Origin of the sequence: Thioclava sp. F36-7, from assembly GCF_002020075.1 — a bacterium.
Classification (GTDB): domain Bacteria; phylum Pseudomonadota; class Alphaproteobacteria; order Rhodobacterales; family Rhodobacteraceae; genus Thioclava; species Thioclava sediminum.
In genome coordinates this window covers 333,893-389,081 of the sequence record NZ_MPZR01000004.1, presented here as the reverse complement: position 1 = coordinate 389,081, position 55,189 = coordinate 333,893, and the positions used below count along the sequence as shown (strand labels likewise).

The following is a 55,189-nucleotide window of genomic DNA, read 5'->3' as shown; positions in this document are numbered from 1 at the left end:
GTCGCGCTGCAGATCGACAATACCGAGCGGCTTGCGCCCTCCGGGTTCAACGACAGCGACGGGCTGGAGATCGTGCGCCGGATCACCCGCGATGCGGGCTCGGCCTATAAGGTGAACTCCAAGGACGTGCGCGCCCGCGACGTGCAGATGCTGTTCGCCGATGCCTCGACCGGCGCGCATTCGCCCGCGCTCGTGCGGCAGGGCCAGATTTCCGAGCTCATCAACGCCAAGCCGAAGAACCGCCGCCGCATCCTCGAGGAAGCGGCCGGGATCTCGGGCCTCTATCAGCGCCGCCACGAGGCGGAGTTGAAGCTGAACGGCGCCGAACAGAACCTGACCCGCGTCGATGACGTGATCGAGCAACTCGCCTCGCAGCTGGCCACCCTCGCCCGGCAGGCGCGCCAAGCCGCGCGCTACCGCACCATCGGCGAAGAGCTGCGCCGCGCCGAGGGGATGCTGCTGTATCGCCGCTGGCGCGAAGCCGATCTGGCCCGCACCACTGCCGAAGAGGCGCATCGCGAGAAAGTCGCCGGGGCCGCGCAGGCCGAGAAAGCCTCCCGCGAATCCGCCAAAGCCCGGCAGGGCAAGGAAGACGCATTGCCGCCGCTGCGCGAGGAAGAGGCCATCGCGGGCGCGATCCTGCAGCGCCTCACCGTGCAACGCGACGCGCTCTCGGATCAGGAAGATCAGGCCATCGCGCGGATCGAGACGCTGAAGGCTCGGATCGAACAGCTCGTGCGCGACATGGAGCGCGAAGCGGGGCTCAACCGCGATGCGGGCGAGACGATCGGGCGGCTCGAATGGGAGCAGGCGCAGATCGCGAAAGCCTCCGAAGGGCATGAAGACAAGCTGGCGGCGGCGGTCGATGCAGCCCATGAGGCCGCGCAGATCCTGCAGGAGCGCGAGGCGCAACTGTCGGAACTGACCGAGGATGTCGCGCGGCTCGCGGCCCGCCACCAGTCGTCGCAGCGCCTCGTCACCGACAACCGCGCGACGGCGGAGAAATCCGAAGCCGCCGCGGCGCAGGCGAAGCAAGCCGCCGAAACCGCTGCCGCCGCGCTTGCGAAGGCGAACACCGAATTCGAGGCGGCAGAAGGCGCACAGACACAGGCGCAGGCCGCCGCCGAAGCCGCCGAGGAAGCGCTTGGCCAAGCCGATGACACGCGCGCCGAGGCTCAGGGCCGCGAAAGCGCCGCCCGGGCGGCACGCTCGGAAGCCGAGGGCGAAGCGGGGGCGTTGCGCGCCGAGGTGTCGGCGCTCGCGCGTCTGGTCGAGCGCGAAGCCTCCAACGGCCAGCAGATTCTCGACCGCGTCCGGGTGGATCGCGGCTACGAAGCGGCGCTTGGCGCTGCCCTCGCCGATGACCTGCGCGCGCCGGAAGTGGGCGAGGATGACGCGACCGGCTGGCAAGCCCTGCCCGACTACCCCACGCCGCAGCCCCTGCCCGTCGGTGTCGAGCCGCTCTCGGCCCATGTCGATGTGCCCGATGTGCTGGTCCGCCGGATTTCGCAGATCGGTCTGGTCGAGGATTACGACGAGGGCGTGCGGCTGCAGGATCAACTGGCCCCCGGCCAACGGCTCGTCTCGACCGAGGGCGACCTGTGGCGCTGGGACGGCTATCGCGCAGGCGCCGAGGATGCGCCGACAGCCGCCGCGCTGCGCCTGCAACAGCTCAACCGTCTGGTGGAGTTGAAGCGCGATCTGGAAGAGGCCGAGGCGCGCGCTTCGGGCGCGAAATCCGCCCATGAGGCACTGACCGCCGCGCTGGCCGAGGCCACCCGCGCCGATGCCGCCGCCCGCGAGGCGCGCCGCGATGCCGATCGCCGTCTGGCCGAAGCGGGCCGCGCGCTCAGCCGGGCCGAGGCCGATCGCTCCATCGCCAATTCCAAGCTGGAAAGCGCCCAGCTCGCCGTCGCCCGCCACGAGGAAGAGGCTGGCAGCGCGCGGATGGCACTGCGCGAAGCGGAGAATGCGCAATCCTCCCTGCCCGATCTGGACGCCGCGCGCGGCGACGTCGAGGCGGTGAAGATGACCGTTGAAGCGGCGCGCATGACGATGATGACCAAGCGCTCTGCCCATGACGAAATCCGCCGCGAGGGCGAGGCGCGGCTGAAGCGTCGGCAGGAGATCACCAAGGAAATCTCCGGCTGGCGGCACCGCTTGGAGACTGCCGAGAAACGCTCTGCCGAGCTGGAAACCCGCAAGATCGAGAGCGAGGCGGAGCTGAAGGACGCCTCCGCCGCGCCCGAGGAACTGGCCGCGAAACGCGCCGAGCTGTCGGAGGCCATCGCCACCGCCGAAGCGCGTCAGGCAGAGGCGTCGGACAAGCTTTCGAGCGCGGAAAGTGCCCTGCGCGAGGCGCAGCTGGCCGAGCGCGAGGCCGAACGTCTGGCCGGTGAGGCGCGCGAAGCCCGCGCCCGCGCCGAGGCCCGCGTCGACGCGGCCCGCGAAACCGTCGCCTATGCCGCCGAACGTATCCTCGAGGAGACCGAGAAGTCACCGCAGGATCTTCTGGAAAGCCTCGATGCCGATCCCGAGAAGATGCCCGACGCGGAGAAGCTCGACGCGGAAGTGAACCGGCTCAAGCGGCTTCGCGAGAGCCTTGGTGCTGTGAACCTGCGCGCCGAGGAAGACGCCCGCGAAGTGCAGGAAGAGCATGACACGCTGGTGCAGGAGAAATCCGATCTCGAAGAGGCGATCCGCAAGCTGCGCGCCGGGATTTCGGGCCTGAACCGCGAAGGGCGCGAGCGTCTGCTGACCGCGTTCGAGCAGGTGAACGAGAACTTCCGCACCCTGTTCACCCACCTCTTCGGTGGCGGTTCGGCAAACCTGCAGTTGGTCGAAAGCGACGATCCGCTGGAGGCCGGTCTCGAGATCATGTGCCAACCGCCGGGCAAGAAGCTATCGACGCTGTCGCTGCTGTCGGGCGGCGAGCAGACGCTGACCGCGATGGCGCTGATCTTCGCGGTCTTCATGGCCAACCCCGCCCCGATCTGCGTGCTCGACGAGGTCGACGCGCCGCTCGACGACGCCAACGTGACGCGCTTCTGCGACCTGCTCGACGAGATGACGCGGCGCACCGATACGCGCTTCCTGATCATCACCCACCACGCGGTGACGATGGCGCGGATGGACCGGCTGTTCGGGGTGACGATGCAGGAGCAGGGCGTGAGCCAGCTCGTTTCGGTCGACCTGAAGAAGGCCGAGGCGCTGGTGGCCTGAGGCAGAGGGGGCTCTGCCCCCGCGCATACTGCGCGCTCCCGGGATATTTCGATCAAGAAGAAGAGAAGCGATTCCGCTTGCGGGAGAAAAGGCGCGCGCCTAGCCTCGCCGCGAAATTTCATGGAGAGCGCAATGGCCAAGATCGAAGCACGTCTCGAAGAGCTGGGAATTCACCTTCCCGATGCCCCGGCACCGGCGGCGAATTACGTGCCCTTCGTGCGCACCGGCAATCAACTGTTCGTCTCGGGACAGATTTCGAACGGTCCCGAGGGGCTGATCCGCGGCAAGCTCGGCGACGGGATGGATGTCGAAGAGGGCGCGATGGCGGCGCGGTTCTGCGGGCTGGCGCTGATCGCGCAGGCGAAAGCGGCGATTGGCGATCTCGACAAGCTCCGCGTGGTGAAGCTGGTGGGCTTCGTGAATTCGACGCCTGAGTTCACCGATCAGCCGAAGGTCGTGAACGGCTGTTCGGACCTGATGGTCGAGGTCTTCGGCGATGCGGGGCGTCACGCGCGTTCGGCGGTCTCGGCGGCTTCGCTGCCGATGGGCGTCGCGGTCGAAATCGAGGCGATTTTCGAGGTCGCGTGATGGCATTGCATCCTGATTTTCTCCGGCTTCCGATCGCGCATCGGGCGCTGCACGACTACACGCTCGGCCGTCCCGAAAACAGCCGTGGCGCAATCCGTGCGGCTATCGCGGCGGGCTATGGAATCGAGATCGACGTGCAACTCTCGGCCGATGGCGTGCCGATGGTGTTTCACGACTACGCGCTGGACCGGCTGACCGCAGAGCGCGGCCCGGTGCGCCAGCGCACGTCGGCAGAGCTTGCCGCGATCCATCTGAGCGGGACGCAGGAGGGCATTCCGACCCTCGCCGAGGTGCTCAAAATTGTCGACGGGCAGGTCCCGCTTCTGGTTGAGATCAAGGATCAGGACGGCGCGCTCGGCCAGCAGATCGGTCCGCTGGAAGAGGCGACAGCGTTGTTGCTGCGCGATTACGAAGGCCCGGTTGCGGTGATGTCCTTCAATCCGCATGCGGTGGCGGCATTCGGCGAATTGGCCCCGGGCGTTCCGGTCGGGCTGACGACCTCGGCCTATCAGCCCAATGACTGGGCGCTGCTGCCCGCAGCGCGCGGCGACGAGCTGCGCCATATTCCCGATTTCGAGCGTGTCGGCGCGGCCTTCATCTCGCATGAGGCGAAGGACCTGAACGCGCTGCGAGTGACCGAGCTGAAATCGCTCGGCGTGCCGGTTCTGTGCTGGACGATCCGCTCGGTCGACGAGGAGGCGCTGGCGCGTCGGGTGGCCGATAACGTGACCTTCGAAGGCTACCTATCGGCGCTTCCGGCTTGACGCCGCGCGCTCAGGGCACAGATTCAGGCAAAGGATGGCCTAACCACCCGGGATAAAATGGATCAAAGCGTTGAAATCACGCTTTATTCGGATATTTCCGAAATAAGTGAAGAAGACTGGAACGCCTGCGCCTGCCCCGAAATCGGGGATGGGGAGCGGGCGTTCGACCCGTTCACCACGCATCGGTTTCTCGCCGCCCTCGAGGCCTCCGGCTCGGTCGGTCCGGGCACGGGCTGGGACGCACGGCATCTTGTGGCGCGGATGGGCGATCGGGTGATCGGCGTCGCGCCGCTCTACGTGAAATCGCACAGCCAGGGCGAATATGTCTTCGATCACGGCTGGGCCGATGCGTTCGAGCGTGCGGGCGGGCGCTATTACCCCAAGCTGCAATGCGCGGTGCCCTTCACCCCCGTGGCCGGGCGGCGTCTGCTGGTTCTGCCGGGGCTGGAAGAGGCCGGGGACCGCGCGCTGCTGGCCGGGATGGCTCAGATCGCGGAAGGGGCCGGGGTCTCGTCGGTCCATATGACCTTCTGCACCGAGGACGAGGCGGAGCTTGCCGCCGAGGCGGGCTGGCTGCCGCGGCTCGGGCAGCAATTCCACTGGTTCAACGACGATTACGAGAGCTTCGAGCAGTTCCTTGGCGATCTGAGTTCGCGCAAGCGCAAGACGCTGCGCAAGGAACGCCAGCGGGCGCAGGCTTTCGGTGGCGAGATCGTGCAGCTGACGGGCGACGATATCCGCCCCGAGCATTGGGATGCGTTCTGGCAGTTCTATCAGGACACTGGCGCGCGGAAATGGGGCCGCCCCTACCTGAGCCGCGCGTTTTTCGACCTGCTGCACGAAATGCGCGACGACGTGCTTCTGGTGCTGGCGATGAACGGAGACCGCCCGATCGCGGGCGCGTTAAACCTGATCGGGCGGGATGCGCTGTTCGGGCGCTATTGGGGCTGCATCGAGGATCACCCCTTCCTGCACTTCGAGCTTTGCTACCATCAGGCGGTCGATTACGCGATCGCGCACAAGCTGAGCCGGGTCGAGGCCGGGGCGCAGGGCGAACATAAGCTGGCGCGCGGCTACCTGCCCGTGGCCACCCATTCGGTGCATTGGATCGGCCATGAAGGGCTGCGCGGCGCGGTCGCGGAGTACTTGGAAGCCGAACGCGCCGCCGTGGACGAAGATATCGAGATACTTACCGAAATGGGCCCGTTCCGAGCCCCCTCGGGTGGAAGCGATGAGCAGGCGTGATAAGTAGCAATGTTAAAGGACGTATGACGGGAGCTATGAATGAATTTCAATGACCTGACCGATGTCAGCGCGTGGCTGACGCAGGATCGGATCGATGCGGCCATCATGGTTGCGGTGAATGTGGTGGCTGCGCTGGTGATCCTGCTGGTCGCGATGGCGATCTCGGCCTGGGCCAAACGGCGCATCGTGGCGCTGTCGCAGCGCTACAAACGGCTGGACGACACGCTCTTCGGCTTCCTCGGCAATATGGTGAAATACCTGATCCTCGCGATCGGAGTGATCTTCATCCTCAACCGCTTCGGCATTCAGACAACCTCGCTGGCCGCCCTTGTCGGTGCCGCCGGTCTGGCTATCGGTCTCGCGCTGCAAGGCACGCTTTCGAACCTTGCGGCGGGCGTGATGATCATTCTGTTCCGCCCGTTCCGCCAAGGCGATTTCATCGCGGCGGGCTCGGAAAGCGGCACGGTGACCGAGATCCAGCTCTTCTACACGGTGCTGACGACCTATGACGGCATCCAGATCATCGTGCCCAACAGCGACATCTGGTCGAGCGCGATCACCAATTTCTCCGCCAACCCGACGCGGATGATGGATCTGACCATCGGCGTCGCCTATGACGCGGACCTGAAGAAGACGCAGGAAGTGCTGGAGAATATCTCGCTCTCCGATCCGCGCGCCCTGCCGGAACCCGCGCCGGTGATCCGGGTGAAGCAACTGGGCGACAGTTCGGTCGATTTCACCTTCCGCGTCTGGGCCAAGACGGAAGATTTCTGGGGCCTGCAGGCGGAATATACCCGCAAGATCAAGGTGGAGTTCGACGCGAACGATATCGGCATTCCCTTCCCCACGCGCACGCTCGAAGTGGTGCAGGTGCCTAAGATCGAGACCCGCAGCGTGACCCGCGAAAGCGGCGCCGCTTGAACTGGCGGCCCGGGGCTGCAAGGCTGCGGGCCAGCTTAACGCATCAGGGAGTAAGCGATGACATCGAAGCTCGAACCCGAGGAACGCAAGGCGCTGCTGAACGCGCTTGAAGATACCGGATGGCGCGCGGCCGATGGGCAGGATGCCCTGATCAAGCGGCTTCTGTTCAAGGATTTCTCCGCCGCTTGGGGGTTCATGAGCCAAGCCGCGCTCTGCGCCGAGAAGATGGATCACCATCCCGACTGGCGCAACGTCTACAACAAGCTCGAGATCACGCTGACCACCCATGATTGCGGCGGCGTCAGCGTCCTCGATATCGAACTGGCAGGCGCGCTGGATTCGCTGGCCGAGGGCGTCGCCGAGGTCGACCGCGATATCGGGCGCCCGGTGATGCGACTGACCGAACCGGTCGAAAAAGACCAAGACTGAACGAAAAACGCCCGGCTCCTTGGCCGGGCGTTTTCATTTTGTCAGGGCGGCGGATCAGAGTTCCGCGAGAAGCCCCTCGCCTGCCGAGGCCTCGCAGGTGCCGGGGCTTTCCTCGACATTCAGGTGCTTGACCACACCATCCTCGACGAGCATCGCGTAGCGCTTCGAGCGGTTAATGAGACCCGCGGGCGGCGCGGTGAAGTCCATCTCGATCGCCTGCGTGAAGGCGGCTTCCGGGTCGGCCAGCATGGTCAGCCCCGCCTCGGTCGCGCCCGTTGCCTCGCCCCAAGCCTGCATGACGAAGGGGTCGTTGACCGAGACGCAGATGATCTCGTCCACGCCCTTTTCGGCGAATTGGTCCTTGGTGCGGATGAAGCTGGGCACATGGGCGGTGGTGCAGACGCCCGTATAGGCGCCCGGCACGGCGAAGATCACGATCTTGCGGCCCTTCATCTTGTCGCCAAGGCTCACGGGTTGCGGCCCTTCATCGCCCACGGCGAGGAAAGTCGCGCCGGGAAGAACGTCGCCGGTCGTTAAGGTCATAGAAAGCTCCGATTTGTTCGCGTTGCACTTGTTCCGCCCGTCGATATAGGGTCAGGCGCGAGCCGGGCCAGTGGAGAAAGTTATGAGCGGAATAGTGATCGTCGGCGCGGGACAGGCCGCAGCCTCTATGGCCGCGAAACTGCGGGCGCTGAAATTTGACGGAGCGATCACCGTGATCGGCTCGGAGCCCATTCAACCCTACCAGCGCCCGCCCCTGTCGAAGGCCTATCTGCTGGGCGAGATGGAACTGGAACGGCTGACGCTGCGCGCCCCCGACTGGTGGCAGGAGAACGACATCACGCTGCGGCTCGGCACCTCCGTCACCGCGATCGACGCCGAGGCGCAGACGGTCACCCTGTCAGATGGCGAGACGCTGGATTATGCCGAACTCGCGCTCTGCACCGGGGCCACGCCGCGCCGTCTGCCCGCTGCGATCGGTGGCGATCTGGGCAATGTCTTCACCGTGCGCAACCTCGCCGATGTCGACCGGATGCAGCCTCATTTCACAGAAGGCAAACGGCTCGTAGTGGTCGGCGGCGGCTATATCGGGCTGGAAGCAGCGGCAGTCGCGCGCAAGCTCGGCCTCGAGGTCACGCTGGTCGAGGCCGCCCCGCGCATTCTCGGCCGCGTCGCCTGCGAAGAAACTGCAGACGCGATCCGCGCGCTGCATCGCGGGCGCGGCGTCGAAATCCTCGAAGGGGTTGGCCTGACGCGACTGACCGGCGAGGAGACCGTCACCGGCGCGATCCTCGAGGACGGGCGCGAATTGCCCGCCGATTTCGTGATCGTCGGCATCGGCATCACCCCCGACGAAGAGGTCGCCCGCGAAGCCGGTATCCATTGCGAAAACGGCATCGCCGCCGACGCGCAGGGCCGCACCTCCGCGCCCCATATCTGGGCGGCGGGCGATTGCGCCTCCTTCCCCGGGGCCGCTGAACGTATCCGCCTCGAATCCGTCGGCAACGCAATCGACATGGGCGAGCTGGTCGCCGAGAACATGCTGGGAACAGGCCGCGCCTACGCGCCCAAACCGTGGTTCTGGTCGGATCAGTTCGACGCGAAGCTGCAGATCGCCGGGCTCAATGCGGGCTACGATCAGGTCGTCAGCCGCCACGACGAAGGCAGCAGCTTCTGGTATTTCCGCGCAGGCCGCCTGATCGCGGTGGACGCGATCAACGATGCGCGCGCCTATATGGTCGGCAAGCGCCTAATCGAAGCGGGCAAGCCGGTGACGCCCGAGGCGGTCGAAACCACGGCAGAGCTGAAAGCCCTGATGAAATGAGAATTATCGGAGGCGCGAAACGCGGGCTGAAACTGGCGGATGTGGGTGCAGGCGACATGGATGCGCATCTGCGCCCCACGACCGACCGCGTGCGCGAGTCGATCTTCAACCTGCTGATGAATGGCGGGCATGGCAATCCGGTGCCCGAGGCGCGGGTGCTCGATCTCTTCGCAGGCACCGGCGCGCTGGGGCTGGAGGCGCTGTCGCGCGGCGCGGCCCGCGTGGCCTTCGTCGATGACGGCACCGCCGCCCGCGCACTTCTGCGCCGCAATATCGAGGCGATGCGCGCGATGGGCGTCACCGATGTCTGGCGGCGCGATGCGACCAATATGGGTCCCAATCGCGGCCCCGGCTACGATCTGATCTTCCTCGACCCGCCCTATGGGATGGGGCTGGGCGAACGCGCCCTCGCCTCCTGTCTCGAGAATGGATGGATCGCTCCGGGCGCGATGATCGTTTGGGAAGAGAACACCCCGCCGATCCTGCCCGCCCGCCTCGAACAGCTCGACCAGCGCCGCTATGGCGACACGCTCGTAACCCTTGCCCGGATGTCTGAATGACGCACCACCCGAAGATCCCCCATGCCGTCCTGTTCGATTGCGACGGGGTGCTCGTTGACAGCGAGCCCGCGACCTTCGACCTGATCCAGGAAGAATTCGCCCGCTACGGCGTGCATAAGACGATCTCCGAACTGGAAGACGCCTTCATCGGCTCCACCATCGAGAATGTCTTTCAATGGGGCCGCGCGCATGGGGCCGACCTGCCCGAGGGCTGGGTCGACAGCTATTACGAGGGGCTCTACGCCCGGCTGCGCGAGGGAACCGAGCTGATGCCCGGCATCCCGCGCCTTCTCGCCCGGCTCGATGCGGAGGGCATTCCCTTCGCAGTCGGCTCGAACGGGCGGCAGGCGAAGATGGAGGCGACGCTCGGGCAGCACCCGGATATCCGCACGCGGCTCGAAGGGCTGCTGTTCTCGGGTCAGGACATGGGACTGCCCAAGCCGAAGCCCGATCTCTACATCCATGCCGCGCGCCATCTGGGCGCTGACCCGACCGCCTGCGTGGTGTTCGAGGATAGCGCCACCGGCGCGCGCGCGGCGAAAAACGCAGGCATGCGTTGCCTCGGCTACTCTCCGAAAGGCGACAATCCGAAGCTCGCGGCGGAGGGGGCGGAACTGTTCACCGACATGGCCCAGGTGCCGCGGCTCATCGGCCTCGATCCCTGATCTTCCTCTTGGCGGAAATATCCCGGGGTGAGCCGGGGTCAGCGGCCTTCCAGTGGAAGGACGCCCCGGCGAACGCCCGAAGCGCAAGCGCAGGGCTGGCGCAGCCAGTGGGGGCAGAGCCCCCACCAACAGCTAATCTCAGCGCCAGGTCGGGTGGAAACGCCCCGCCGGCGAGGTGGTGAAGATCTCGCAGCCATCGGCGGTCACACCCACCGAATGCTCGAACTGAGCGCTCAGCGACTTGTCCCGCGTCACGGCGGTCCAATCGTCGGCCAGAACCTTTGTCTCGGGGCGGCCCAGATTCACCATCGGCTCGATCGTGAAGATCATGCCCTCTTCGAGCATCGCGCCGGTGCCTGCGCGCCCGTAATGCAGCACGTTCGGCGGCGCGTGGAAGACCTTGCCCACACCGTGGCCGCAGAAGTCGCGCACCACCGACATGCGGTTGCTTTCGACGAATTTCTGGATCGCGTGGCCGATATCGCCAAAGGTGTTGCCGGGCTTCACCTGCTCGATGCCGACCATGAGCGAGTCATGGGTGACCTGAATCAGACGCTCGGCCTTGCGGCTCAGATTGCCCGCGACATACATGCGCGAGCTGTCCCCGAACCAGCCGTCGAGGATCACGGTCACGTCGATATTGATGATATCGCCGTCTTTCAGCTTCTTGTCGCCCGGGATGCCGTGGCAGACGACATGGTTCACCGAGATGCAGCTCGCGTGCTGATAGCCGCGATAGCCGATGGTCGCCGAGGTCGCGCCCAGCTCGCCCACGCGGCGTTCGATGAAGGCGTCGAGTGCTGCGGTCGTGACCCCCGGCTCCACCAGATCGGCGACCTCGTCGAGAATTTGCGCCGTCACCTGCGAGGAGGCGCGCATTCCCGCAAAATCGCTCTGATCGTAGATCCGGATTCCGTCCTTCGTGGTGCGGCCCTGAGTATCGTCCAACGGTCTGCTCCTTAAGGGTTTCGGCCTTTAGATAGTCACAAAAGCGGGGCTTGGCCAGTGCCCGGGCTTTTCGCGCCCCGTTCCGCGCCCTATACCAAGTCGAAAGGAGCCTCACAGATGCCAAATCCCACCGCAGCGATCCTGATCATCGGCGATGAAATCCTCTCGGGGCGCACCCGCGAGGGAAACGCGCATTATCTGGCCGGACAGCTGGTCGAGCGCGGAATCACCTGCCGCGAAATCCGCGTGGTGCCGGACGACAATGACGTGATCGTGGCCGCGGTACGGGAGCTCTCGGCAGCCCATAATCACCTTTTTACGAGCGGCGGAATCGGCCCGACCCATGACGACATCACCGCCGATGCGGTGGCAGAGGCAATGGGGGCCAAGCTCGACGTGCGCGAGGATGCCAAGGCGATCCTTGCCGCGCATTATGCCGCCCGCGACACCGAGTTCACCGCCGCGCGGCTGCGCATGGCGCGGATCCCCGACGGGGCGGTGTTGATCGAGAACCCGATCTCCGCCGCGCCGGGCTTCTCGCTGGGCAATGTCCATGTGATGGCGGGCGTGCCGAACATCTTTCAGGCGATGGTCGAAGGGCTCTTGCCGAAACTCACCGGCGGCGCGCCGATGATCTCGCGCAGCCTGCAGGTGCTGCGCGCGGAATCCTCGGTGGCCGACGATCTGCGCGCGCTGGCAGGCCGCTATCCCGACCTCTCGATCGGCTCCTACCCCTTCGTGCAGGAGGGCCGCTACGGCACCAATCTCGTGCTGCGCGGGACCGATCCCGTTCAGGTCGACGCGGGCTTCGCCGAGCTGAAAACCGCCTTCCCGGAGGGCACATGATCGACGCCTATGCGATCATCGACGCGACTTGGCCCGCAGCCGAATATCGCCGCGCGGGCGGGTTTCTGATCCGCGACGGGCAAGGCGGCGGCTCGCGCGTCAGCTGCGCGACGCTGGAAGTGCCGCTCGAGCAGGCCGACATTCCGGCCGCCGAAGCCGCGCATCGCGCCTTGGGCCAGCGTCCGCGCTTCATGATCCGCGCGGGAGACGAGGCCCTGGATGCGGTCCTGGAGGCGCGCGGCTACGAATCCTATGACCCGGTGCGGATCTGGTCGGCTCCGATCGCAGCGATGCAGGGCGAGGTGCCGCCCGTGACCGCTTTCGCCCATTGGCCGCCGCTGCAGATCGCCCGCGACCTCTGGACCGAGCTTGATGTCGGACCCGAGCGGCAGGCGATCATGGATCGCGCCGAGGTGCCGAAAACCTGCGTTCTGGGCCGGAAGGAAGACCGGGCCGCAGGCGTTGCCTATATCGCTGTCTATGAAGGGGCCGCGATGCTCCATGCGCTCGCCGTCGCACCAAAATACCGCCGGATGAGCCTCGCGCGCGAGATGATCCATGAGGGCGCTCGCTGGGCCGCCGAGGCCGGAGCGGAGCGGTTCGAGATGATCACGACGCTCGCCAATGACGCCTCGAACACGCTCGCGGAAAGCTTCGGCATGGAAGTGCGCGCGCAATATCACTATCGCCGCGCGCCGGAGGTGGCATGACTCGCCGGGCGACCCTCCTGCTGGCCGGTCTTCTGGCCGTCACCCTGTCCCACGCGGCGCTGGCCGCTTCGGCGGATCTGCAACTGCCCGCAGGCGCCACCCAATCCGCGCAGGAAACAAGCCCCGCCACCAGCTACCAGTTGGCCGTCGGGCCGTGGCAGGACGGTCAGCTCGAGACCCGCGATCTGGAAGGCGCGCGCTCCGACACTGCCTATCAGTTGCGGGCCAATCAGAACACGACACTGCAAATCCTCGCGCCCCTGCGCGACCAGCTCGAACAGGCGGGCTACGACATCCTCTATGAATGCGACACGCAGGCCTGCGGCGGCTTTGATTTCCGCTACGCGCTCGACCTGCTGTCAGAGCCCGCGATGCATGTCGATCTGGGCGACTTCCGCTATATCGCGGCGCGCAAAGGGTCGGATTACTTCGGAATTACCGTGTCGCGCTCGTCCGAGTCGGGCTTCATTCAGGTAACCGAGATGCGGGTGCAGGACGTCACGCCTGCTCAGCCCGACGATCCGCTCGCCCCGCCGCAAACCGCGCCGATTTTGCCGCGCGCCGATGCGCCGGCCGTCGCCCCCTCCGCGCTTGCGCAAACGCTTGAGGCGCAGGGCTCGGTCGCGCTCGACGATCTCGACTTCCCCTCCGGCGCCTCTGCGCTCGGTTCTGGTGATTTCGCCTCGCTGCAGGCACTGGCCGAGTTCCTCAAGGCCAATCCCGATTTTCAGGTGATGCTGGTGGGGCATACCGATGCGGTGGGCTCGCTTGCAGCCAATATCGCGCTGTCGAAGAAACGCGCGCAATCGGCACGGCAGAAGCTGATCGGCGATTACGGGGTGGCGGCGTCGCAGGTCAGCGCCGAGGGGGCGGGTTTCCTTGCCCCGCGCGCAAGCAATCTGACCAAAGAGGGCCGCGAGAAAAACAGACGGGTCGAAGCGGTTCTCACCTCGACCCGGAGTTAGCGCCAGCCGGCGGAATGGCCCGTCGCGGGAGGGAGTTCGGTCTCACCAGTTGTCGGGGCCCTTCTCGGCGAAGGTCTTGGCGAGGAAATCTATGAAGGCGCGCACTTTCGGCTGGGTGAAACGGCCCGGCGGATAGATCGCGTAGATGCCCAGCGTCTCCATCGGCAGATCGGGCATCGCCTCTTCCACGAGGCCTTCGCGCATCGCATCGGCGTAAAGGAACGAGGGCAGATACGCGATCCCGAGACCGGCCGTCGCGGCATGCAGCAGTGACTGGCCGTCATTGACCGTCAGCCAGCCCGCCGAGCGGACCTGACGCCGCTCGCCCGAAGGCGCGGTCAGCTTCCAGACATTGCCCGCCGACTGGTTGGAATAATGCAGCAGCTTGTGGTCGTTGAGATCGTCGATCCGCTCGGGGCGACCGAATTTCTCGAAGTAATCCGGCGAGGCGATCATCCGGCGCGAGGTCTCGGTCAGCTTGCGCGCGCGCAGGCTCGAATCCTCCAGTTCGCCGACGCGGATCGCCATGTCGAACCCTTCGGAGATGAGTTCCACATAGCGGTTGTTCAGCACCATATTCACGGTGATTTCGGGAAATTCCTGCAGGAATTCGCCCAGAACGGGCGAGAGAAGATTCACACCGAAATCGGTGGCGACCGAGATGCGCAGCAGCCCCGAGGGCGCCGTCTGCATCGACGTGACCAGCGCATCGGCCTCGCCCGCATCGTTGAGAACACGGCGCGCGCGGTCGTAATAGGCCAGCCCGATTTCCGTCGGCGAAACGCGACGCGTGGTGCGATTCAGAAGGCGTGCGCCGAGGCGCGCCTCCAACGCCGAGACGTGTTTCGACACAGCCGATTTGGAGATGCCCATCTTCTTGGCCGCATCGGTGAAGCCCCCTTGGTCCACAACGGTGGCAAAGGCTTCCATTTCAGTCAGGCGATCCATCCCAAACACCCTTCGGCTTGTAATTTCTGTTTCTTATTTTCCGCTTATCGGCACGAAATCGGGCGCAATTTAGACTTCGCGGCGACAATACGAGGGTAACAATGGGAGAGAATCCCGCAGGTTGGTGAACCCTGCGAAACGGTGGCGCTTTCGCTCTGACGCCGCGTTCGACGTGACAAGCTTGGCCTTGCGCCGCAGAGTGCGGGCCAAATCAGGGAGGGTTACATGAGCCAATATCCGCATATCTTCACGCCGCTCGATCTGGGCCATGTGACGCTGCCGAACCGCGTGCTGATGGGCTCGATGCACACCAATCTCGAAGAGCGCGGCGACTGGAATGCGGTGGCCGAGTTCTATGCCGAGCGCGCGCGCGGCGGTGTCGCGCTGATGGTGACGGGCGGCATGGCCCCCAATAATGAAGGCGGCGTCTTTCCCGGCGCGGCGGGCCTGTTCACCCCCGAGGACATCGCGCATCACAAGATCATCACCGACCGCGTCCACGAAGCGGGCGGCCGGATCGCAATGCAGATTCTTCATGCGGGCCGCTACGCCTATGGTCCCGATTGCGTGGCTCCCTCTGCCATCAAATCCCCGATCTCGCCTTTCCCGCCGAAAGAACTCGATGAAGCCGGGATCGAGAAGCAGATTGCCGACATTGCCACCGCCGCCGCGCGCGCCCGCGAGGCGGGGTATGACGGCGTCGAGGTGATGGGATCCGAGGGCTATTTCCTCAACCAGTTCCTTGTGCGCCACACCAACAAGCGCGAAGACGGTTGGGGCGGCTCGTTCGAAAACCAGATGCGCCTTCCCGTCGAAGTGGTCAAGCGCGTGCGCGAAGCGGTCGGCCCCGACTTCATCGTGATCTTCCGCATCTCGCTGATCGACCTGATCCCCGATGGCTCGACCTGGGAAGAGGTCGTCACGCTCGCCAAGGCCGTCGAGGCGGCGGGCGCAACGATGCTCAACACCGGCATCGGCTGGCACGAGGCGCGGGTGCCGACCATCGTGACGTCGGTGCCGCGCGCGGCCTTCACCTGGCTCACCGGTCGGCTCAAGCCCGAGGTCTCGATCCCGGTGATCACGTCCAATCGCATCAACACGCCTGAAGTCGCCGAAGAGGTGCTTGGCGACGGCTGCGCCGACATGGTGTCGATGGCACGCCCCTTCCTCGCGGATGCGGATTTCGTGGTGAAGGCGAAAGAGGGCCGCGCCGCAGAAATTGCGCCCTGCATCGCCTGTAACCAAGCCTGCCTGGACCACACGTTCCAAGGCAAGGTCTCGAGCTGTCTCGTGAATCCGCGCGCCGCCCATGAGACCGAGATCGTCATCACCAAGACCGAGGCATCGAAATCGATTGCCGTCGTCGGCGCGGGTCCGGCGGGCCTGTCTGCAGCGATCACCGCGGCCACGCGCGGCCACGCGGTGACCCTGTTCGATCGAGCCTCGGAACTCGGCGGGCAGCTGACCATGGCACGCGCGATCCCCGGCAAGGAGGAATTCCACGGGCTCACCGACTGGTTCAAGACCATGATCGAGAAGACCGGCGTGACGGTAAAGCTGGAGACCGACGCCACGCCCGAATTGCTCGCCCCCTTCGACGAGATCATCATCGCAACCGGCGTGCAGCCGCGCGACCCGGAAATCCCGACCGAGGGCGGGCAGGTCGTCAGCTATATCGACATCCTCAAGGGCCGCGTCACCGCCGGTAAGCGCGTCGCGGTGATCGGCGCGGGCGGCATCGGTTTCGACGTGGCCGAATTCCTGACGGTGACCGAAAGCCCGACCCTCGATCTGGAAGAATGGAAGCGCGAATGGGGCGTCGGCGATCCGGCGCAGACACCGGGAGGGCTGACCGAGCCCGAGCCCGAGGCTCCCGCCCGCGAAGTGACGCTGCTGCAGCGCAAGAAGGAAAAGCTCGGCCGCCGCCTCGGCAAAACCACGGGCTGGGTTCACCGCGCGGCGCTGCATATGAAGGACGTGAAAATGATCGGCGGCGTGAACTACGAGAAGATCACCGCCGAGGGGCTGCATGTCAGTTTCGGCGAGGCGCGCGAGACCCCGACGCTGATCGAGGCCGATACGGTCGTGCTCTGCGCAGGTCAGCTCTCGGACCGCTCGCTGGCCGATGCGTTGATCGCGTCGGGCCGCACCCCGCATGTGATCGGCGGCGCGGATGTGGCGGCGGAACTCGACGCGAAACGCGCCATCGATCAGGGCACCCGGCTCGCCGCCAGCCTCTGAGCCTCTTCCTCTTGGCAAAAATATCCCGGGGGGCTCCCGGAGGGAGTGGGGGTAGAGCCCCCTCCCCGACCTCAACTCGATCGCCACGCCCCGCCGTCTGCGCCGACGCGCATGGCCAGATCGGCGACCAGCGCCATATCGACCGCATCCAGCGGCCCCTCATGGCGCGGGCGGAAGCGAAGGCGGAAGGCGGGCAGGATCGTCGCGAGCGGCGCTTCCGGATAGCCAAGGCTCGAGGCCAGCGCGAGGAAGCTCTCGGGATCGACCGCAGGAGCCTGTGCCCCACGCTCAGGCCAGATCGCCAGGCCCTGCCGCGCGAGGCGCTGCCAATCGAAACGCGGCCCGGGATCGATCTTGCGCTCGGGCGCGAAATCCGAATGGCCGATGACGTTTTCCGGCGCGATTGCCCAGCGGCGCATGATCTGCGGCAGCAGCTCTTCCAGCGCGGCCATCAGCGGCTCGGGAAACGGACGGTCGCCTTCATTGTCCAACTCGATCCCGATGGAGCGCGAATTCACATCGCTCAGACCCTGCCAGCTTCCCAAACCCGCGTGCCAGGCGCGCATCTCTTCGGGCACGAGTTGCTCGACCGACCCGTCACGCCCGATCAACCAATGCGCGGAGACCTCCGCCTCGGGCAGGCATAGGCGCGTGCGCGCGGCCTCGCAGGACCACATCGCGGTGTAATGGATGATGATAAGCTCCGGCACCGCCCCATCGCGGCGCGGGCCGTAATTGGGCGAGGGCCAGTCGGCGCTCACTGACGCGCTTGCTGGAACGGCGTCGGATCCCAACCGCAGGCGAACCCGTCGCCATCGGGATCGAGGTTCAGCCGGTCTTTCTGCGGACCGCCTGCCGAGAGGAAGGCGCGCTGCGCCTGATCGGCCGAGACGTATTTCGCGCAGGCCTTGCTCGACGAGGTCAGCTTGATGCCCGACCGCTTGTAGACGGAATCGCCCGGCCGGTTCGACACCGACAGCGCATAGGCGGCAAGGTTCGGACCCGAGCTGTCCTGATTGCTGATCGTATTCTGCGTGACCGGCGCGGTGGCGAGGCTGCTCGACGCGGTGGTGTCGAAGCCCGGCGAGCTGGCCGTGGTGCTCGACCCGGCGGTGCTGTTCGACGCGTCGGTCTGCTGCAGCGCGGCCATCGCATCAGCCCCGATCGCAGCGCCGCTATTGTCGCCACCATTCGAGCTGGAGGCAGACGTCGACGGGTCGTCGCCGATGGTGCCGCCTGCGTCGATCGTCGGCGCAGAGAGCGCATTGGTCGTGCCCGGCATCGCGGTGCCGGTCGCGTTCAGCGGTGCGCCGGGCGCGTCGGGGTTGGTCGAACCGTTTTCGGTCGGCAGGACGCTCTGCGCCGAAGGCGGCACGATGGGCTGGCCGCGCAGTTCGGCCTCGCGACGGGCCTCGGGGCCACTGTCGGGGATCGAAGAGATACAGCCCGAGAGGGCCAGAACGCCGCCGAGGATCGCGAGAGCCTGTTTCATGTTACCACCATTTCTCCGGTTTGGCCGAGAAGCCTGCGGCCTGTTCGAGGACATGGGCGTGATTCAGCAGATCGCCCTCTTCCCAGGGCCGCCCGATGAGTTGCAGCCCAAGCGGAAGACCCTTGCTGTCCAGCCCGCACGGCACCGAAACGCCGGGAAGGCCCGCAAGGTTCACCGTCACGGTGAACACGTCCTGCATATACATCTCGACCGGATCGGCGCCGTCCATCTCGCCCAGCCCGAAAGCGGCCGACGGGGTGGCGGGCGTCAGGATCGAGTCGATGCCCTGTGCGAAAACTTCCTCGAAGTCGCGCTTGATCAACGCGCGGACCTTGCGGGCGCGGTTGTAATAGGCGTCGTAGAAGCCTGCCGACAGCACATAGGTGCCGATCATCACGCGACGCTGGACCTCGGGACCGAAGCCTTCGGCGCGGGTCTTCTCGTACATGTCGACGATGCCCTCGCCCGCCGCGAGCTTCGCGCGGTGGCCATAACGCACGCCATCATAGCGCGCGAGGTTGGAGGACGCCTCGGCCGGGGCCACGACGTAATAGGCGGGCAGCGCGTATTTCGTGTGCGGCAGCGAGATATCGACGATCTCGGCCCCCGCATCTTTCATCATCGCGATGCCGTCGTCCCAGAGCTTCTGGATCTCGGCAGGCATGCCCTCGATGCGGTATTCCTTCGGGATACCGATCTTCTTGCCGCGAATGTCGCCGGTCAGCGCCGCCTCGAAATCCGGGACCGGAATATCGGCGGAGGTCGAATCCTTCGGATCGTGCGAGCACATCGTGCCCAGCATGATCGCTGCGTCGCGCACCGATTTGGTCATCGGGCCCGCCTGGTCGAGCGAGGAGGCGAAGGCCACCACGCCCCAGCGCGAGACCCGGCCATAGGTCGGCTTGATGCCGACGATGCCGGTGAAGGCGGCGGGCTGGCGGATCGAGCCGCCGGTATCGGTGCCGGTCGCGGCAAGACACAGGTCGGCGGCGACAGCAGCAGCCGAACCGCCCGAGGAGCCGCCCGGCGTCAGTTGCCGGTCATCGATCTTCCACGGGTTCACCGCAGGGCCGTAGCACGCGGTCTCGTTCGACGAGCCCATCGCGAATTCGTCCATCGACAGTTTGCCAAGCATCACCGCGCCAGCATCCCACAGGTTCTGCGTGACGGTGGATTCGTATTCCGGCTTGAAACCGTCGAGGATGTTCGACGCGGCCTGCGTCGCCACGCCCTTGGTGGCGAAAAGATCCTTGATGCCCAGCGGGATACCGCACATCGCGGGCGCGTCGCCCGACTTGATGCGCGCATCGGCGGCCTTGGCCTGCTCCAGCGCGATCTCGGGGGTCTTGTGCACGTAAGCGTTCAGCGCGCCTGCGCCCTCGATCTCGCTCAGGCAGGACTCGGTCAGTTCGACCGCGGTCACATCGCCTTTTTTCAACGCGTCGCGCGCGTCGGCAATCGTCAGTTTGTTCAGGCTCATTCGACCACCTTCGGCACGGCAAAGAAGCCCTCACGGGCATCGGGGGCGTTCTTGAGGATTTTCTCGGGATAACCGCCATCGGTCACCTCGTCGACGCGGCGCTTGAGGCGCATCGGCGTCACGGAGGTCATCGGCTCGACGCCCTCGACGTCGACCTCGCCCAGCTGCTCCATGAAGGTCAGGATGCTGGACAGCTCCTGCGCGAGCTCGGGCAGATGGTCTTCGGGCACCCGGATCCGGGCCAGATGCGCCACTTTGCGGGCGGTGTCGATATCAATGGACATGTGCTTCTCCGCTTGTCTTGGAAGGCGGTTTAGCCCGAGCCACTGGGGCTTTCAAGCGCCGCGCCCCGCATCAGCGGGCCCCTGCCCTGTCACACGCGAATTTGCGCGCTAATCTTGGAACCTGCACAGTGCTGATACGTCACCCTGTCACAATCGAAGTGCCTAACGGAGGAAACCCATATGAAAGTCATTTGGCTCGGCCATTCCGGCTTCCGCATCGAAACCGGCGATGCGGTGATCCTGCTCGACCCGTTCCTGACCGGCTCGCCGGTCTTTCCGGACGACAAGCGCAGCGAAGCGATCGAAGGCGCGACGCATCTTCTGCTGACCCATGGCCATGGCGATCACGCCTCCGATGCGGTGCCGATCGCGAAGGAACTGGGCATTCCGATCTACTGCATTCACGAATTGTCGATCATCCTTGGCGCCGAGGGGGTCGAAACCGTCGGCTTCGGCAAAGGCGGCACGGTCGATTTGGGCGGCGCGAAGGTTACGATGGTCAACGCGACCCATTCGGCCTCGATCGATTACAAGGGCGGCGACCCGGTCTATGCAGGCCAGCCCGCGGGCTTCATGATCGAAGCCGAGGGACACACGATCTATGTCACCGGCGACACCGACATCATGGCCGACATGGAATGGATGGGCGAACTGCATAATCCCGATATCGGCATCCTTGCCGCGGGCGGCCATTTCACGATGGACATGAAGCGCGCGGCCTGGGCGTCGAAGAAGTATTTCAACTTCAAGACCGTCATCCCCTGCCACTACAAGACTTTTGAAGCGCTGGAACAATCGGCCCAGCCGCTCATCGAAGGTTTGCCGGGGGTGGATGTCATCGAACCCGAGATGCTCAAAGCGATCGAGATCTAAGCTGAAGCGCGCCGGGCCGCGGGCGGCATTGCTTGCAGCTTGCAGCCCGGCGCGCTAGCTTCTCGCCCGGATCGGGAGGCCGAATAGATGTCAGACTTATTGTCCTTCAAGGAGATGTGCGAGCGGTTCGACGTGACCCCGCGCACACTGCGCTATTACGAGTATATCGAGCTTCTCAATCCCCAGAAGGAAGGGCGTTCACGCTATTACGGTCCGCGCGAAGTCGCGCGGATGACCCTGATCCTGCGCGGGCGTCGATTTGGCTTCTCGCTCGAGGAACTGCGCCAGTGGCTCATGATCTACGATCAGCAAGGCACGGAAGAGCAGAACCGCGTCTGGGTCGAACTTGCCGATCGGCAGCTTGACGTATTGACGCAGCAGCGTGAAGAATTGGACGCGGCTATCGACGACCTCCGACAATTGCGTGATCAGGTTCGGGACACACTTGATTCTTGACCCTGAAATGCATTCCTTAACGTCAGCGAGGTCGTGAGAGCGCCTTGTGAGCTTGACGATTATGGCGAGTTTCGAAGAAAGAAACTTGCTTTACCGTACGGTAAAAATTCCCTGACATTACGTCATTGGATTCGTGACGCCACGTTACGGTGACGCGAACGTAAAGAAGTCTTGTAATGTGGCCGCAGGCAGACGATTTGCCGCGTCGCATTACGCAAAGGAAACGCGAGGCAGAGAGTATGACCGACACAGTAATGACGATCCGCGAGATGTGCGACGCCTTCGAGGTGACCCCGCGCACCCTGCGGTTCTACGAAAGCAAGGAGTTGCTGTTTCCCATTCGCGAGGGACAGAAGCGGCTGTTTACGCGACGCGATCGCGCCCGGCTGAAACTGATCCTGCGCGGCAAACGTTTCGGGTTTTCGCTGGAGGATATCCGCCAGCTGCTGGACCTCTACGAGATGGGCGACAAGCAGAAGACGCAGCTGAACGAGACGATCAAGCTCGCGCAGCAACGTCTGGAGGAAATGACGCGCCAACGCGAGGAACTGGGTCAGGCGATCGACGAACTGGCCGGTCAGATCGAGTGGGCGGAGAAGGAACTGGAGAAGGCGCGCCACGACGACGCGGCCTGATCCGCGAAGACGACTAAAGGGAGCGAACCATGTCGAGCTTTATCGCCAACACCAAGGACATGCAGTTTGTGCTGCATGAGCTGCTCAAAGTCTCGAATTCGGATGTGCCGGGTTACGAGGAAATGGACCGCGACTTCACTGAGGCCGTTCTGGATGCGGCCGGGAAGGTCTCGTCCGAGGTGCTGGCCCCTCTGAACGACGTGGGCGACAAGGAAGGCTGCGTGCTCGAAAACGGCGTGGTCCGCACGCCCAAAGGGTTCGACAAGGCGTTCGAGGCGATGAAAGAGGGTGGCTGGACCGCGCTCGATTGCGATCCCGAGTTCGGCGGTCAGGGCATGCCCTATCTGCTCAACTGCGCGGTGGGCGAGATGTTCGTCTCGGCCAACATGGCCTTCAACATGTATCAGGGCCTGACCCACGGCGCCTATTCGGCGATCCACACGCACGGGACGGATGAGCAGAAGCAGACCTATCTGCCGAAGATGGTCACCTGCGACTGGACCGGCACGATGAACCTGACGGAGCCCCATTGCGGCACCGATCTGGGTCTGATGCGCACCAAGGCCGAGCCGCAGGACGATGGCTCCTACGCGATCACCGGCACGAAAATCTTCATTTCGGCGGGCGATCACGACCTGTCGGATAACGTGATTCACCTCGTGCTGGCGAAAGCGCCGGGCGGTGGCGAAGGCACCAAGGGCGTGTCGCTCTTCATCGTGCCGAAATTCCTCGTCAACGAGGATGGTTCGCTGGGCGAGCGCAACTCGCTCTCGGTCGGCAAGCTCGAAGAGAAGATGGGCATCCACGGCAACGCGACCTGCGTCATGAACTATGACGGCGCGAAGGGCTGGCTGCTGGGCGATCTCCACAAGGGGATGCGCGCGATGTTCACGATGATGAACGAAGCGCGTCTCGGCGTGGGCCTTCAGGGCTATGCCGTGGCCGAGGCTGCCTATCAGGAAGCCGTGGCTTACGCGAAGGACCGCACGCAGGGTCGCGACGTGACCGGCGTGAAAGCGCCCGAGAAAGCCGCCGATCCGATCATCGTGCACCCGGACGTGCGCCGGATGCTGATGGATCAGAAGAGCTTCGTCGAGGGCGCGCGCGCATTCACCTTCTGGGGCGCGCATCTGATCGACCGCTCCCATGCGCTCAACGACGCCGAGGCCGAAGGTCTGATCTCGCTGATGACCCCGGTCATCAAGGGCTTCCTGACCGACAAGGGCTTCGAGACCGCCGTCTCCGCGCAGCAGGTCTTCGGTGGCCACGGCTATACCGAGGACTGGCCGATGTCGCAGCATGTGCGCGACGCGCGCATCGCGATGATCTACGAGGGCGCGAACGGTATTCAGGCGCTCGACCTGGTGGGCCGCAAGCTCGCTCAGGACGGCGGCAAGCACGTCATGGCCTTCTTCGAGATGGTCAAAGCCGAGTGCAAATCGCATGACGACGACGAGCGGATGAAGCCCTTCACCGACGCGCTGAAGAATGCCTCCAAGCAGCTTCAGACGGCGGGCATGTTCTTCATGCAGAACGGCATGAAGAACCCGAACGCAGCGCTCTCGGGCAGCTATGACTTCATGCACCTGATGGGTCATGTCTGCCTTGGCCTGATGTGGACGCGGATGGCGAAAGCCGCCTTCACCGCGCTCGACAACGGCGCCTCGGACACCGCCTTCTACGAAGGCAAGATCGCGACGGGTCGCTACTACATGGCGCGTCAGCTTCCGGCCTGCGCGATGCACCTCGCGCGGATCGAGACCGGCGCGGACCCGGTCATGGCGCTCGCCGACGACCAGTTCTAAGGCGACCGGATCCAACGAAAAAATGAACGGCGGGCCTCGGCCCGCCGTTTCAATTTTCAATCACCGCCATGTCAGGCGAAGTGTAGCGCCGGACGATTGTTTTGCGGCCGCGCGGGTCTACCCTCGGAATCTCCAACCAAAGACGATTCCCACCGAGTCCCGCCGTCATGTATCTCGATAATGCAGAAACCAACCGCCGTTACGACGCCGCTCTCGCAGAGCTGCGGGCGCAGGGCGTGTTCCGCTCCACCCGGCCGCCAGTAGGCGCGCGGGTGCTGCATTGGCTGGGCTTCGAGCCGCGCCCGATTCCCTATCTCGACTGGAAGCAGAACCTGCTGATCTTCGCAGCCGGCTTCGCTGTGGCGCAGCTTCTGGTGGACCACCTGCTGAGCGCGACCGAGGGCATGTCCTTCGCGCCGCATCTGGTGACGCTGGTGATCTCGGCGCTCGCCTTTGGCGCGCTGATGGCGCTGTGGCAGATCCACCGCAAGAACAAGCTCGGGCTGAGCGATTGGGACGACCTCTAGGGGCGATTCCCATGCACGAACCCAAGGCACCGGCGGTCTGGCCAGCGCGCAGGTTTCTTCCTAAGCTGCGCGCAACCTGACGCGCCTTCCCGCGCTACATTGCCCCGGAGCCTGAATGCCCAAACGCCTGCGCCTGACCCGTCGCTTTCCCGTCGCCATGACCAACGACGCCTATCGCAGACTCAACCGCTTCGCGCAGGAGGCGGAGATCACGCCCGACGAGGCGCTGACCTTCCTGTTCGAGCATTTCAACTCCGTCACCCACGAGGAAAATCTCAACCACCGCCTGCGGCTGTTCAAGGCCGAGCTTGGCGAGCGCAAAGCCTGATTTCGAAAGGACATCCATGACCCGCCTGTCTCTCGTTTTCGCTGTCGCGCCCCTTGCCCTCTCGGCCCTGCCCGCGTTTGCCTTCGACGCCGCCGACCGCAACGCGGTCACGCAGGAAGTCGCGGGCTTCACCAAGGCGGTGGACGAGAAGGATTACTCGGTCTTCTTCGACACGGTGCCGCCGAAGATGATGCAGGCAATTGCGGATCAGACGGGTGTTCCGAAAGAGCAGCTCGAAGACATCATGCGCAAGCAGATCAACGACGCGATGGCCTCGGTGACGATCGACGATTTCGAGATGAACATCGCGGCGATGAAGACCGGAGAGACGTCTTCGGGCCGGGCCTATGCGCAGATCCCGACCTCGACGGTGATGGAGGTGCCCGATATGGGCAAGGTGCGCTCGACCAATACCACGCTGGCGCTGCAAGACGGCGAGGAATGGTATCTCGTGCGCATCGACAGCCCGGCGCAGATCGCGGTTCTGCGCAAGGTCTATCCCGATTTCGAAGGCATCGAGTTCCCCAAAGGCACGATGGAAGCGGTGCGCTAACCGCGCCGCGCCGCTCGCTTTTTCCACGCTTTCCGTTCACGTCCGTTCACCTCTCGCAACGGAACGTCGCCCTCTCCCTCGCGTTGGACGCGACGTCGTGCTGGAATGACGTTGCGGCGAAATGCTCATGAGGGGCTTACGTTCGCGTCACTTAGGGGTCAGATTGGCCCCGTGATCAGGGAGGACCGCAGCGAATGGCGGCACAACTTTATTGCTTCGGAGAGTCTGGCAACGCCTACAAGGCGGCGCTGACGATGGAACTGGCGGGCTACGACTGGGAGCCTGTCTATGTCGATTTCTTCAACGGCGAGGCGCGCAGCGCCGAGTATCAGTCGCTGAACGAAATGGCCGAAGCACCCGTCTTCAAAGAGGGCGATCTGACTCTGTCGCAATCCTGCGTGATCCAGCTTCATATCGCGGAGCAGACCGGCAAATTCCTCGCCGAGGATCGCAACGAGATGCTGCGCTGGATGTTCTGGGACGCGCAAAAGGGCTCGGGCCAGCAAGGCGGCCTGCGTTTCCTGATGAACTTCCTGCCCGAAGAGAAGCGCCCGCAAGAGGCGATCGGCTGGCTCAAGGGCCGCGTGCTGACCGCGATCAAGACGCTGGAAAAGCATATGGACGGCCGCGACTGGGTCGTCGGCGACCAGCCCAGCTTGGCCGATTTCGCCTGCTGCGGCTACCTCTACTACCCCGAGCCCTTCGGGTTCGACCGCAAGGAATTCCCCAATATCGACCGTTGGCTGGATGGCATCGCCGCCCTGCCCGGTTGGAAACACCCCTATGATTTGATGCCCGGCAATCCTTCCGACCGGGCGTGAGGAGGAACCATGACGGAAGCCTATATCTATGACGCAGCCCGCACCCCGCGGGGCAAGGGCCGCAAGGACGGCTCGTTGCACGAGGTCAGCTCGGTCGCGCTGTCGGCGCGGCTGCTGAACGCGGTGGCCGAGCGTAACAACCTCGAAGGCCACGCGGTCGAGGACGTGATCTGGGGCAACGCGACCCAGGTGATGGAGCAGGGCGGCTGCCTCGCACGCTCGGCGGTGCTTCTGTCGGATCTCGACGAGCGCATCCCCGGCCTGTCGATCAACCGCTTCTGCGCATCCGGCATGGAAGCGGTGAACCTCGCCGCGAACCAGGTGCGCGGCGGCGCTGGCAAGGGCTATATCGCAGGCGGCGTCGAAATGATGGGCCGCGTCGCGATGGGCTCGGACGGCGCGGCAATTGCCGTGGACCCGTCGCTCGCGATGAAGACCTACTTCGTCCCGCAGGGCATCTCGGCCGATATCATCGCGACCGAATACGGCTTTAGCCGCGAAGACGTCGACGCGCTCGGCGTGGAATCGCAGCGCCGTGCAGCCGAGGCGATCAAGGAAAACCGTTTCGCGAAATCCATCGTGCCGGTGAAGGACCAGAACGGTCTGACCATCCTCGATCACGACGAATTCCCGCGGGCGGGCACCACCATGGAAAGCCTCGGCGGCCTCAAGCCCTCCTTCAAGGAGATGGGCGAGGTGATGCCGGGCTTCGACAAGGTCGCGATGCTGAAATACCCGCATCTCGATCACATCAACCACGTCCACCACGCGGGCAACTCCTCGGGTATCGTGGACGGTGCCGCCGCCGTGCTGATCGGCAACAAGGAATTCGGTGAGGCGCATGGCCTCAAGCCGCGCGCGCGCATCCGCGCCACCGCGAAGATCGGCACCGATCCGACGATCATGCTGACCGGCCCGGTTCCGGTGACCGAGAAGATCCTTGCCGACTCGGGGATGTCGATCTCGGATATTGACCTGTTCGAAGTGAACGAGGCATTCGCCGCGGTCGTGCTGCGCTTCATGCAGGCCTTCCAGGTCGATGCCGACAAGGTCAACGTCAATGGCGGCGCGATCGCGCTTGGCCACCCGCTCGGCGCCACCGGCGCGATCATCATCGGCACGCTGCTGGACGAGCTGGAACGCCGCGACCTGAATACCGGTCTGGCCACGCTCTGCGTTGCGTCCGGCATGGGCGCCGCGACGATCATCGAGCGCGTGTGAGGGAGGAACAAATGGCTGATTTCAAATACGAACTTGGCAGCGATGGCGTTGCCGTCATCACTTGGGACGTGCCCGAGAAGTCGATGAACGTGATGAGCATGGAGGGCTTCGCGCTCCTCGACAGCTTCATCGACAAGGCGCTGGCGGATGACAAATGCAAAGGCGTCGTCATCACCTCCGGCAAGCCCGATTTCGCGGGCGGCATGGACCTCAACGTCATCGCGCAAATGCGCGAAGGCGGCGCTCAGGCGATCTTCGACGGCGTGATGCAGATGCACCACGTCCTGCGCAAGATCGAGCGTGCCGGCATGGACCCGAAGACCAACAAGGGCGGCAAGCCGATCGCGACCGCGATCCCCGGCACCGCGCTCGGCATCGGTCTGGAACTGCCGCTGTCGACGCACCGCACCTTTGTCGCGGACAATCCGAAGGCGAAGATCGGCCTGCCCGAGATCATGGTCGGCATCTTCCCCGGCGGCGGCGGCACCACCCGTGTCTCGCGCAAGCTCGGTGCGATGGCGGCGGCGCCCTTCCTGCTGGAAGGCAAGCTGTCGGACCCGAAGAAGGCGAAAGCCGCCGGCCTGATCGACGAGGTCGTCGAGGATCCGCTGGCCGCCGCGAAGGAATGGGTGCTGAACGCGAAAGACGCCGATCTGGTGAAACCGTGGGACGCGAAGGGCTTCAAGATGCCCGGCGGCGCCCCCTATCACCCGGCGGGCTTCATGACCTTCGTGGGTGCCTCCGCGATGGTGCATGGCAAGACCGCAGGTGTCTATCCGGCGGCCAAGGCGCTCTTGTCGGCGGTCTATGAAGGCGCGCTCGTGCCCTTCGATCAGGCGATCAAGATCGAGGCGCGCTGGTTCACCAATGTGCTGCTGAACCCGTCGTCGACCTCGATGATCCGCTCGCTCTTCATCAACAAGGGCGCGCTGGAGAAGGGCGCGAACCGTCCCGACGTGTCGGACCAGAAGGTGAAGAAGGTCGGCATCCTCGGCGCGGGCATGATGGGCGCAGGTATCGCCTATGTCTCGGCCAAGGCCGGTATCGAGGTCGTGCTGATCGACAACAGCCAGGAGGCCGCCGATCGCGGGAAATCCTATTCCGAGGGCATCCTCGACAAGGGCATCTCGCGCAAGAAGGTCACCGAGGAAGGCAAGGCGAAGACGCTCGGCCTGATCAACGCGACCACGGATTATGCCGCCCTTGAGGGTTGCGACCTGATCGTGGAAGCGGTGTTCGAGGACGTGAGCGTGAAGGCAGAGGTCACCAAAAAGGCCGAAGCCGTCATCCCGCAGGATGCGATCTTCGCGACCAACACCTCGACCCTGCCGATCACCGAACTGGCGAAGGCCAGCGCGCGCCCCGAGCAGTTCATCGGCATCCACTTCTTCTCGCCCGTCGACAAGATGATGCTGGTGGAGATCATCAAGGGCGCCGGGACCGGCCCGGTGGCCGTGGCGAAAGCGCTCGATTTCGTGCGCCAGATCCGCAAGACGCCGATCGTGGTCAACGACGCGCGCTTCTTCTACGCCAACCGCTGCATCATTCCTTACATCAACGAGGGGATTCGCATGGTGGCCGAAGGCGTTAACCCGACGCTGGTGGAACATGCGGCCACGATGGTCGGCATGCCGCTGGGGCCGCTGCAGCTGGTGGACGAGACCTCGATCGACCTCGGCGTGAAGATCGCCAAGGCCACCAAGGCGGCGATGGGCGATGCCTATCCCGATGAGGCGGTCGATGACGTGCTGTTCTGGATGGCCGACGAGGGCCGGATGGGCCGCAAGTCCAACGCGGGCTTCTACGACTATGACGAGAAGGGCAAACGTCAGGGCCTCTGGGAAGGTCTCGACGCCAAGTTCCCGCGCGCCGACGAGCAGCCCGACGTGCATCACGTGCAGCATCGCCTGCTGATGGCGCAGGTGCTGGAAGCGGTCCGTGCCTTCGAGCAGGGCGTGCTGGAAGACATCCGCGAGGGTGACGTCGGCGCGATCCTCGGCTGGGGCTTCGCTCCGTGGTCGGGTGGCCCGTTCAGCTGGCTCGACATTCTCGGCGCTGGTAAGGCCGTCACGATCTGCGAGGCTCTCACCGCGCAATACGGCCCGCGCTTCGAGGCCCCGGCACTGCTGCGCGACATCGCAGCCAAGGGCGAGACCTTCTACGGTCGCTACGGCGACGGTCAGGCCGCGAAAGCCGCCTGATCCGACAGCGCCAGAAAAATCAGAACGCCGGGACCGCAAGGCCCCGGCGTTTTTCTATGCCCCGGATGCACTTCAACACCGAGACGCTCATCTACCCAGAGGACAAAGGAAAACGCCGCACCCTGGTCATGGGTGCGGCGTTCGGCCTGTCAGTTGATCAGGAGGGAATCAGGCCGGGCTATCACTCTGCCGCGTAAGCGTGCGCGGTCAGATCTTCGTCGATGAGCCCTGCAACGATCGAGCGTGCCATTTCAAGCGACAGCGTCTCGTAGTTCGGGCCTGCATCATCGTCGAAGAGTGCTTCAAGCCGGTGGCTGTTGATCGAACCGCAATGGACCATGCCAGAACCATTCGCGTAGACGATCTCCTCCTCCTCAAACTCCAGCACGATCACGTCGATCGGACGGTGGGGTGTAATCCGATCGATCCCACGATAGCCTTCAAGAGCAGAGGCAGGGATTACGGCGAAGGGGTCACCGTAAATTGCCTCAGCCATATCGCTTTCCACCATCATGTTCTGTTCAGGCAAAAGCAGCATCGGGGTTTTGTTGCCCAACGCGCCGACCGGCACGGCGAGCGGCTTGCGATGGTCCGGGCAACGCCCGTGACCGAGCCAGAGTTGAGTTCGCTTGACGTCCACGACGGGACGCAGGCCACTGTCGAAGGTCATGACCATGTCGCCAACCGCAATTGCTTCCACCGGGCGCCAGCCCATAGCGGTCGCGATTCGCGTTCCGGCAACGATCCCCGAAGCAGCCCCGTTATCGAGCACTCGCCCGGAGGTTGCGCCCGCCAGAGCGGAATCAAAGGCGCAATCGTCGTTCCAAGTCGTCGTTGCACTGCGGGTCATGTCGGTCTTCCTTCTGAAAGTCGGCGAGGCCATTTCTTCGTCCTACCTAGATCAATTGATTCCTGGGGAGTTTCCGGGGCCGAAAGGTGACCGAAATGTGGCAAACCTATACTTTCGGACAGTAAGTTGCTCACGGACCCGTGATTGACCTATCTTTTTGGATAGGGGTTCGCGCGTTTGACCTATCTTTTTGGATAGGGGTGCGCTCACAGACCCGTGAGAATCGCCCAAATTGCGTCGCAAATTGCAATTGCGCGAAATTTAGAATCGGTAACCGAACCGCGCGATGTCCTCGGCACAGAGTTTCGAAACCACTTCAGCGTCGAAATCTGAAAAATACCCGCGCCAGTTGCGCTTCCGCTCGGAGATGTTGCATCTCGCGAGGGGAGTCACGGAAAAACCGAGATGTGACGCGAGGGGGGCGGCATCGGCCTCTACATCTTCGAGGCGAATATAGAGGTCACAAATCTCCTCCCCGTCCGGCAACCGCATGTAGCTGCCATAGGGGGCCGCCGCGAGCGAGGCCTGCGTGTGCGGATGGTTAAGGAAGTCCGAAAAGCTGAGCGACTTTGCTAACGCCACGGCGGGATGCGCCATCCGCTGCTCGCGCAACCAATGGTAGTAGCTGACCACCCGGTCCCACGGGTTCCGCACCAGCGTGAAGGTGAAATAGCTGTGCGCCTCATCTTCGCTATAGAGACCCAGACCGTCGCTCAGCGTGGAATGCTTCCAAAGCCGCCCCCGGGTCTCGCGCCCCTCCAACCTGCGTTTGCGCCGCCGCGCTTTGGGCGTATCACCGATCAGCAGGTCATCCGCCATCGCGCGGTTCTCCAGCGCGAGCGTCAGCGCCGTGCCACCCGTCTTCGGGATATGAACGAAGATGTAGCGGCGGCCATGCGAAACGATCATGCGCGCGACACTAGCTGTGACGAAAGATGACGCAAACCCTCTTTCCTTTCGCGCGATGCCGCCTGAAGATGCCCGGACAATTTACGTGGAGGATTTCATGGGCTGGCTTGCCGACGAGACGGGTCTGGAGAAATGCGCGGCGAATTACGCACCGCTTACACCTTTATCGCATCTCAACCGCGCGCTGGAGGTCTTCCCCGAGCGACCGGCGGTGATCTACGGCAGCCGCTCTTACAGTTACGTTGATTACCACGCGCGCGTGAGTCAGTTGGCCTCCGCCCTCAAGGCGCGCGGGGTGAAACCCGGCGACGTGGTAGCGACGCTCCTGCCCAACACCCTGCCCCAGATCGAGGCGCATTTCGGCGTGCCCGCCTGTGGTGCGGTCCTCAACGCGATCAACACGCGGCTCGATGTCGATACCGTCGCCTATATCTTCGAACATGGCGGCGCGAAGATCGTGCTCTGTGACGTGGCCTTCCTGCCGGTGGCCGAAGAAGCCGTGAAGAAGATGAAGGGCCCCGCGCCGCAGATCGTCGAAGTGGCCGACCCCGAGCACGGCTTCGAGCCGACCGGGCATTACCTCGAATACGAGGCGCTCGTGGCCGAGGGCGATCCGATGTTCGACTGGATCATGCCCGAGGACGAATGGGAGAGCATCGCGCTCAACTACACCTCCGGCACGACGGGGCGGCCCAAGGGCGTCGTCTATCATCACCGGGGCGCCTATCTCTCGACTCAGGCGAATGCGATCTCGTGGCGGATGCAGCTTTATCCGGTGCTGCTGACCATCGTGCCGCTGTTCCATTGCAACTCGTGGACCCATAGCTGGATGATCCCGATGATGGGCGGCACGGTCGTCGGCTGCCGGGACGTGACTGCGAAGGCGATCTACGACGCGATTGCCGATCATGGCGTGACGCATTTCGGCGGCGCGCCGATCGTGCTGAACACCATCATCAACGCCAAGGACGAACATCGCCGCGCCTTCGATCACGTCGTCGAGGTCTTCACCGCCGGCGCCCCGCCGCCCGCCTCGACGCTGGCCGCGATCGAGCCGCTGGGCTTCAACGTCACGCAGGTCTACGGGCTGACCGAAACCTACGGCCCGGCGGTGGAATGCACATGGAAGCCCTCCTGGGAGGGAACCGAGGGCGAGGCCCGCGCCGATCTGAAGGCGCGCACCGGGGTCTCGATGCCGATGCTCGAGAAGGTCACCGTCTACGATCAGGGCAAGGAGGTCGCGCGCGACGCGCAGCATCTGGGCGAGATCGTCTTCCGAGGCAACATGGTCATGAAGGGCTATTTCAAGAACCCTCAGGCGACGCGCGAGGCCTTCGAGGGCGGCGTGTTCCATTCGGGCGACATCGCCTTCATGCATTCCGACGGCTACATCAAGATCACCGACCGCGCGAAGGACATCATCATCTCGGGCGGCGAGAACGTCTCCTCGGTCGAGGTGGAGGGCGTGATCTGCGCCCATCCGGCGGTGTCGCTCGCCTCCGTCGTGGCCAAGCCGGACGAGACCTGGGGCGAGGTGCCCTGCGCCTTTGTCGAGCTGAAGGAGGGCAAGGAGGCGACCGAAGAAGAACTGATCAAGTTCTGCCGCGCGCGGCTTGCGGGCTTCAAGACGCCCAAGCGCGTGATCTTCTCGGAACTGCCGAAAACCTCGACCGGCAAGATCCAGAAATTCGAGCTTCGGGCGGTCGCCAAACTGCTCGACGCGTAGGCCTTCTTTCTACGCGTGCGCGCGCCCGCGCGCGAGGGGCGCGCGTGAAATGCTCAGCTTTCGCTCTCGGCGCAATGCTGGCGGAAGGCGCGCGACAGCATGTCCAGCTCGGCGCGCAGAAGGTCGATCTCTGCGCGCAGATCACCCGCGAGCGGCGCACCCGCGACCAGCGAGAATCGGTCGATCACCTCGCCATCCGCCTTGCGGCAGACGAGGAAGGTCAGCACCCCCTCGCTCAGCAACGCCGCCGGGATCGGCTGCGCGATGCGCCAGTCGCCGGGCGTGCCACTGACCGACAGCCCTTCGAGCACCTCGCCCTGATGGCGCACTTCCAGATCGGGTGCCTCTTTCTCATGGCTCACCGCTTCCCAGCGCCCTGCCTTGATCCGCGTGCTGTCCAGCATCCTCGCCTCCGTCACAGTTCGGCGCGCGGGTAGCGCGCGAAGGTGAGATCGCGGATCACCACCTCATTCATCCGTGGGTTTTCAAAAATCAGATCGACCCACGCCTTTTCCAGCCGCCGCTCGTTCATCCGCGTATAGGCCAGATCGAATTCGACAGAGCGCGCGCCGTCGCCATGGGGCAGTTCGCGCACCAGCTGCTCCGAATTGGGGCCGTGCTTGATGTTGAGGCGGCAGAACACTTCCAGCTCCCGCTCGCAGTCCAGCTGCATTTCCAGACGGATGAGATGGTTGAGTTGCAGCCCGCCAAGCGCCGCGTCGGGCAGATCGAGCACCAGCGACAGGAACGACCCTTCGAACCGCAGCACATCGAGCCGCAGCCCGAACGGCGCGAGCGTCTCGCCCTTCGTATTGCGGATCTGGCGCAGCGTGATCTCGGAGCGCGGGCAGTCATGGAACAGGGTGAGGTCATCGCCGAGCTTGGCGCGGCTTTGCGCCCCCGCGATGCCATGCGGATGCGCCTTCACGCGCCAGAGCGGCGGACGCCACGCCCAATCACTGCCCGACGGTTTGCGCACAGAGGTATCGCCGGGAAAGGCCGTCAGCCGCTGTTCTGTCGCGCGCAACACCGTGTCGACTTCGTTGCGCAGGGCGCGGGCACGCGCGCGCAGACCGCGCAGCCCCTCCGGATCCAATGCAGGGACCTTGGACGCCGCATCGCACCAGCGCCGCAAGCTGCGTCGCTCGGCAATCCGTTGCAACAGCGATCCGCCGTTCCGTCCTGCCATGTGCTGCCCTTCTTTCCCGCCTGCCGGTGCCGTTTGCGGCATCACAGCAGTTATTCCTTATCATCGGGTTGCGAGAAAGGGGGAATTTCCGCACGAACTCATCGCGTTCCGGGGTTTCGACCGGGAAGGTGACTGCGCGTCGGCTTGGGCGGTCAATTCGCGGCGCGGATCGCGGCGATGAATGTCTCGAGCAATTGCCGCTGCCGGGCATAGCTCATTTCGCCTTCCTTCAGCGGCATCACCGACAGCGCCGTGATCCGCCCGCCAAGCGCCGTGACGCCCCGCAGGTAGGTCTTCGCAATCGGCGGTCCGCCCGTGCCGGAGCGATCCTCGACCCGCAGCAGCAATGTACCATTCGAGATATCGGTGCCCTTGATCGTCACGTCAGCGGCTTCGCCGGAGCGCGACAGCGCCGCGCGCCCGATCTCGGAATGGAAGAAATCGCCGATCTTCTTGAGACGGTCCTGCGACAGCTTGCCGGAGCCATCCTCTAAGGCGGGCGGCCCGACCGTGACGCTCAGCAGCGCGGGCTCGGGCGCGTGGGCGTCGTCGGCATTGCCGGAGATCGCCGCGCAATTGCCGAAGAGCGCGAAGCCCCCCGCGCCGGAATTGCGCAGGCTTTTCGGATCGATGCACCAGCCTTTCGGCGCCGCCACCGTCAACGCGCCATTGGCGAGCGTCGTGCGCGCCTTCGCGACCTGCGCCGTGCCGAAGGCGGTCGGCTGGCAGGCGGCCAGCAAACCGGTCATCCCCAGCGCGAGGGCGAGGGGCTTCAAAAGACGTGACGAGCGGTGTCCGACAGCAGAAATCATGCGCTTGGAAATAGCCTCAGGGCCCTCATCGCGCAAGTCTGCCAAGCCTCGAAGCAAATCGACTGCGCGGGGTTCAGCCCAATGCGATCCGGCGCGCCGCGGCCGTGCCGTCATCCGGATCGTGGCTGACCATCAGGCAGGGAATCCGATCGCCCTGGAGATGCTGCAGCGTGAAGCTGCGGATCTCGGCCCGCAGCTCCGCATCGAGCGCGGCGAAGGGTTCGTCGATCAGCACCGCACGGGGCCGCGCAAGCAGCGTACGCATCAGCGCCGCGCGGGTGCGCTGCCCGCCCGACAGCGTCGCCGGGTCGCGATCCGCCATGCCTGCAAGCCCGGCCTGTTCCAGCGCGGCCTCAACCGCCGCGCGCCGGGCCGCTTTGCCCTTCACCTGCGCCGACAACCCAAAGGCCAGATTTTCGCCGACCGAGAGATGCGGGAAAAGCTGCGCCTGCTGGAAGAGCATCCCGATACCGCGCTTCTCGGCGGGCAGATGCGTGACACTTTCACCATCTAGCCGCACATCGCCCGAAGCCGTGAACCCACGCGGCAGATGGCCCCCGATATGGGCGAGCAGGCTCGACTTGCCAATCCCGGACGGCCCCATCAGGCAGACGGTCTCTCCGGGTGCTACGACCAGCGACAGCGGTGCGAAAAGCGGCGCCGAGGCGCCGGGCGCAGTCAGGCTCAGATCGATCAACTCAAGGCTCATGCCACTCCTCCGCGCAAGCCGCGCCGGTTGCGATGCCACCATGCCGGGACCGCGAGCGCCAGCGCGAAACCCACCCATGGCAGCGCCGCCTGCATCAGCGCAAGGATCGCGGCCAGCCGTCGATCCGCCCCGGACACCAGCGCCACGGCCTCCGTGGCCAGCGCCTGCACGCGCCCCGCGCCGGGCAGCAGAACGGCCAGATATTGCGCTACCGACACCGCGACCCCGATCGCCGCCGCCGCGCAGATCGGACCCAGCAGCATCGGCAGCTTGATCCGCAGCAGCCGGCGCGTCGGCCCGGCCCCGAGGCTCGCCGCACTGGCGAGATGCGCCGGGTCGAGCGCGCGCCACGGCCCGGAGAGTGCGATCATCACGTAGGGAAAGACGAAGAGCAGCTCGGCCCATGTCACCGCGACCGGCCCCGGCGGCAGGCCAAGCCAGAGAAACCCGGTGGTCAGCCCCTGCAGAAACCCGATCTGCGGCAGCAAAAGCGGCAGGACGATCAGTGCGCCGAGCGGCAGGCGTTTGCCGGAGCGATCCTCGCTTTCCAGCCAGAGCATCGCGAGGATCAGCGCCAGCGCGGTCGAGATGAGCGCAAGCGTCAGGCTAGTCAGCGCGGGCCCCACCCAGTCGGCGCTGGCCCAGCGTTTGAGGGTCAGATCGGCGGGCAGCGCATCGGGAAAACGCCAGAAGCTCGCGAGGCTCCACAGGATCAACGCGCCAAGCGATCCAAGCGCCAGCAGCCCTCCCGCCCCGATCAGGCCAGCACCACTCCAGTTCCGCCGCGATGCGCCGCGATGCCCGGTGCGGATCAGCGCCCTGCCGAGCCGCGCCACCGCGCGCTCGCCCCCTATCCACAGCACCGCACTCGCCCCCATCACGGCTAGCAAGATCACCGCCAGCGCCGAGGCGGGCACCGCCTGCGCGGGATCGGGCGCGCCGTAGAGCCGCAGGATGCGCACCGCCAGCGTCGGTGGGTTCGACGGCCCGAGGATCAGCGCCATGTCGACGACCGACAGCGAGAAGGCCAGCACGATCAGCACCGGCAGCCGCAGCGCCGGGTACAGCTGCGGCCAGACGATCCGCGCCCAGACGCGGCCCGGCGCATAGCCAAGCGCCCGGCCCGCCGCCATCTGCTCCGCCACCGGGCGCTGCGCGGCGGCGACCAGCGTCATCAGCGTCAGGAACGGCACCTCTTTCAGCATCAGCCCGAGGATCAGCGACAGCCCCCACGGATCGCCCACCGTCACGATCTGCGGTGGCAGATCCCAGTCGGTCGCCCAGGGCGAAATCAACCGCGCGGCCCAACCCGAAGGCGCGATCAGGAAGGCCAGCCCGATTGCCAGCGCCGCATGGGGCACCGCGAGCAGCGGCGTCAGCCAGCGCGACGCGGATTGCCGCGTCACCAGCCAGCGCGCCAGCGGGATCGAGGCCGCGAGCGACAGCAGCGCAGCCCCCAGGCCGGTCACCAATGTCAGCCGCAGCGAGGTCAGGATACCCGGCGCGCCCAGCGCCTCGACAAACCCGCCAAGGCCCAGCGCGACGCGCCCCAGCCCCGGCTGCCAGCCGAAACCGGTCGCCAGCGTCAGCGCCGCGCCCAGCAGCACCGGCGCGCCGATCACCAGCGTCAGGATCGCCACGGCGAGCCGCATCAAACCCTCACTTCGTGTAGCGCTGCGCCCAGTCCTCGGTGAGCTTGGTCATCCAGCTCGGATGCGGCTCGGGGAGCGTCGGCCCGAGATCGTCCAACGTCGGCAGCGCGGGCGCGGTGGGCAGGTCCGCGAAAGCCGCCTTCGCGTCGGCATCCAGCTTCGCCGGATCGAGCACCGAGAAACTGCCCAGCACACGGATATCCTGCATATGCGCCTGCGTGGCCGGGTCGAGCAGGAAATTCGCGACCAGTTCCGCCCCCGCCTGATGCGCGGCATTATAGGGAATCGCGACGTAGGAGATATTCCCGATCGTGCCGCCTTCAGGCACCCAGACGCGGACCGAAGGCGGCAGAACGCCCTGCTCGATCATCGCAGCCGGCGCGGCGGGATCGAAGAACATCGCGAAATCGACCTCGCCATCGGCCAGCAGTTGCGCCTGCGCGCTCTCATTCTCGGGGAAGGATTTGCCTTCACGCCACATCAGCGGGCGCAGCGCATCATACCACGCCCAGAGCGGCGCGGTTTCCTTGGCATAGGCCTCATCCGTCACGGGCTGCGACAGCGCCGCCGGATCGGGAGCCAGTTCGACCAGCGCCTGCTTGAGGAAGCTCGCCCCCATGAAATTCGACGGGTTGGGGTGGGTGAAGCGGCCCGGATGCGCCTTTGCCCAGTCCAGAAGCCCTGCCATATCCTTCGGCGGATTACTCACCCGCTCCGCATCATAAGCGAAGGCGAATTTCGCGAGCCGCCACGGGCTCTCGTACCCTTCCGTCGGGACGGTGAAATCGGTCGTCGCCGCCGAGCCTTCGGACAGGTCGAGATATTTCGCATTGGGCAGATCGGAAACGAACGGCCCATGCAGCAAGCCCGCCTCTTTCATCGCGAGGAAGTTCGGCCCGTTGATCCAGATAAGGTCCACCGCGCCGCCGTCATCCTTGCCTGCCGCCTTCTCGGCCTGCACGCGCGAGACAGCCTCGGCGGTGTCGGACAGCTTCACCTGCTCGACCGTGACGCCGTATTTCTCCTGCATCTGGTCGGACACCCAATCGATGAACGCGTTGGTACGCGGATCGCCGCCCCAAGCGTTGAAATAGACCGTCTGGCCCTTCGCCTCGGCTTCCGTTTGCGCCCAATCGGCGAAAGCGGGCGCGGCAAGCGGCAGCGCGAGACTCGCGGCAAGAACCGGGGCGGCAAGAAGGTTTCTCATACTCTCTCCGTTCAGGAAAACGCCCGCCAGCCCATCAGCCAGCGGGTCACGGTGGTCACGAAACAGGCGGCGGCGAAGAGGCCCGCGAGGATCGGGAAGGCCTGCGGAAACAGGCAGATCGCCGAGAAGAACAGGATCGTCTCGGCCCCCTCAGTGAGCCCGCCGAGGTAGTAGATGCCTTTGGTCGGATAGGCATCGGTGCTCATCCCGCGCTTGGCGGCGATGGAGGCGAAGGCGAGGAAGCTCGATCCGGTGCCGACGAAGGCCGCGATCAGGATGGTCGCGGCCAGCGCGTTGCGCGCAGGATCGGCCAGCGCGAAGCCCACCGGGATCAGCGCATAGAACAGAAAATCCAGCGCAATATCGAGGAAAGCCCCGCGATCGGTCGGCCCCTTGATCCGCGCGATGGCGCCATCGAGCCCATCCGCGACGCGGTTGATGAGGATCAGCGCCAGCGCCAGCCAATAGGCGTGGAACGCAAGCGCCGGGATCGCCAGCAGGCCCAGTGCGAAGCCCGCCACCGTCACCTGATCGGCGCGGATACCCCGCGCGGCCAGCGCCTCGGCGGGGGGCTGCATCATCGCACGTTGCAGCGGCAGGAGAGCTGCGTCGATCATCCGCGCCTCCATGTCATGAAGCGCTCGGCGATCCGCAGCGTGCGCGGGTTCACATGGGCCTGCCGCCAGCGCCCGGCGGCGTTCTTCGCGGCCTCGGACCAGCTCGGATAGATATGCGGCGTCGAGAGGATCTTGCCCAAGCCCAGCCCGTGCCGCATCGCCAGCGCGAATTCCGCCAGCACCTCGGCCGCGTGCGCCCCGCAAACCGTCGCGCCGAGGATCTTGTCGGAGCCCTCCGCGGTGACGATCCGCACGAAGCCCTGCCCCGCCCCTTCGGCAAGCGCACGGTCGAGATCGCCCAGCGGATAGGTCGTGACCTCGTGATGCACGCCCTCGGCCTCGGCTTCCGCCGCCGTCATGCCCACCCGTGCCAGTTCGGGCGAGGTGAAAACCGCATGCGGGATCGGCGCGGCATGGGCCTTGAAGCGCCAGAACGGCGAGGCCAGCGAATTCGCCGCCGCGATCCAGCCCTGATGACCTGCGGCATTGGTCAGCTGCAACGGCCCTGCCGCATCGCCCGCAGCGTAGATATTGGGCATCAGCGTCTCGAGGTAGTCGTTCGTCTCGATCACCTTGTTCGCCGGAATGCCCAACTCCTCCAGCCCGAAGCCTTCGAGCCGCGCCTTGCGCCCGACCGCGACCAGAAGCGTGTCGAATTCGATCTTCGAGCCGTCCTCCAGTTCCAGCCACTTGCCGCCTTCTTCACCGGAATCGTCACGCCCGAAACGGATCGCCTTCGCACCCAGCTTCAGGTCGACCCCATCGGCGCGCAAGGCTGCCGCGATGGCGTCCGAGGCTTCGACATCCTCACGGATCAACAGCCGCTCCGCCGCCTCGACCACGGTGACGCCCGCGCCCAGCCGCGCCAGCGCCTGCGCGATCTCGCAGCCGATCGGACCGCCGCCGAGGATCACCATCTTCTCGGGCGGCGCAGGCATCGCGGCGAGCGTCTCCCACAGCGTGTCCGAGGTCAGCGGCTCGACCGATCCGATCCCCTCGATCGGCGGGATCACCGGGGCCGCGCCGGTCGCAAGCACCACGCCGCGCGTCGTAAGGCGCTCATCGCCCACGCGCACCGTCCACGGGTCTTCCAGCCGCGCGTGCCCCTCGATCACCTCGACGCCCAAGCCCTCATAGCGCTCCACGGAATCATTCGGCTCGATCTGCGCGATCACCTCGGAAATCCGCTGCGTCACCACGGGCCAATCGACCGAGACATCCGCGCGCACGCCCAGCGCCTCGGAGCCGCGTGCAACGCCCGCAGCCCGTGCCGAGGCGATCAGCGCCTTCGACGGCACGCAGCCGAAATTCAGGCAATCGCCGCCCATCGGGCCTTCCTGCACCAGCGTCACCTTCGCCTTCGCCTGCGCCGCGACATAGGAAGCCACGAGCCCTGCAGCCCCCGCGCCGATCACGATCAGGTTGCGGTCGAACTTGGCCGGACGCTCATAGCCGCGATAGGCCCGCTTGCGTGCCCAGACCCGCAGCGCCGCGCGCGCCACCCACGGAAACACCGCCAGCGCCGCGAAGGCACCCAGCAGCCCCGGCGAGACGATCCCCGACAGGCTGTTCAGATCGCCCAGTTGCGCGCCCGCCGCGACATAGACCGCTGTGCCGGGCAACATGCCGAGCTGCGACACCGCGTAGAATTTCCACGCCTTCATCCGGGTCAGCCCGAATGCGAGGTTGATGACGAAGAACGGCACGACCGGAATCAGCCGCAGCGAGAACAGGTAGAACTCGCCGTCGCGCGCCGCCCCTTTCTCGATCTTCGCCAGCCGCGGGCCAAGCCGTCCGCGCACCCAGTCGCGCATCAGGTAGCGCGCGACCAGAAAGGCCAGCAGCGCCCCGATGGACGACGCGAACGAGATCAGCACAAGCCCCTGCCAGAACCCCAAAAGCGCCGCACCCAGCAGCGTCAACCAGACCGCGAAGGGCAGCGACAGCGCCGTCACCACGACGTAAGTGACGAAGAACCCGATGGGCAGCGCCAGCGGATGCGCATCGCGCCACGCGGCGAGGCTGTCGCGCAGCGCGCGCAGCCGCTCGGGGTCGGGATCGGCCACCAGAAAGGCCGCGATCACCGCCAAAGCGATCAGGCCAAGGAATATCAGAGGTTTGCGCATGGTCCTCCCGTGGGTCACGCCCCAGTGATAGAGGCGATGCGATCTTTCCCCAAGTCGTTTCGCGCGCAGATTTCGTTACGCGCTTTCTCTCGGAGCCGCTATTTGGCACTGTTACGCACAAAACGGAGGCGGGGATGCATTTCATTGCAGTCGATGGCGGAGGCAGCGGGTGCCGGGCGGTGTTTGCCGACGGTTCCGGCCGCGTCATCGGGCGTGGCGAGTCAGGCCCTGCGAATATCGCCTCGGACTATGACGAGGCGCGCCATCACATCTTCACCGCCATCGAAACCGCGATGGGCACTATCGACGCGCGCGAGATTCGCGCGGTGCTCGGGCTGGCGGGGGCGAACCATGCGCCCGCCGCCGAGGCGCTGGCTGCCGACCTGCCGTTTCCGGCCCGCGTCGTGCAGGACGTGACGACCTCGGTGCGCGGTGCGCTGGGGCCCGAGGACGGGATCGTCGCGGCCATCGGCACCGGCTCGTTTTTCGCGCGGCAGCTGGACGGGGAGCAGCATGCCATCGGCGGCTGGGGCTTGCGGCTGGGCGATGAAGGCTCGGGCGCGTGGATCGGCCAGGCGCTCGGGATGCGGGCCGGACGTGCGCTCGACGGGTTCTGTGCGGTGACGCCGCTCCTGCGCGAGTTGCTCGAGGAGATGGATGGGCGCAACGGGCTGATCGCTTTCAGCCTCGACGCGACCCCCGCCGATTGGGCGCGGTTTGCGCCGCGCATCCTGCAATCGACCGACCCCGCCGCGGTGGCCGTGCGCGATGCGGCGCAGGCCGAGATCCGCGCGGCGATTGCGCTGCTGCAGCCCGAAGAGCCGCTTCCGGTGACGTGGCTCGGCGGGCTTGGGCAGGGTCTTGCGCTGGGTGACTGGCCGCAGCGGCCCGCGGAAGGAAACGCGCTGGACGGCGCCTTGGCATTGGCGATGGAGGATGCGTTTTGGACAAGCTGATCCTGACGGGCGCGCGCGTTTTCGACGGCACCGCCTTCCATGAAAACCATGCGATTGTGCTGGAACAGGGTCGAATTTCGGCACTCTGCCCGATCGCGGAGATGCCCGAGGGCGAGGTTGTCGAGTTCCCAGGCGGCACGCTCGCGCCCGGTCTCGTCGATCTGCAGGTGAATGGCGGGGGCGGCGTGATGCTCGACGGGCACGCGACGCTCGAGACGATCTCCACCATCTGCGCCGCGCATGCCGCTCTCGGCGCGACCACGATCCTGCCGACGCTGATCACCGATACCCGCGCCGCGACCCAGACGGTGCTGGCGGCAGGCATCGCCGCCGTGACGCGCGTTCCGGGATTCGGCGGGCTGCATCTGGAAGGCCCGCATCTCGACCCCAAACGCCCCGGCTGCCATCCGCCCGGCTGCATCCGCCCGCTGGACGAGGAAGACATCGAGACGCTGCTGGAGGCAAAAACCGGGCTGCCTGCGCTCATCATGACGCTCTCGCCCGCCAATGCGACGCCCGAGCAGATCGCGCGGCTGTCCGAGGCCGGGATTGTCGTCAGCCTCGGCCATTCCGAGTGCAGCTTTGCCGAGGCGCAGGAGGCCATCGCGGCGGGCGCACGGATGGTCACGCATCTTTTCAACGCGATGAGCCAGCTGGGCAGTCGCGAACCCGGCCTTGTCGGCGCGGCGCTGTCGCAGCCGGTCTCCGCGGGCCTGATCGCGGATGGCATCCATGTGCATCCCGAGACGATCCGGCTGGCGCTGGCGGCGATGCTGCAGGGCGAGGTTTTCCTTGTCTCCGACTCGATGGCCTGCGCCGGGTCCGATCTGATGGAATTCGATCTCGCCGGTCGCCGCATCCTGCGCCGCGACGGGGCGCTGCGGCTGGAGGACGGCACGCTTGCCGGGGCCGATCTGTCTCTGCCGCAGGCCGTGCGCTTCATGATCGAGACAGTTGGCGCATCACCGGAACAGGCGCTTGCGATGGCAACCCGTATCCCGGCCGAGGCGATCGGCGCGCCGGTGGGCCGGATCGCGCCGGGCTTCGCCGGGGATCTGGTGCATTTCGATGACGACTGGCGCCTGACCGAAGTCTGGCAGGGTGGTCAGGCGAAATCCTCCACCGCATAGCCCTGAATGTAGAGCAGCGCGCTCAGATCGCCGAAGTTGATCCGGATGTCGCATTCCGCGGCGACCGAGGGCTTGGCATGCAGCGCGACGCCCGCACCGGCGAGCTTCAGCATCCCCAGATCATTCGCGCCGTCGCCCACCGCCATAACCTGCGCGTGATCTAGTTTCAGCTTTTCCGAAATTTCCAGCAAAGCCTGAACCTTGGCCTCGCGCCCGAGGATCGGCTGTGAGGGCACGCCCGTCAGCTTGCCATCCTCGACCAGCAGCAGGTTCGCGCGGTTCTCGTCAAACCCAAGCGTCTTTGCGACATAGCCGGTGAACGCCGTGAACCCGCCCGAGACCAGCGCGCAATAGGCGCCGTTGGCCTTCATCGTCGCGACCAGATCGTGCCCGCCCGGCATGAAGCTGATGCGCTTTTCGATCACCTCGGAAATCACGCTCTCGGGCAGACCTTTCAGCAGCCCGACCCGCTCGGTCAGCGCGCCCTCGAAATCCAGCTCGCCATTCATCGCCCGCGCGGTGATCTCTTTCACCCGCTCGCCCACACCCGCGACATCGGCCAGCTCGTCGATGCATTCCTGCTGGATCATCGTCGAGTCCATATCGGCCAGCAGCATCTGCTTGCGCCGCCCCTCGGTGGGCTGCACGACCAGATCGACGCCCAGCCCCTGCAGACCCTCCCAGGCCTGCCAACGATTCGACGGCACGCGGTCCACCATGAACTCCGCCGCGACATTCGGGTTGAGCCAACGGGCCGCGCCACCACCCCATGCACCGCAAAGCGCATCCAGCGTGCCTTGATCCAGATTGGCCTCTTTCGGGTCAGCGATCAGCGTGGCGGTAAACATGCGCGCTCCTTGGGGAATGTCGGTTCAAATGTCGTATCCGTGACCTGATGCGGCGCATTAGACCAAAAATTCTCCTTGCACCAGAGCGGGCGCGAGCGTATCTGCGGCGGCGGGACACCCTTCCCCAACGAAGGGCATATATCTGGAAGGATACCAGCAATGGCTATTCAAGCTCCGGCTACGCGGCCGGCAAACCCGCGTTTTTCTTCGGGCCCCTGCACGAAGATCCCCGGTTTCTCCCTCGACATGCTCAATGACGCGCCGCTGGGCCGTTCGCACCGTGCCGCTATCGGCAAGGCGAAGCTGAAAGAGGCGATCGACACCACCCGCGAAATTCTGGGCGTGCCCGCCGATTACCGCATCGGCATCGTGCCCGCCTCCGACACCGGCGCCGTCGAAATGGCGATGTGGTCGCTGTTGGGCGAGCGCAAGGCGACGATGGTCGCTTGGGAAAGCTTCGGCGCGGGCTGGGTGACCGACGTGGTCAAGCAGCTCAAGATCGAGGCCGAGACGAAGACCGCCGACTATGGCGATATCGTCGATTTCTCCACCATCGACTTCAACACCGACGTGGTTTTCACGTGGAACGGCACCACCTCGGGCGTGCGCGTTCCCAATGGCGATGCGATCCCGGCGGACCGTGAAGGCTTGACCATCTGCGACGCGACCTCGGCCGCTTTCGCGATGGACCTGCCGTGGGATAAGCTCGATGTCACCACCTTCTCTTGGCAGAAAGTGCTGGGCGGCGAAGGCGGTCACGGGGTGCTGATCCTGTCGCCCCGCGCGGTCGAACGGCTGGAGAACTACTCCCCCGCCTGGCCGCTGCCGAAGATCTTCCGCATGACCAAGGGCGGCAAGCTGAACGAAGGCATCTTCAAGGGAGAGACGATCAACACCCCCTCGATGCTCTGCGTCGAAGATTACCTCGTGTCGCTGAACTGGGCGAAATCGGTGGGCGGGCTGAAAGGCCTGATCGACCGCGCCGATGCCAACGCGAAAGTCGTGTGGGATTTCTGCGCTGAAAAGCCGTGGATCGCGAACCTCGCCAATGATCCGGCGACCGCGTCGACCACCTCGGTCTGCGTGAAGTTCACCGACGATCGCATCAAGGATGGCGCGGCGTTTGCCAAAGCCGTGGCCAAGCGGCTCGAAGCTGAAGGCGTGGGCCTCGATCTCGGCGCCTATCGCGACGCCCCGGCCGGTCTGCGCATCTGGTGTGGCTCCACCGTCGAGACGGCGGATGTCGAGGCACTGATGCCTTGGGTCGAATACGCCTTCGAGGCCGAGATCGCCGCGCAAGCGTGATCCGTGACAGATTGGCGGGCCTCCGGGCCCGTCCTTTCCCGATATTCTGAAAATTCAAGGAGCCCAGAAAATGGCCCCCAAGGTTCTCGTCTCCGATAAACTCTCGGAAACCGCCGTCCAGATCTTCCGCGACCGTGGCATCGAGGTCGATTTCGAGCCCTCGCTCGGCAAGGACAAGGAAAAGCTCGCCGAGGTGATCGGCAAGTATGACGGTCTCGCCATCCGCTCGGCCACCAAGGTCACGGCGAAACTGCTCGAAAACGCGACCAACCTGAAAGTCGTCGGCCGCGCCGGTATCGGCACCGACAATGTCGACAAGGAAGCCTCGAGCAAGAAAGGCGTGATCGTGATGAACACGCCCTTCGGCAACATGATCACCACCGCCGAGCACGCCATCGCGATGATGTTCGCGGTCGCGCGCCAGATCCCCGAAGCCGATGCCTCGACGCAGGCTGGCAAATGGGAGAAGTCGAAATTCATGGGGGTCGAGCTGACCGCCAAGACCCTCGGCGTGATCGGTGCGGGCAATATCGGTGGCATCGTCTGCGACCGCGCGCGCGGCCTGAAGATGAAGGTCGTGGCCTATGACCCCTTCCTGAGCGAAGAGAAGGCGGCCAACATGGGCGTCGAGAAGGTCGAGCTGGACGAGCTGCTGCGCCGCGCCGACTTCATCACGCTGCACGTGCCGCTGACGGATTCGACCCGCAACATCCTCTCGAAGGAAAACCTGCAGAAAACCAAGCCTGGTGTGCGCATCATCAACTGTGCGCGTGGCGGTCTGGTCGACGAGCAGGCGCTGGCCGATCTCATCAAGTCGGGCCATGTCGCGGGCGCGGCCTTCGACGTCTTCGCCGAGGAACCGGCGACCGATAACGTCCTGTTCGGCCTGCCGAACGTGGTCTGCACGCCGCACCTCGGCGCCTCGACCACCGAAGCTCAGGAAAACGTCGCCCTGCAAGTCGCAGAGCAGATGTCGAACTACCTGCTGGACGGCGCGGTCGAGAATGCGCTCAACATGCCCTCGATGACCGCCGAAGAGGCGAAAGTCATGGGTCCGTGGGTGAAACTCGCGCAGCACCTCGGCGGCTTCATCGGCCAGATGACCGAGGATGCGATCAAGGCGATCAACATCACCTTCGACGGTGTGGCGTCCGAGATGAACCTCAAGGCGCTCGACGCCGCCGTGGTTTCGGGCATCCTGAAAGCCAGCCAGCCGGACGTGAACATGGTCTCCGCCCCGGTCATCGCGAAAGAGCGCGGCATCCAGATCTCGACCACCTCGCAGGACCAGACCGGTATCTTCGAGGGCTACATCAAGGTCACCGTCGTCTCGGAAAGCAAGGAACGCTCGATCGCGGGCACCGTGTTCTCGGATGGCAAGCCGCGCTTCATCCAGATCAAGGGCATCAACATCGACGCCGAAGTGGGCGAGCACATGCTCTATACCACCAATGACGACGTGCCCGGCATCATCGGTAAACTCGGCACGATCCTCGGCGAGAAGGGCGTGAACCTCGCGAACTTCACCCTGGGTCGCTCCAAGCAGGGCGGCGAGGCGATCGCGATTGCCTATGTCGACGAGGCCGTCGGTCAGGACGTGGTCGACGCGCTGAAAACCTCGGGCGGCTTCAAGCAGGTCAAACCGCTGGAATTCGTCCTCGGCTGATCTAGCTGAACGGTTGAATCCGGGCCCTCCGCCGCGCGCGGGGGGCCTTTTCATTGGAAGGGACAGGCATGCGCACCTATGCGATCGGCGACATTCACGGACATCTCGACAAGCTCAAGCGCGCGCATGAGCTGATCGCGGCGGATCGCGCGACATGCGGCGAGACCGAGGCCCCGATCGTGCATGTCGGCGATCTGGTCGATCGCGGACCGGACTCTGCCGGGGTGATCGACTACCTGATGAAAGGTCAGCAAAGCGGCGAGAACTGGGTCGTGCTGCGCGGCAATCACGACCGAATGTTCCTCGGCTTTCTCGAGGATCCCTATACCGAAGACCCGATCCTGAGCGCGGAGGTCTCCTATCTCAACCCGCGCGTGGGCGGCGAGGCAACGCTGGAAAGCTACGGCATCGCGAACGCGTTCTCCCGGCCCCTCGACGAGGTCGCGAAGGAACTATCGGCGATCCCGCAGGCCCATCGCGAGTGGCTCGCGGGACAGCCCGCCTATTTCCCTCGCGGCGAGGCGATCTTCGTTCATGCGGGTATTCGTCCCGGCGTCGCGATGGAGGATCAGGTGGAGGATGACCTTCTGTGGATCCGCAAACCCTTCCTGACCGACAGCCGCGACCACGGGGCGCTGATCGTGCACGGCCATACAAACATCAAGGCGGCCACCCATTACGGTAACCGCCTCAATCTCGATTCCGGCGCGGGCTATGGCCACCCGCTCTCGACAGCAGTCATCGAAGGCCGCGACGCGTGGTTACTCACGCCCGAGGGCCGGGCCGAACTGCCGCGCGGCTGAGCGTTACCGCGGCTCGAAATAGTCGAGCGGGATTTTCAGGTAAGACCGCCCGTCCCCCTCGGCCTCGGGCTTGCGCCCGCCGCGGATATTCACCTGCAACGCAGCCAGCATCAGTTTCGGCAGCGGCAGGGTCGCATCACGCTCTTCACGCGTCTTGATGTACTCCTCGCGGGTGATGCCGTCCTTGACGTGCTTGTTGTGCTGGCGGTGATCGGCCACGGTCGCGCCGGTCTGCGGCTCCTTGCCCTCGCCGGGATAGTCGTGCCCGATGAACAGCCGCGTCTCGGCGGGCAGATCGAGGATCGCCCGGATCGAATCCCACAGCTCGGCCGCAGAGCCGCCCGGAAAATCCGCCCGGCTCGTGCCGCTTTCGGGCTGCATCAGCGTATCATGCACGAAGGCTGCATCGCCCACGACATAGGTGATCGAGGCCAGCGTGTGCCCGGTCGAGAGCATCACCTTCACGTCGAGATTGCCGATCTTGAACGTCTCGCCCTCGGTGAACAGGTGATCCCATTGCCGCCCGTCCTGCGGCAGATCGGGCGTGTTGTAGATCTCGGCCCAGAGGCTTTGCACCTTGCGCACGCGCTCGCCGATGCCGCGCTTGGCGCCCAGTTTCTCGGCCAGCCAGACGGCGGAGGAAAAGTGGTCGGCATGGGGATGCGTATCGAGCACCCACTCCACGTCGATCCCCTCGGCCTTGACGTAATCGAGGATATTCTCGGCATTGCCCAGCGTCGTGGCGCCCGCCTGATGGTCGTAATCCCAGACCGGATCGACCACGGCGCCCTTCATCGTATCGGGGTCGTGAAAGACGTATTGCCAGCTTCCGGTGGGTTTATCCCAGAACCCTTTGACGATCGGGTTGGCACTCATGTTCGGCCTCCTAGTCATATTCGTTTTCCAGAATGTGTCCCCTTGACCGAGAGTTTCAACCCACCGCCCGGCCAAATGACGTCTCGTCATAACCGCTTGGCCCTGCTGGCGCGGGGTCAGCCCATTCGCTACCCTCGCGCCGACCCAAACATTGGAGGCTACCCATGACCGGTATCGTCATTCTCTCCGGCACCCGCACGCCTATCGGCACGTTCGGCGGCACGCTGTCCGGCTTCGCGCCGATCGACCTCGCCACCCATGTCTCGAAAGAGGCGATCTCGCGGGCGGGCGTGTCGGCGGACAAGATCGGTCAGGTGGTCTTCGGCCATATCATCAACACCGAACCGCGCGACATGTATCTCAGCCGCGTGGCGGCGGTGAATGCAGGCGTCCCCGTCGGCACGCCCGCGATGAACGTGAACCGCCTTTGCGGCTCCGGCGTGCAGGCAGTCGTCTCGGCGGCGCAGATGCTGATGATGGGCGATGCCGATTTCGCACTCGCCGGCGGCGCCGAGGTGATGAGCAAATCGCCCTATATCCTGCCCGCTGCCCGCTTCGGCCAGAAGATGGGCGACGCGAAGATGCTCGACATGATGACCGGCGCGCTGTCGTGCCCCTTCGGCACCGGCCATATGGGCGTGACCGCCGAGAACGTGGCCGCCGAGTGTTCGATCTCGCGCGAAGAGCAGGACGCCTTCGCGATGGAAAGCCAGGAGCGCGCGGCGAAAGCGATCTCCGAGGGTCACTTCAAGGAAGAGATCGCCCCCGTCGAGATCACCACGCGCAAGGGCACGACCGTCTTCGACACCGACGAGCACCCGAAACAGACGAGCCTTGAGAAGCTCGGCTCGCTCAAGCCGGTCTTCCAGAAGGACGGCTCGGTCACGGCGGGAAACGCCTCGGGCATCAATGACGGTGCGGCGGCACTGGTTCTGGCCCGCGAAGAGGCCGCGAAAGAGGCGGGCCTGACCCCGCGCGCCAAGATCACCGGCTACGCCATCGCGGGCGTGCGCCCCGAGGTTATGGGCCTCGGGCCGATCCCCGCCGTGCGCGCGCTGCTGGAAAAGACCGGCATGCAGGCCTCCGATTTCGACTGGATCGAAAGCAACGAAGCCTTTGCCTCGCAGGCGCTGGCCGTCTCGCGCGAGCTGGGTCTGGATGCGTCGAAGGTGAACCCCGATGGCGGTGCGATCGCGCTTGGTCACCCGGTTGGCGCCACCGGCGCGATCCTGATCGTGAAGGCGCTGCACGCGCTGGAGCGCACCGGCGGCAAGCACGGCCTCGTCACCATGTGCATCGGTGGCGGCCAGGGCATCGCGCTCTCGATCGAGCGTCTCTGAAACCCGATCTTTGAGGGTCAAGCGAGCGGGCAATCCATAGCAATTTAGGGATTTTCCCGCCCGCCCCTCATCGCGGTTAACCCGCCTTTCACGCAGCACTGCAACTCTGCCTCCCGGACCATACGGGGGGCTTTGCCGCGTCCATGCACAAAGCGATCGCAGAGAAACTGGCACAGGAACGCCGCGGACGGCTCGCGGCGGAGAAGCTGTTGGAGCAGAAGCGCCAGGAGCTTTTCGCCGCCAACCAGAAGCTGGCCCACCACGCGCGCATGCTCTCCGATCAGGTGGTGGAGCAGCGCGAGGGCCTCGCCCGTGCGCTCAGCGAACGCGAAACCCTGCTGGGCGAGAACAGCCGCGTGCGCAACGATCTCGAACGGGCGAATTCGCTCGCCCAGATCGCGCAGGCCCGGCTGTGGCATGCGGTCAATTCGATCTCGGACGGTTTCGCAGTATTCGACAGCGACCTGCGCCTCGTCGCCGCCAACGAACTGTTTCTGGCCTTCTTCGAAGGGGAAATCGCGATCGGTCCCGGCGTCTCCTATGACGAGGTGACGCGCATCGCGGCAGAAAGCGGCTTCTTCGATCTGCAGGGGCGCGACCCGCTCGATTGGCATTTCGAGATGTGCGAACGCATCCGCCGCACCGACATCCCCCCGATGGAGCTGCGCACGCAGGATGGCCGCTGGTTCCGGCTCAACGACACATGGGGCGCACAGGGCGATCTCGTCACCTTCGCGCAGGACATCACCGGCGCCGTCGCGCGCGAGATCGAACTGCGCGAAGCCCGCGACCGGGCGGAGGCGGCGAACCGCGCGAAATCCGCCTTCCTCGCCAATATGAGCCACGAGATCCGCACCCCGATGAACGGCGTCGTCGGCATGGCGGACCTGCTGGCCGAGACCGATCTGACCGAGGAACAGCGCCTCTTCGCCGAGACCATCCGGTCGTCGGGCGAGGCGCTTCTGACCATCATCAACGACGTGCTGGATTACTCGAAGATCGAGGCGGAGCGGATGCGGCTCTACCCCGAACCCTTCGATCTCGAACGCTGCCTGCACGAGGTCATGGTGCTGTTGCAGCCCTCCGCCAAGGATCGCGAGGTGAAGCTGCTGGTGGATTACGACCTGTTCCTGCCCACCCGCTTCGAGGCCGATCCCGGCCGAATGCGGCAGATTCTGACCAACCTTCTGGGCAATGCGGTGAAATTCACCGATGCCGGTCACGTCCTCGCCCGCGTCGTGGGGGTCGAACGCGAGGCCGGTCACTACGAGCTGCACATCACCGTCGAAGACACCGGCATCGGCATCGCGCCCGAGCTGCTCGATCACGTCTTCGGCGAGTTCAATCAGGTCGAGGCCGAGAGTAATCGCAAATTCGAAGGCACAGGCCTCGGCCTCGCGATCACCCGCCAACTGGTGGAGCTGATGGGCGGCGAGGTCTGGGTGGACAGCGCGCTTGGCGAAGGCTCGTGTTTCGGCCTAAAGGTGGTGCTGCCCCGCGCCGAACCGGTCGAGCCGATCGACGCCCCCTCCCCGCCGATAACGCTGCGCGCGGCGCTGGTCGTCGATGATCTTCTGGTCAATCGCGTCATTCTGGAGCGGCAGTTACAGACCTACGGGCTGGAGGTCACGCTTTGCCGCTCGGGCGAGGAAGCGTTGCAGGTGATCGAGGATGGCAGCGCCTTCGACGTGATCCTGACCGATCACCAAATGCCCGCGCTCGACGGGGTCGCGCTGGCGCAGAGGCTTCGGGCGGATGGCGGTGACGTGCCGATCCTGCTGCTCAGTTCCGACCCCGTGGCTGCAAAGGCCGCGATGGGTGAGGGTATCACCGGCTGTCTGCAAAAACCGGTGCTGCGCTCAGAACTGTTCCGCGCATTGCAGGACCTGTCGCGGGCGGCCGATGCCACGCCTGATCCGCCGCCCCCCGGCCCGCCACCAGAGCTGACCGAGCGGCGCGCGATGCGCGTTCTCGCCGCCGAGGATAACCGCACCAATCAGCTGGTCTTTTCCAAGATGGTGAAGGATCTCGATATCGATCTGCGCTTCGCCAATAACGGCCATGAGGCGGTCGCGCTGTGGCGCAGCTTCCAGCCCGATCTGATCTTCATGGACATCTCGATGCCCGGCATGGACGGGCGCGAGGCGGCGCGCAAAATCCGGGCCGCGGAAGGCGCCGCGCATGTGCCGATCTGCGCGCTGACCGCCCATGCGATGGAGGGCGACAGCGAGGGCATCCTTGCCGCCGGGATCGATCATTACCTGACCAAGCCACTGAAAAAACGTGAGATTACCGAACGCATCCTGTCGGACCGTCCCGCAGATGCGCGCCCGCCTGCGATCGACCAACCCGCCTAGCGGTAGTCGGCCAGCACCGCTAGAAACGCCTCGGCAAAACGGTCGAGCTTCGCCTCGGGCAGGTTCGAAATCCGGGCAAGCTCATCGCGCGAGCGCGGCTTCGTCTCGGCGATCTTGCGGATCGTCGAGGCCGAGCAGGAGAGCGGGCGATCATAGCCATCCGCGCCGCGTTCCAAACCCCGCTGCGCGTCGGCCAGACGGTCGTAAATCTCCCCCTCGGTCGAGCCTGCCAGCTTGCGCCGCAGCGGGTGCATCTCTTCCACCGCGCCCGCGATCACCTCCAGAAACTCCGTGCCGTAGCTTTCCAGCTTCTTCGCACCGACACCGCTGATCCCGGCCATCTCGTCGAGCGTTCCGGGGCGTTTCTCGGCCATCTCGATCAGGGTTCGGTCGGTGAAAACGACATAGGCGGGCACGCCCTGCGCCTCGGCCAGCGCGCGCCGCTTCGCCTTCAGCGCCGAGAGAAGCGGCGCGTCGTCGTCGCTCACCAGCGTCCGCACGACATGCTTGGTCTTCGCCTTCGCCACCAGATCGCGGCGCAGCGTGATCGACTGCTCGCCGCGCAGGATCGGATGGGCGGTCTGCGTCATCACCAGCGCGCCGTGCCGCGACGCGTTGGGCCGGATCAGGTCGTGCCCCATCATCTGCCGGAACACCGCCTGCCATTGCGGACGGCTCAGATCGCGCCCGACCCCGTAGGTCGGCAGCTTGTCATGACCCCATTGCTTGATCTTGTCGGTCTGCGAGCCCAGCAGAATCTCGATCAGATGCCCCGCGCCGAACCGTTCCTCGGAACGCAGCGCCGCCGACAGCGCCTTGCGCACCGCCTCGGTGCCGTCGAAGACCTCGGGCGGCGTATCGCACAGGTCGCAATGCCCGCAGGGCGCGGCCTCTTCGCCGAAATAGCGCAGCAGCTTCACCCGGCGGCATTCGGTCGCCTCGGCGAGCCCCAGCAGCGCGTTCAGGCGTCCGTGATCGGCCTCCTTGCGCTCGGGCGGGGCGAGCCCCTCGTCGATCTGGGACCGGCGCAGCTTGATGTCGTCGGGCCCGTAAAGCGTCAGCGTCTCGGCAGCGGCGCCATCGCGCCCGGCGCGGCCGATCTCCTGATAATAGGCCTCAATGCTTTTCGGCAGATCGGCATGGGCGACCCAGCGGATATCGGGCTTGTCCACGCCCATCCCGAAGGCCACCGTCGCGACCACGATCAGCCCGTCTTCCTGCTGAAAACGGGTCTCCACTGCGCGACGGTCATCGGCCTCCATCCCGCCGTGATAGTGACAGGCCAGATGCCCGGCCTCGCTCAGCGCCTTGGCTAACGCCTCGGTCTTCGCCCGCGTGCCGCAATAGACGATGCCCGACTGCCCTTTGCGCGCCGAGGCGAAGCGCAGAATCTGTTGGCGCGGCTGATCCTTGGGCGAGAACGCCAGATGAATATTCGGCCGGTCGAAGCCGCGCAGGAAGCTCTCGGGAGGCTGCCCGTCGAACAGGCGCGTGACGATCTCGGTCCGGGTTTCTTCGTCGGCGGTCGCGGTGAAGGCCGCGAGCGGCACGCCAAGGCTGCGGCGCAGCTCACCGATACGCAGGTAGTCGGGGCGGAAATCATGCCCCCACTGGCTGACGCAATGCGCCTCGTCCACCGCGATCAGGCTGACGCCTGCGCGCTTCAGCAGATGCTGCGCCCCGCCCGAGGCCAGACGCTCCGGCGCCATGTAGAGAAGCTTCAGCCGCCCTTCGTCGATCGCGGTGAAAACCTCTTCGGTCTCCTCCTCGGTATTGCCCGAGGTCAGCGCGCCCGCCTCGACACCCGCCTGCCGTAGCGCGCGGACCTGATCGCGCATCAGGGCGATCAGCGGCGAGATCACCACCGTCACGCCCTCGCGCGCCAGCGCAGGCAATTGATAACACAGGGATTTCCCGCCGCCCGTCGGCATGATCGCCAGCACGTTCTGGCCGTCGATCACCGCGCGCACGATCTCTTCCTGACCGGGCCGGAAGGCGTCGAACCCCCAGACCCGCGCCAGTAGCTCTGCGGGTGCCTCGGCTGCCGCAGCCGCTGGCATCAGAAGCTGTTGCCGTAGAAGAAGGCCGCGTTGTTGAACAGCGCCTGACGGATGATGATCAGGATGATGAAGGCCACCAGCGGCGCCAGATCGAGCCCGCCCGTGTCGGGCAGGAAGCGCCGGATGCGCCCGTAGATCGGCTCCAGCAGGTTATTCAGACCGAACCAGATTTGCGCCACCAAGGGTTGGCGCAGGTTCAGCACCTGAAAATTGATAAGCCAGCTCATGATGATATGGGCGATCATGACGAACCAGATGACGTTCAGGATCAGCACCAGGGCCTGAAAGAGCGTGACCATCGAAACCTCCGCTTTGGATCGCAAAGACAGGTAAGCGACGCGCCGCGGCATTGCAACCGCAGGCTGGCGCGCATTTTCCGTAACGTCTCTCTTGACCGCCCCGCTGCGGCGCAGCACCTCTGGGCGCATGTATCCCGTTATCCGCATGGCCAAAGAGATCGTGAAGTTCCGCAACGCCCCGGCGTTGCCGATCACGGGC

Annotated in this window: 53 protein-coding genes (2 of these 53 cut by a window edge); 32 read left to right on the top strand and 21 right to left on the bottom strand. The window is 65.2% G+C overall.

What is annotated here, in order from left to right:
* From smc to BMI89_RS09875, 6 genes are all read left to right on the top strand, one after another.
* Positions 1 to 3,222, top strand: partial view of a chromosome segregation protein SMC gene (smc, locus tag BMI89_RS09900; protein WP_078570790.1) — the 3' portion only. It extends 237 nt beyond the left edge of the window; only the last 3,222 of its 3,459 coding nucleotides appear in the window; the start codon falls outside the window, past its left edge; the stop codon is at positions 3,220 to 3,222.
* A gap of 132 nt (positions 3,223 to 3,354) precedes the next feature.
* Positions 3,355 to 3,810 (top strand): RidA family protein, encoded by a 456-nt coding sequence (locus tag BMI89_RS09895; RefSeq protein ID WP_078541698.1) that lies wholly within the window; start codon positions 3,355 to 3,357, stop codon positions 3,808 to 3,810.
* The gene (locus BMI89_RS09890; RefSeq protein ID WP_078550835.1) at positions 3,807 to 4,574 is read left to right on the top strand and encodes a glycerophosphodiester phosphodiesterase family protein; all 768 of its coding nucleotides are present in this window, start codon (positions 3,807 to 3,809) and stop codon (positions 4,572 to 4,574) included. Before BMI89_RS09895 ends, BMI89_RS09890 begins: the two co-directional genes overlap by 4 nt.
* Before the next feature lie 57 nt (positions 4,575 to 4,631).
* Positions 4,632 to 5,819 carry a GNAT family N-acetyltransferase gene (locus BMI89_RS09885; protein ID WP_078570789.1) on the top strand — a complete coding sequence of 396 codons (1,188 nt, stop codon included), beginning with the start codon at positions 4,632 to 4,634 and terminating at the stop codon, positions 5,817 to 5,819.
* A 39-nt stretch (positions 5,820 to 5,858) separates the two neighbouring features.
* Positions 5,859 to 6,740, top strand: a complete 882-nt coding sequence (locus BMI89_RS09880; protein WP_078570788.1) for a mechanosensitive ion channel domain-containing protein — start codon at positions 5,859 to 5,861, stop codon at positions 6,738 to 6,740.
* 57 nt (positions 6,741 to 6,797) lie between these two features.
* Entirely contained in the window at positions 6,798 to 7,169 is a 372-nt protein-coding gene (locus BMI89_RS09875) for a 4a-hydroxytetrahydrobiopterin dehydratase (protein ID WP_078570787.1), read from the top strand.
* Positions 7,170 to 7,223: 54 nt separating this feature from the next.
* On the opposite strand, the gene BMI89_RS09870 is transcribed toward BMI89_RS09875, so the two are convergent.
* A complete protein-coding gene (locus BMI89_RS09870; RefSeq protein WP_078570786.1) occupies positions 7,224 to 7,712 on the bottom strand; it encodes a peroxiredoxin in 489 nt (162 codons plus the stop codon).
* Between the two features lie 82 nt (positions 7,713 to 7,794).
* Between BMI89_RS09870 and BMI89_RS09865 the strand changes: the two genes are divergently transcribed.
* Genes BMI89_RS09865 through BMI89_RS09855 form a run of 3 tightly spaced genes read left to right on the top strand, consistent with a single transcriptional unit; the run spans position 7,795 to position 10,219 of the window.
* Positions 7,795 to 8,994: an FAD-dependent oxidoreductase gene (locus BMI89_RS09865; protein ID WP_078570785.1), complete on the top strand. Its 1,200-nt coding sequence runs from the start codon at positions 7,795 to 7,797 to the stop codon at positions 8,992 to 8,994.
* On the top strand, positions 8,991 to 9,554 hold the full coding sequence (rsmD, locus tag BMI89_RS09860; protein ID WP_078570784.1) for a 16S rRNA (guanine(966)-N(2))-methyltransferase RsmD: 564 nt from the start codon (positions 8,991 to 8,993) through the stop codon (positions 9,552 to 9,554). The genes BMI89_RS09865 and rsmD overlap by 4 nt, the downstream gene beginning before the upstream one ends.
* Positions 9,551 to 10,219 carry an HAD family phosphatase gene (locus tag BMI89_RS09855; RefSeq protein WP_078570783.1) on the top strand — a complete coding sequence of 223 codons (669 nt, stop codon included), beginning with the start codon at positions 9,551 to 9,553 and terminating at the stop codon, positions 10,217 to 10,219. Before rsmD ends, BMI89_RS09855 begins: the two co-directional genes overlap by 4 nt.
* Before the next feature lie 138 nt (positions 10,220 to 10,357).
* Here the strand turns inward: BMI89_RS09855 and map are convergent, their stop codons facing one another.
* On the bottom strand, positions 10,358 to 11,167 hold the full coding sequence (gene map / locus BMI89_RS09850) for a type I methionyl aminopeptidase (protein WP_078541690.1): 810 nt from the start codon (positions 11,165 to 11,167) through the stop codon (positions 10,358 to 10,360).
* Between the two features lie 117 nt (positions 11,168 to 11,284).
* Here map and BMI89_RS09845 point away from each other — a divergent pair, with 117 nt between their 5' ends.
* The 3 genes from BMI89_RS09845 to BMI89_RS09835 are packed head-to-tail and all read left to right on the top strand — an operon-like array spanning position 11,285 to position 13,688.
* The gene (locus tag BMI89_RS09845) at positions 11,285 to 12,013 is read left to right on the top strand and encodes a molybdopterin-binding protein (RefSeq protein ID WP_078570782.1); all 729 of its coding nucleotides are present in this window, start codon (positions 11,285 to 11,287) and stop codon (positions 12,011 to 12,013) included.
* On the top strand, positions 12,010 to 12,723 hold the full coding sequence (locus BMI89_RS09840; RefSeq protein WP_078570781.1) for a GNAT family N-acetyltransferase: 714 nt from the start codon (positions 12,010 to 12,012) through the stop codon (positions 12,721 to 12,723). Before BMI89_RS09845 ends, BMI89_RS09840 begins: the two co-directional genes overlap by 4 nt.
* A complete protein-coding gene (locus BMI89_RS09835; RefSeq protein WP_143593874.1) occupies positions 12,720 to 13,688 on the top strand; it encodes an OmpA family protein in 969 nt (322 codons plus the stop codon). Before BMI89_RS09840 ends, BMI89_RS09835 begins: the two co-directional genes overlap by 4 nt.
* A 42-nt stretch (positions 13,689 to 13,730) precedes the next feature.
* Here the strand turns inward: BMI89_RS09835 and BMI89_RS09830 are convergent, their stop codons facing one another.
* Positions 13,731 to 14,636: a LysR family transcriptional regulator gene (locus tag BMI89_RS09830; RefSeq protein WP_078522334.1), complete on the bottom strand. Its 906-nt coding sequence runs from the start codon at positions 14,634 to 14,636 to the stop codon at positions 13,731 to 13,733.
* Positions 14,637 to 14,861: 225 nt separating this feature from the next.
* On the opposite strand from BMI89_RS09830, the gene BMI89_RS09825 reads away from it, so the two are divergent.
* Positions 14,862 to 16,877, top strand: a complete 2,016-nt coding sequence (locus BMI89_RS09825; protein WP_078570780.1) for an NADPH-dependent 2,4-dienoyl-CoA reductase — start codon at positions 14,862 to 14,864, stop codon at positions 16,875 to 16,877.
* A 71-nt stretch (positions 16,878 to 16,948) separates the two neighbouring features.
* Here the strand turns inward: BMI89_RS09825 and BMI89_RS09820 are convergent, their stop codons facing one another.
* The 4 genes from BMI89_RS09820 to gatC are packed head-to-tail and all read right to left on the bottom strand — an operon-like array spanning position 16,949 to position 20,133.
* Positions 16,949 to 17,638, bottom strand: a complete 690-nt coding sequence (locus tag BMI89_RS09820; protein ID WP_246832007.1) for an N-acetylmuramoyl-L-alanine amidase — start codon at positions 17,636 to 17,638, stop codon at positions 16,949 to 16,951.
* Positions 17,635 to 18,369: a hypothetical protein gene (locus tag BMI89_RS09815; protein ID WP_078570778.1), complete on the bottom strand. Its 735-nt coding sequence runs from the start codon at positions 18,367 to 18,369 to the stop codon at positions 17,635 to 17,637. Before BMI89_RS09815 ends, BMI89_RS09820 begins: the two co-directional genes overlap by 4 nt.
* A 1-nt stretch (position 18,370) precedes the next feature.
* Complete coding sequence (gene gatA, locus BMI89_RS09810) at positions 18,371 to 19,849, bottom strand: Asp-tRNA(Asn)/Glu-tRNA(Gln) amidotransferase subunit GatA (RefSeq protein ID WP_078570777.1); 1,479 nt, start codon at positions 19,847 to 19,849, stop codon at positions 18,371 to 18,373.
* Positions 19,846 to 20,133 (bottom strand): Asp-tRNA(Asn)/Glu-tRNA(Gln) amidotransferase subunit GatC, encoded by a 288-nt coding sequence (gene gatC / locus BMI89_RS09805; RefSeq protein WP_078570776.1) that lies wholly within the window; start codon positions 20,131 to 20,133, stop codon positions 19,846 to 19,848. The genes gatA and gatC overlap by 4 nt, the downstream gene beginning before the upstream one ends.
* Positions 20,134 to 20,313: 180 nt before the next feature.
* On the opposite strand from gatC, the gene BMI89_RS09800 reads away from it, so the two are divergent.
* The 10 genes from BMI89_RS09800 (at position 20,314) to BMI89_RS09755 (ending at position 29,553) form a co-directional block, all read left to right on the top strand.
* Complete coding sequence (locus BMI89_RS09800; RefSeq protein ID WP_078570775.1) at positions 20,314 to 21,006, top strand: metal-dependent hydrolase; 693 nt, start codon at positions 20,314 to 20,316, stop codon at positions 21,004 to 21,006.
* A gap of 87 nt (positions 21,007 to 21,093) precedes the next feature.
* Positions 21,094 to 21,462, top strand: a complete 369-nt coding sequence (locus BMI89_RS09795; RefSeq protein ID WP_078522329.1) for a MerR family DNA-binding transcriptional regulator — start codon at positions 21,094 to 21,096, stop codon at positions 21,460 to 21,462.
* Between the two features lie 239 nt (positions 21,463 to 21,701).
* Positions 21,702 to 22,097 (top strand): MerR family DNA-binding transcriptional regulator, encoded by a 396-nt coding sequence (locus BMI89_RS09790; RefSeq protein WP_078522328.1) that lies wholly within the window; start codon positions 21,702 to 21,704, stop codon positions 22,095 to 22,097.
* A 29-nt stretch (positions 22,098 to 22,126) separates the two neighbouring features.
* Complete coding sequence (locus BMI89_RS09785; protein WP_078570774.1) at positions 22,127 to 23,902, top strand: acyl-CoA dehydrogenase C-terminal domain-containing protein; 1,776 nt, start codon at positions 22,127 to 22,129, stop codon at positions 23,900 to 23,902.
* A 167-nt stretch (positions 23,903 to 24,069) separates the two neighbouring features.
* Positions 24,070 to 24,429: a DUF6404 family protein gene (locus BMI89_RS09780; protein ID WP_078570773.1), complete on the top strand. Its 360-nt coding sequence runs from the start codon at positions 24,070 to 24,072 to the stop codon at positions 24,427 to 24,429.
* A gap of 115 nt (positions 24,430 to 24,544) precedes the next feature.
* On the top strand, positions 24,545 to 24,757 hold the full coding sequence (locus BMI89_RS09775) for a hypothetical protein (protein WP_078522325.1): 213 nt from the start codon (positions 24,545 to 24,547) through the stop codon (positions 24,755 to 24,757).
* Positions 24,758 to 24,773: 16 nt separating this feature from the next.
* Entirely contained in the window at positions 24,774 to 25,310 is a 537-nt protein-coding gene (locus tag BMI89_RS09770) for a hypothetical protein (RefSeq protein WP_078570772.1), read from the top strand.
* A gap of 194 nt (positions 25,311 to 25,504) precedes the next feature.
* Positions 25,505 to 26,131, top strand: a complete 627-nt coding sequence (locus BMI89_RS09765; protein WP_078522323.1) for a glutathione S-transferase family protein — start codon at positions 25,505 to 25,507, stop codon at positions 26,129 to 26,131.
* Between the two features lie 9 nt (positions 26,132 to 26,140).
* Positions 26,141 to 27,352: an acetyl-CoA C-acetyltransferase gene (locus tag BMI89_RS09760; protein ID WP_078570771.1), complete on the top strand. Its 1,212-nt coding sequence runs from the start codon at positions 26,141 to 26,143 to the stop codon at positions 27,350 to 27,352.
* Positions 27,353 to 27,363: 11 nt separating this feature from the next.
* A complete protein-coding gene (locus tag BMI89_RS09755) occupies positions 27,364 to 29,553 on the top strand; it encodes a 3-hydroxyacyl-CoA dehydrogenase NAD-binding domain-containing protein (RefSeq protein WP_078570770.1) in 2,190 nt (729 codons plus the stop codon).
* A gap of 181 nt (positions 29,554 to 29,734) precedes the next feature.
* Here BMI89_RS09755 and BMI89_RS09750 read toward each other — a convergent pair whose 3' ends face one another.
* Both BMI89_RS09750 and BMI89_RS09745 read right to left on the bottom strand, forming a co-directional pair.
* Complete coding sequence (locus BMI89_RS09750) at positions 29,735 to 30,403, bottom strand: Hint domain-containing protein (RefSeq protein ID WP_168174816.1); 669 nt, start codon at positions 30,401 to 30,403, stop codon at positions 29,735 to 29,737.
* Positions 30,404 to 30,664: 261 nt separating this feature from the next.
* On the bottom strand, positions 30,665 to 31,312 hold the full coding sequence (locus tag BMI89_RS09745) for a sulfotransferase family 2 domain-containing protein (RefSeq protein ID WP_078570769.1): 648 nt from the start codon (positions 31,310 to 31,312) through the stop codon (positions 30,665 to 30,667).
* 97 nt (positions 31,313 to 31,409) lie between these two features.
* Here BMI89_RS09745 and BMI89_RS09740 point away from each other — a divergent pair, with 97 nt between their 5' ends.
* Positions 31,410 to 33,038: an AMP-binding protein gene (locus BMI89_RS09740; protein WP_078570768.1), complete on the top strand. Its 1,629-nt coding sequence runs from the start codon at positions 31,410 to 31,412 to the stop codon at positions 33,036 to 33,038.
* Positions 33,039 to 33,091: 53 nt separating this feature from the next.
* Here BMI89_RS09740 and BMI89_RS09735 read toward each other — a convergent pair whose 3' ends face one another.
* From BMI89_RS09735 to BMI89_RS09700, 8 genes are all read right to left on the bottom strand, one after another.
* Positions 33,092 to 33,442 (bottom strand): hypothetical protein, encoded by a 351-nt coding sequence (locus BMI89_RS09735; RefSeq protein WP_078570767.1) that lies wholly within the window; start codon positions 33,440 to 33,442, stop codon positions 33,092 to 33,094.
* 11 nt (positions 33,443 to 33,453) lie between these two features.
* Positions 33,454 to 34,227: a DUF6478 family protein gene (locus BMI89_RS09730; protein WP_078570766.1), complete on the bottom strand. Its 774-nt coding sequence runs from the start codon at positions 34,225 to 34,227 to the stop codon at positions 33,454 to 33,456.
* 152 nt (positions 34,228 to 34,379) lie between these two features.
* Positions 34,380 to 34,976: a hypothetical protein gene (locus BMI89_RS09725; protein WP_078570765.1), complete on the bottom strand. Its 597-nt coding sequence runs from the start codon at positions 34,974 to 34,976 to the stop codon at positions 34,380 to 34,382.
* Between the two features lie 136 nt (positions 34,977 to 35,112).
* The gene (locus tag BMI89_RS09720; RefSeq protein ID WP_078570764.1) at positions 35,113 to 35,748 is read right to left on the bottom strand and encodes an ATP-binding cassette domain-containing protein; all 636 of its coding nucleotides are present in this window, start codon (positions 35,746 to 35,748) and stop codon (positions 35,113 to 35,115) included.
* Positions 35,745 to 37,400: a hypothetical protein gene (locus BMI89_RS09715; protein ID WP_078570763.1), complete on the bottom strand. Its 1,656-nt coding sequence runs from the start codon at positions 37,398 to 37,400 to the stop codon at positions 35,745 to 35,747. The genes BMI89_RS09720 and BMI89_RS09715 overlap by 4 nt, the downstream gene beginning before the upstream one ends.
* Before the next feature lie 7 nt (positions 37,401 to 37,407).
* Positions 37,408 to 38,607, bottom strand: coding sequence for an ABC transporter substrate-binding protein (locus BMI89_RS09710; RefSeq protein WP_078570762.1), 1,200 nt, complete (start codon positions 38,605 to 38,607; stop codon positions 37,408 to 37,410).
* 11 nt (positions 38,608 to 38,618) lie between these two features.
* A complete protein-coding gene (locus BMI89_RS09705; RefSeq protein ID WP_078570761.1) occupies positions 38,619 to 39,224 on the bottom strand; it encodes a CDP-alcohol phosphatidyltransferase family protein in 606 nt (201 codons plus the stop codon).
* Positions 39,221 to 41,350, bottom strand: coding sequence for a bifunctional TVP38/TMEM64 family protein/FAD-dependent oxidoreductase (locus BMI89_RS09700; RefSeq protein WP_078570760.1), 2,130 nt, complete (start codon positions 41,348 to 41,350; stop codon positions 39,221 to 39,223). The genes BMI89_RS09705 and BMI89_RS09700 overlap by 4 nt, the downstream gene beginning before the upstream one ends.
* Before the next feature lie 134 nt (positions 41,351 to 41,484).
* Between BMI89_RS09700 and BMI89_RS09695 the strand changes: the two genes are divergently transcribed.
* Together BMI89_RS09695 and nagA are read left to right on the top strand one after the other, a co-directional pair.
* Positions 41,485 to 42,306 carry a BadF/BadG/BcrA/BcrD ATPase family protein gene (locus BMI89_RS09695; protein WP_078570759.1) on the top strand — a complete coding sequence of 274 codons (822 nt, stop codon included), beginning with the start codon at positions 41,485 to 41,487 and terminating at the stop codon, positions 42,304 to 42,306.
* Positions 42,294 to 43,436 carry an N-acetylglucosamine-6-phosphate deacetylase gene (gene nagA, locus BMI89_RS09690; RefSeq protein WP_078570758.1) on the top strand — a complete coding sequence of 381 codons (1,143 nt, stop codon included), beginning with the start codon at positions 42,294 to 42,296 and terminating at the stop codon, positions 43,434 to 43,436. Before BMI89_RS09695 ends, nagA begins: the two co-directional genes overlap by 13 nt.
* Here nagA and serB read toward each other — a convergent pair.
* Entirely contained in the window at positions 43,412 to 44,284 is an 873-nt protein-coding gene (serB, locus tag BMI89_RS09685) for a phosphoserine phosphatase SerB (RefSeq protein ID WP_078570757.1), read from the bottom strand. The genes nagA and serB overlap by 25 nt on opposite strands.
* Positions 44,285 to 44,443: 159 nt before the next feature.
* On the opposite strand from serB, the gene BMI89_RS09680 reads away from it, so the two are divergent.
* The 3 genes from BMI89_RS09680 to BMI89_RS09670 all read left to right on the top strand — a co-directional run bounded on the left by BMI89_RS09680 (position 44,444) and on the right by BMI89_RS09670 (position 48,058).
* Complete coding sequence (locus BMI89_RS09680) at positions 44,444 to 45,589, top strand: phosphoserine transaminase (protein ID WP_078570756.1); 1,146 nt, start codon at positions 44,444 to 44,446, stop codon at positions 45,587 to 45,589.
* Positions 45,590 to 45,659: 70 nt separating this feature from the next.
* Entirely contained in the window at positions 45,660 to 47,255 is a 1,596-nt protein-coding gene (gene serA, locus BMI89_RS09675) for a phosphoglycerate dehydrogenase (RefSeq protein ID WP_078550874.1), read from the top strand.
* A gap of 68 nt (positions 47,256 to 47,323) precedes the next feature.
* On the top strand, positions 47,324 to 48,058 hold the full coding sequence (locus tag BMI89_RS09670) for a metallophosphoesterase family protein (RefSeq protein ID WP_078570755.1): 735 nt from the start codon (positions 47,324 to 47,326) through the stop codon (positions 48,056 to 48,058).
* 3 nt (positions 48,059 to 48,061) lie between these two features.
* Here the strand turns inward: BMI89_RS09670 and BMI89_RS09665 are convergent, their stop codons facing one another.
* Positions 48,062 to 48,934, bottom strand: coding sequence for an MBL fold metallo-hydrolase (locus tag BMI89_RS09665; RefSeq protein WP_078570754.1), 873 nt, complete (start codon positions 48,932 to 48,934; stop codon positions 48,062 to 48,064).
* A gap of 164 nt (positions 48,935 to 49,098) precedes the next feature.
* Here BMI89_RS09665 and BMI89_RS09660 point away from each other — a divergent pair, with 164 nt between their 5' ends.
* Together BMI89_RS09660 and BMI89_RS09655 are read left to right on the top strand one after the other, a co-directional pair.
* Positions 49,099 to 50,274 (top strand): acetyl-CoA C-acyltransferase family protein, encoded by a 1,176-nt coding sequence (locus BMI89_RS09660; RefSeq protein ID WP_078570753.1) that lies wholly within the window; start codon positions 49,099 to 49,101, stop codon positions 50,272 to 50,274.
* 143 nt (positions 50,275 to 50,417) lie between these two features.
* Positions 50,418 to 52,631, top strand: coding sequence for a response regulator (locus tag BMI89_RS09655; protein WP_078570752.1), 2,214 nt, complete (start codon positions 50,418 to 50,420; stop codon positions 52,629 to 52,631).
* On the opposite strand, the gene recQ is transcribed toward BMI89_RS09655, so the two are convergent.
* Positions 52,628 to 54,691 (bottom strand): DNA helicase RecQ, encoded by a 2,064-nt coding sequence (gene recQ, locus BMI89_RS09650; RefSeq protein WP_078570751.1) that lies wholly within the window; start codon positions 54,689 to 54,691, stop codon positions 52,628 to 52,630. The two genes, BMI89_RS09655 and recQ, sit on opposite strands and share 4 nt — an antisense overlap.
* The gene (locus BMI89_RS09645; protein WP_075775346.1) at positions 54,691 to 54,990 is read right to left on the bottom strand and encodes a YggT family protein; all 300 of its coding nucleotides are present in this window, start codon (positions 54,988 to 54,990) and stop codon (positions 54,691 to 54,693) included. The genes recQ and BMI89_RS09645 overlap by 1 nt, the downstream gene beginning before the upstream one ends.
* Positions 54,991 to 55,117: 127 nt before the next feature.
* On the opposite strand from BMI89_RS09645, the gene BMI89_RS09640 reads away from it, so the two are divergent.
* On the top strand, positions 55,118 to 55,189 hold the 5' portion of the coding sequence (locus BMI89_RS09640) for an acyl-CoA thioesterase (RefSeq protein WP_078570750.1). Its footprint extends 462 nt past the window's final position; only the first 72 of its 534 coding nucleotides appear in the window; its start codon is at positions 55,118 to 55,120; its stop codon lies off the right edge, out of view.

What these genes read in the sequence shown, in the direction of transcription:
- rsmD (WP_078570784.1), top strand. Translation starts at nt 8,991, where the DNA reads ATGAGAATTATCGGAGGCGCGAAACGCGGGCTGAAACTGGCGGATGTG.
- BMI89_RS09875 (WP_078570787.1), top strand. Translation starts at nt 6,798, where the DNA reads ATGACATCGAAGCTCGAACCCGAGGAACGCAAGGCGCTGCTGAACGCG.
- BMI89_RS09835 (WP_143593874.1), top strand. Translation starts at nt 12,720, where the DNA reads ATGACTCGCCGGGCGACCCTCCTGCTGGCCGGTCTTCTGGCCGTCACC.
- BMI89_RS09840 (WP_078570781.1), top strand. Translation starts at nt 12,010, where the DNA reads ATGATCGACGCCTATGCGATCATCGACGCGACTTGGCCCGCAGCCGAA.
- BMI89_RS09660 (WP_078570753.1), top strand. Translation starts at nt 49,099, where the DNA reads ATGACCGGTATCGTCATTCTCTCCGGCACCCGCACGCCTATCGGCACG.
- BMI89_RS09770 (WP_078570772.1), top strand. Translation starts at nt 24,774, where the DNA reads ATGACCCGCCTGTCTCTCGTTTTCGCTGTCGCGCCCCTTGCCCTCTCG.
- BMI89_RS09710 (WP_078570762.1), bottom strand. Translation starts at nt 38,607, where the DNA reads ATGAGAAACCTTCTTGCCGCCCCGGTTCTTGCCGCGAGTCTCGCGCTG.
- BMI89_RS09790 (WP_078522328.1), top strand. Translation starts at nt 21,702, where the DNA reads ATGACCGACACAGTAATGACGATCCGCGAGATGTGCGACGCCTTCGAG.
- recQ (WP_078570751.1), bottom strand. Translation starts at nt 54,691, where the DNA reads ATGCCAGCGGCTGCGGCAGCCGAGGCACCCGCAGAGCTACTGGCGCGG.
- BMI89_RS09765 (WP_078522323.1), top strand. Translation starts at nt 25,505, where the DNA reads ATGGCGGCACAACTTTATTGCTTCGGAGAGTCTGGCAACGCCTACAAG.
- BMI89_RS09720 (WP_078570764.1), bottom strand. Translation starts at nt 35,748, where the DNA reads ATGAGCCTTGAGTTGATCGATCTGAGCCTGACTGCGCCCGGCGCCTCG.
- BMI89_RS09815 (WP_078570778.1), bottom strand. Translation starts at nt 18,369, where the DNA reads ATGAAACAGGCTCTCGCGATCCTCGGCGGCGTTCTGGCCCTCTCGGGC.
- BMI89_RS09800 (WP_078570775.1), top strand. Translation starts at nt 20,314, where the DNA reads ATGAAAGTCATTTGGCTCGGCCATTCCGGCTTCCGCATCGAAACCGGC.
- BMI89_RS09785 (WP_078570774.1), top strand. Translation starts at nt 22,127, where the DNA reads ATGTCGAGCTTTATCGCCAACACCAAGGACATGCAGTTTGTGCTGCAT.
- BMI89_RS09775 (WP_078522325.1), top strand. Translation starts at nt 24,545, where the DNA reads ATGCCCAAACGCCTGCGCCTGACCCGTCGCTTTCCCGTCGCCATGACC.
- BMI89_RS09705 (WP_078570761.1), bottom strand. Translation starts at nt 39,224, where the DNA reads ATGATCGACGCAGCTCTCCTGCCGCTGCAACGTGCGATGATGCAGCCC.
- BMI89_RS09655 (WP_078570752.1), top strand. Translation starts at nt 50,418, where the DNA reads ATGCACAAAGCGATCGCAGAGAAACTGGCACAGGAACGCCGCGGACGG.
- BMI89_RS09670 (WP_078570755.1), top strand. Translation starts at nt 47,324, where the DNA reads ATGCGCACCTATGCGATCGGCGACATTCACGGACATCTCGACAAGCTC.
- gatA (WP_078570777.1), bottom strand. Translation starts at nt 19,849, where the DNA reads ATGAGCCTGAACAAACTGACGATTGCCGACGCGCGCGACGCGTTGAAA.
- BMI89_RS09750 (WP_168174816.1), bottom strand. Translation starts at nt 30,403, where the DNA reads ATGACCCGCAGTGCAACGACGACTTGGAACGACGATTGCGCCTTTGAT.
- gatC (WP_078570776.1), bottom strand. Translation starts at nt 20,133, where the DNA reads ATGTCCATTGATATCGACACCGCCCGCAAAGTGGCGCATCTGGCCCGG.
- BMI89_RS09665 (WP_078570754.1), bottom strand. Translation starts at nt 48,934, where the DNA reads ATGAGTGCCAACCCGATCGTCAAAGGGTTCTGGGATAAACCCACCGGA.
- BMI89_RS09740 (WP_078570768.1), top strand. Translation starts at nt 31,410, where the DNA reads ATGGGCTGGCTTGCCGACGAGACGGGTCTGGAGAAATGCGCGGCGAAT.
- BMI89_RS09715 (WP_078570763.1), bottom strand. Translation starts at nt 37,400, where the DNA reads ATGCGGCTCGCCGTGGCGATCCTGACGCTGGTGATCGGCGCGCCGGTG.
- serB (WP_078570757.1), bottom strand. Translation starts at nt 44,284, where the DNA reads ATGTTTACCGCCACGCTGATCGCTGACCCGAAAGAGGCCAATCTGGAT.
- BMI89_RS09725 (WP_078570765.1), bottom strand. Translation starts at nt 34,976, where the DNA reads ATGACCGGTTTGCTGGCCGCCTGCCAGCCGACCGCCTTCGGCACGGCG.
- BMI89_RS09695 (WP_078570759.1), top strand. Translation starts at nt 41,485, where the DNA reads ATGCATTTCATTGCAGTCGATGGCGGAGGCAGCGGGTGCCGGGCGGTG.
- BMI89_RS09880 (WP_078570788.1), top strand. Translation starts at nt 5,859, where the DNA reads ATGAATTTCAATGACCTGACCGATGTCAGCGCGTGGCTGACGCAGGAT.
- BMI89_RS09680 (WP_078570756.1), top strand. Translation starts at nt 44,444, where the DNA reads ATGGCTATTCAAGCTCCGGCTACGCGGCCGGCAAACCCGCGTTTTTCT.
- BMI89_RS09760 (WP_078570771.1), top strand. Translation starts at nt 26,141, where the DNA reads ATGACGGAAGCCTATATCTATGACGCAGCCCGCACCCCGCGGGGCAAG.
- BMI89_RS09780 (WP_078570773.1), top strand. Translation starts at nt 24,070, where the DNA reads ATGTATCTCGATAATGCAGAAACCAACCGCCGTTACGACGCCGCTCTC.
- BMI89_RS09885 (WP_078570789.1), top strand. Translation starts at nt 4,632, where the DNA reads ATGGATCAAAGCGTTGAAATCACGCTTTATTCGGATATTTCCGAAATA.
- BMI89_RS09645 (WP_075775346.1), bottom strand. Translation starts at nt 54,990, where the DNA reads ATGGTCACGCTCTTTCAGGCCCTGGTGCTGATCCTGAACGTCATCTGG.
- BMI89_RS09895 (WP_078541698.1), top strand. Translation starts at nt 3,355, where the DNA reads ATGGCCAAGATCGAAGCACGTCTCGAAGAGCTGGGAATTCACCTTCCC.
- BMI89_RS09865 (WP_078570785.1), top strand. Translation starts at nt 7,795, where the DNA reads ATGAGCGGAATAGTGATCGTCGGCGCGGGACAGGCCGCAGCCTCTATG.
- BMI89_RS09730 (WP_078570766.1), bottom strand. Translation starts at nt 34,227, where the DNA reads ATGGCAGGACGGAACGGCGGATCGCTGTTGCAACGGATTGCCGAGCGA.
- BMI89_RS09845 (WP_078570782.1), top strand. Translation starts at nt 11,285, where the DNA reads ATGCCAAATCCCACCGCAGCGATCCTGATCATCGGCGATGAAATCCTC.
- BMI89_RS09855 (WP_078570783.1), top strand. Translation starts at nt 9,551, where the DNA reads ATGACGCACCACCCGAAGATCCCCCATGCCGTCCTGTTCGATTGCGAC.
- BMI89_RS09825 (WP_078570780.1), top strand. Translation starts at nt 14,862, where the DNA reads ATGAGCCAATATCCGCATATCTTCACGCCGCTCGATCTGGGCCATGTG.
- BMI89_RS09755 (WP_078570770.1), top strand. Translation starts at nt 27,364, where the DNA reads ATGGCTGATTTCAAATACGAACTTGGCAGCGATGGCGTTGCCGTCATC.
- BMI89_RS09735 (WP_078570767.1), bottom strand. Translation starts at nt 33,442, where the DNA reads ATGCTGGACAGCACGCGGATCAAGGCAGGGCGCTGGGAAGCGGTGAGC.
- BMI89_RS09745 (WP_078570769.1), bottom strand. Translation starts at nt 31,312, where the DNA reads ATGATCGTTTCGCATGGCCGCCGCTACATCTTCGTTCATATCCCGAAG.
- BMI89_RS09870 (WP_078570786.1), bottom strand. Translation starts at nt 7,712, where the DNA reads ATGACCTTAACGACCGGCGACGTTCTTCCCGGCGCGACTTTCCTCGCC.
- BMI89_RS09700 (WP_078570760.1), bottom strand. Translation starts at nt 41,350, where the DNA reads ATGCGCAAACCTCTGATATTCCTTGGCCTGATCGCTTTGGCGGTGATC.
- serA (WP_078550874.1), top strand. Translation starts at nt 45,660, where the DNA reads ATGGCCCCCAAGGTTCTCGTCTCCGATAAACTCTCGGAAACCGCCGTC.
- BMI89_RS09795 (WP_078522329.1), top strand. Translation starts at nt 21,094, where the DNA reads ATGTCAGACTTATTGTCCTTCAAGGAGATGTGCGAGCGGTTCGACGTG.
- BMI89_RS09830 (WP_078522334.1), bottom strand. Translation starts at nt 14,636, where the DNA reads ATGGATCGCCTGACTGAAATGGAAGCCTTTGCCACCGTTGTGGACCAA.